The sequence below is a fragment of the Palleniella intestinalis genome, assembly GCF_013166595.1.
In the GTDB taxonomy this organism is placed as follows: domain Bacteria; phylum Bacteroidota; class Bacteroidia; order Bacteroidales; family Bacteroidaceae; genus Prevotella; species Prevotella intestinalis.
Genome location: NZ_JABKKG010000008.1, coordinates 115,343 through 160,181, shown reverse-complemented (window position 1 = coordinate 160,181; position 44,839 = coordinate 115,343). Strand labels below are relative to the sequence as shown.

Genomic DNA, 44,839 nt, shown 5'->3' with positions numbered 1-44,839 from the left:
ACCAAGGGAAAAACTGAAATTCTCTACGCCGGTAAGGGAGTTTTTCAAATTCTTTATGTAACTTTGCAAAAACAATTGCACTTGCGGGTTGACTCTTTAACATGATTATTACTGCTAAAAGCATCAACTTTTTCATGGTAGAAAGTGTTTAATATTAATGGATGTTTGTTAATTCCGCCACAAAGGTAGCATAAGTTTTATAAAACACCAAACTATCTTTCTGTTTTTTTCATGATTCACAAGCAAAAAAATCATATTGTCCATACAGCCTTGCACCATGCCATGCTCCTTTCCGTGCCGGGCACTGACCGGCGGAAGCAAAAGGAGGCTGCCTTGCAACAAGCCGCAAGGCAACCTCCTCTGATATTTTTTTATATAGGTATGGCTCTGTCTTCGGAGCCAGTACAAGCATGACTTACATCTTGAACTTATAGCCCAATGTGATTTGGAACACACTGTTCTTTGAGTTTGCGTATTTGGATACCTTTGTCAGTCCCCAGTTGTAGCGTGCGTCAAGCACGAGGTTGTTAAACTCGTAGGATGCGCCGACAGGGATGGAGAAGTCAAATGCCTTCACGCCGTCAGTGTCTTCGCTGATGGATGACCCGCCTTTTTCCAATTTATATTTGCCGGACACATTGATTCCCGGCTGCACGCCAACCTTAAACGCGAGTCCCTTTGTGACATAGATGTTGGCAAGGATTGGGATGTTGATGTAGTCGAGCTTCAGTGTCGCATCCACTCCGTCCTCTGATTCTGTTGCTCCCTGCATGGAATAGAGCAGTCCGGCGGAAAGGCTGATGCGGTCTTCTATCTGATACTCCGCCTCTGCGCCGATAGCGAGACCGATTCTGGAATCCGCCCCTTCTGCCTTTGTCAGGCTGGCAATGTTCATTCCCACTTTAGGCTGTATGGTTACAGAACCCACTTCGTGCTGTGCATGCGCACCGACCGAAGTCATAATAATCGCTGCTAAGAGAATTAACTTTTTCATGATTCAGTGGTTTTTAGAGGTTAATAAACTAAGAATGTTAATCTGGTGGCAAATGTAGTACAAAAATCCGAAACTCCAAAACATTTTGCTGTTTTTTTTCTTGCTTTTTTGGAAAAATAATGCAAAAAGGCGGTATATTGCCTGTAGATTTCCATTGTTTTTGCATTGCAACCATTGTATTAAGGGTTATTAAGAAAATACTTGCAACAGACCTTATGCAGAAAGGAACATGAGGGGCAGGAAACAGGCACATGACAATCACGAAACAAAAGGTAACACTTTGGCGTGCGAAAGGCAAGGCTTTATACAGTAAAAGGTAACACTTTGCAGTGCAAAGTGTTACCTTTTATAATAGGTTTTTTACTATATTGATTTACAGTAGTTTACGAATCTATCCGAAGAAGCCCGGCTGTGTGTACTTTATGCCAAGTTCGTTGTCCACAGTGGCTATGATGCCCTGCACCTGTGCCAGACCGAACATGCGGCCGAGAAATGAGTAGCCGGCATTGTAGCCCTTGTCCTCATCGCCAAGCATGGTCATGCCGTGGTCGACACGCATAGGGAGCTTCTGTGTGGAAGGCTTGCGTGTCTGCATGCGGCGCTGCTCCTCCTTCTCGAAGATGCGTGTGAGCTCCACGAGGTTGGCACGTCCGCCGAGGTGGCTTGCCTCTGTGAAATCGCCGTTAGGGAAGATGTAGCAGGAGCGGAGATGCACGAAATGTGTCCTTTCGTGGAACTTCTCGGCAAGCGGAGTGAGGTCGTTGTGACCGCCGGCAGAGAGGGAACCGGCGCAGAATGTCAGGCCGTTGTGCTCGTTTGGCACAGCATCGAGGAGCCATTGGATGTCCTCCTCGCAGTTGACGATGCGCGGCAGTCCGAGGATAGGATACGGCGGGTCGTCAGGATGCACGCACATGTCGATGTCATACTCGTCGCATATCGGCATGATTGCTTCAAGCCATGTCTTCATGTTGTTGCGCAGGTCATCCTTTGTCACACCTTTATATAATGCGAGGAGTTCGCGGAACAGCTCTACAGGCTTCTCGTCGCCCTCCTTGAAGTTGCCGGAGACGAAGCCTTGGGTCTTTATCACAATGTTCTCCACAAGCTCGCGGTCGTACTTTGCGTCAGCCTTCGCGCGGATAGCCTCAACCTCTGCCATGAGGTCGCGTCCCTGCAGAGCCTTTGAAGCGTTGGAGCCGTTGCCCTCGACAATGGCTTTCCACTCTTCTTCCGCTCCTTCGCGCTTGAGGATATGGATGTCGAAATAAGCGAACTCAGCCCAGTTGAAGTAGAGGTTGCTTGCTCCGTTGGGGTTATCGTGAAGGAGGTCGGTGCGTGCCCAGTCCAGCACCGGCATGAAGTTGTAGCACACGCAGTGTATGCCTTCCTTGCCGAGGTTGGCGAGAGACTCCTTGTAGACCTCTATCTGTTGGTCACGGTCAGGACCGCCGTACTTTATTGTCTCTGTCACAGGGAGTGACTCGACGACGCTCCAGCGCATGCCGTAGCTTTCGATGTATTCCTTCAGGTCGCGGATTTTCTCACGTGTCCACACTTCGCCGAGCGGCACGTCGTGCAGTGCGGTGACTATGCCTTCCACGCCTATCTGTTTAAGCATGGCAAGAGTGATCTTGTCGTTCTTGCCAAACCAGCGCCATGTTTTTTCCATATTGGGTTGTTTTTTTGGGTTTTGGGTCAGTAATGTCAGTGATGACAGTATTGTCACTATTGTCAGAATGGACAGTACTGTCAATACTGACGTTACTGACAATTTTTCTTTACATCGCTGTCACATTGAATCCTCCGTCGACAACGGCCACCGTGCCGGTGACGAACTTTGCAGCGTCGGACATGAGGTAGTGGATTGTTCCGCAGAGCTCTTCCGGTTCGCCCATGCGTGAGAACGGAGTCTGACGGATGACGTCCTGACCGCGCTGAGTGTATGAACCGTCAGGATTGGTGAGGAGAGTGCGATTCTGCTCCGTGATGAAGAATCCCGGAGCAATGGCGTTTATACGGATGCCCTCGCCAAACTTGCGTGCAGCCTCCTGTGCCAGCCAGCCTGTGAAACTGTTGATGCCGCTCTTCGCTGCAGAGTAGCCGCAGACGCGGGTGATAGGGCGGAATGCCGACATTGACGAGAAGTTGATGACACTTCCCTTGCCCTGAGCCACCATAGGCTTAAGGAATATGCGTGTAGGGATTACTGTTCCGGTGAGGTTAAGGTTCAGGACAGCCTGAAACTGGTCAGGCTGCAGGTCGAAGAAGGTCTGGTCAGGTGCGATGACTGCTCCTGCCATGTTGCCTCCGGCAGCATTGAGGAGAGTGTCCACCTTGCCGTATTTCTCCACGATATAGTCACAGGCAGCCTGCATAGCCTCCTCGTTCATGACGTCCATCTTCACGAACTCACAGACGCCTCCTGCGCTTTGGATGTCTGCGACAATCTCATTGCCGACTTCCTCCTTGCGTCCGCCGATGATTACTTTTGCACCTTCGAGTGCCAGATACTTTGCTATGCAGCGGCCGAGAATGCCCGTTCCGCCTGTGATGACTACGACGTAGTCCTTGATGTTGAAAAGGTTTGCCATTGTATTTTATTTTAGGTTGTTGTTTTTGGGTTTCTGACAGTATTGTCAATGGTGACAGTTGTGTCAGTGTTGTCTGTTTTGTCAGTACTGTCAGTTTTGTCAATATTGACAGTACTGACCAATCTTTATATCGACCAAACAGCGCCGTCAGCAGTGTCCTTGATGACAAATCCCGCCTCTTGGAGCTCATCGCGAAGGCGGTCGGATGTCGCCCAGTCCTTCTCAGCCTTGGCCTTGGCACGCATTTCGAGCACCATGTCCACGGCTTTTCCGAACGCTTTCTCCTTTGCAGGGTCGGCACTGCCGTCGGCAGGCTTCAGTCCGAGAAGCTCCTCTATCCACAGGTGCATTGTCTCGGAGAGCTTCTGCAGGTCGTCAGCGGAGATTTTCGCCTTGCGGTCGACAAGGATGTTCACCTGTCGGCATGCCTCGAAGAGGAGAGAAATGACCTCCGGAGTCTGCATGTCGTCGTTCATCGCGTCATAAAGTCGCTGCGGAAGCTCTGCCACAAACTTCTGGATTTCAGGCTGTGAGCCCTTTGCAGGCTGTATGCGCATAAGGTCCTTCAGACCCGCCTGCAGACGCTCAAGACCCTTCTCTGCCGCTATCAGTGCGTCGTTGGAGAAGTCCACAGTGCCGCGATAGTGTGCGGAGAGGATGAAGAAACGTATCGTCAGCGGTGCGAAAGGCTGTGAGAGAAGCTCATGATTGCCTGTGAAGAACTGGTCAAGCGTGATGAAATTGTTGTACGACTTTCCCATCTTCTTGCCGTTTATGGTAATCATGTTGTTGTGCATCCAGTACTTCACCGCAGAATGTCCCATGGAAGCCTGCGCCTGAGCTATCTCACACTCATGGTGAGGGAACACGAGGTCCATGCCGCCTCCGTGTATGTCAAACTCGTCACCGAGATATTTCCTTCCCATGGCGGTGCACTCGCAGTGCCAGCCCGGGAAGCCGTCAGACCATGGAGAAGGCCAACGCATGATGTGTTCAGGCTGCGCCTTCTTCCAAAGGGCGAAGTCAGCCTGGTTCTTTTTCTCACCTACGCCGCCGAGATTCTCACGGCTCGCGTCCTTCACGTTCTCGAGAGAGCGGCCTGAGAGTATGCCATACTTGAAATCCTTGTTGTACTTCTCGATGTCAAAGTACACGGAGCCGTTGCTGACATACGCATATCCGTTGTCGAGAATCTGCTGCACAAGCTGCTGCTGCTCGATGATATGCCCTGTCGCATGCGGCTCGATGGACGGCGGAAGCACGTTGAGTTTCTCCATTGCCGAATTGAAACGGCGTGTATAGTATTGCGCAATCTCCATCGGCTCAAGCTGTTCAAGGCGCGCTTTTTTCGCAATCTTGTCCTCGCCCTCGTCAGCATCATGCTCAAGATGTCCCACATCCGTGATGTTGCGGACATAGCGCACCTTATAGCCAAGGTGCTTCAGGTAGCGGAAAAGGATGTCGAAGGTTATCGCCGGACGTGCATGCCCGAGATGCGCATCGCCGTAGACTGTAGGTCCGCAGACATACATTCCCACATTCGGGGCATGGAGCGGCTCGAAGCGTTCCTTCTGCCTGTGGAGCGTATTGTAAATGAGAAGAGTCTGTTTCATTGTATGATAGTTGTTGTTTCTTGCTGTAAAACGCGGCTTGTCACGCAGCCTTTGCAGTGCTTTCCTGCAACAACGGCTGACATGACAGTCACTTCTGTTTATATTATATTAAGTGCAAAGTTACATAATTTCTCTGTAAAAAGTTCATAGATTGTAAAAAAAATGTGTAACTTTGCACAAAAATTCAAACATAACGCATCATTATAAAGACATGGCTTATACAAGACTTACTGCCTTAGAGGCAGCACAAATCATCAAGAATGGTGACACACTGGGACTCTCCGGCTTCACTCCGGCAGGCGCTCCGAAGGCTGTCACGAAAGAGCTTGCCGCCATTGCCGAGGCAGAGCATGCCGCAGGACGCGAGTTCAAGGTAAACCTTTTCACAGGAGCTTCCACAGGACAGAGCACCGACGGTGTGCTCTCTCTTGCCAAAGCGATAGGCTACCGTGCACCATACACCACCAACAGCGAGTTCCGCAAGTGTGTGAACTGTGGTGAAATACGCTACAACGACATACACCTCAGCCACATGGCACAGGAGGTGCGCTACGGATTCATGGGCAATGTGGACATCGCTATCCTCGAGGTCTGCGCCATTGAGGAGGGCGAGGATGTCTGCAAGGCTTATCTCACATCGGCAGGAGGCATCTCACCGACAGTGGCACGCCTTGCCGACAAGGTTATTCTGGAACTCAACTCCTTCCACCATCCGGAGGCAGGTCTGCTCCATGATGTCTACGAGCCTCTCGACCCGCCTTACCGCGAGCCTATCATGATTAAGAATGTCACTGACCGTGTCGGCAAGACTTATGTCGAAATCGATGCCAAGAAGATTGTCGGTGTGGTGGAATGCAACATCCCTGACGAGGCGCGCGGATTCAAGGGCGAGGATCCTGTGACAACGCAAATCGGACGCAACGTGGCGCAGTTCCTTGTGAACGACATGAAGCGCGGCATCATTCCGCCGGAGTTCCTCCCTCTGCAGTCAGGTGTGGGCACAACAGCCAACGCCATTCTTGCTGCCCTCGGACAAGACCCTGCCGTCCCGAACTTCAACATCTACACAGAGGTTCTGCAGGATGCCATCGTCCCAATGCTTCTCGAAGGACGCGTGAAGGAGGCCTCAACATGCTCTCTCTCTGTCACAAACGAGTGCCTGAAGCAGGTTTATGACAACCTTGATTTCCTCAAGCAGCACCTTGTACTCCGCCCTTCAGAGATAAGCAACTCACCGGAGGTTATCCGCCGACTGGGAGTCATCGCCATAAACACAGCCATCGAGGTGGACATCTTCGGCAATGCTAATTCCACACATATCTCCGGAACAAAGATGATGAACGGTATCGGTGGCTCAGGCGACTTCGAGCGCAACGCCTATATCTCAATCTTCACCTGCGCATCTACGGCAAAAGGCGGCGTAATCTCTGCCATTGTGCCGTTCTGCTCTCACCTCGACCACACGGAGCATGACGTGAATGTCATCGTGACAGAGCAGGGTGTGGCTGACCTCCGTGGAAAGTCGCCTATGCAGCGCGCACATGAAATCATCGAGAACTGTGCTCATCCGGACTACCGCCCACTGCTCCGCGAATACCTGAAGATTGCTTGTGGCGGACAGACTCACCACAATCTGCCTGCTGCATTCGCAATGCACGACACTCTGCAGCGTAAGGGTGACATGCACCTCACTGACTTTGCGGAGTACATGAAATAAGGTTTTTAGGAGGCTTTCTTTATCAGTATGACAGTAATGATAATAGTGTCAATAATGGCATAACTGACAATATTGGCAAAACACCGTCAGTACCGGCACAACTGTCAATACCGGCATTGCTGACCAACCTCACAACATGACCCAATGAAAAGAATATGTCTCTACATATTGTCAACACTCGTTCTTGCCTCCTGCGGCAGGAGCGAGTGTTCTTCGTATATGGGAGACAACAGCCAAATCCACGCCTCGTTAAGCAAAGACATCATCCTTCCCACCACACCGGTCAAGGATCAGGGAGCCACAGACTTATGCTGGATTTATGCCATGCTTGCCACAATCGAGACCGACCGCCTTGCACAAGGGGACTCCGTGCACCTTTCTCCACAGTGGCTGGCAAGGAAAAGCCTTGAGGAACAGGCTGTAGCGACTTACCTCAAAGGGACGGAAATCTCATTGCGAGGCACGCTCCCCGAAGCAATGCGCCTGCTTGAGACCTACGGCATAGTGGCATGGGACGCTTACCCAAGCACTTCCGGTGCTGCCTCACATGCCGAAGCGCGTCGCATTGACCGCATGGCAAGGATTTTCGCCAATAATAGCAAAGGGATCGAAAGCCTTCAAGAGACCGTTGAAAGTTCGCTTGACGATTCCCTCGGACCTACTCCGCGCAATGTCTTCATGCTCGGAATGGAGTACACTCCGTTAGAGTTCGCCCACAGCCTCTGCCTTCCCGGCGACTGGAGGGCTTACACATCATTCACCCACCACCCCTTCCACCGCCCTTTCGCCGTAGAGGTTCCCGACAACAGGCAGGGACATGAAGCCATGAACGTGCCAATAGGCGAACTGCTCCGCATGACCATCGAAAGCCTGAAGCACGGACATCCCGTGGCATGGGAAGGGTGCATGACCTTCATGGATGACAACGGCAAGGGTAAAGGAAACTCACGGAACGTCACGCCAAACGACACCGCCTCATTGCAAAAGAAACGCCAGCGGCTGTTTGAAAGCCACCGACTTACGGACGACCACGCCATGGCAATCATCGGCATGGGACACACAAAGGACGGGCAACGCCTGTTCATCCTCAAGAACTCATGGGGAGAAGATTTTGGCAACAAGGGCTTTGCCGTAATGACAGAACGGCAATTCGCACTATACACAATAATGATAATGCTACGAAAATGAAAAAATCAGTTCTCATAATCATCACCCTCCTGTACTCATTGTTCGGCAATGCACAGGCATTCCAAGGAGGAGATACCTTGGAGTACAAGATGTATTTCAACTGGCAGTTTGTATGGCTCAACGCCGGAACGGCAACAATGACAATCCAAGAGCGCGAATACAAAGGGAAAAAGGCGTTCCGATGCTCCCTAACGACACGCAGCAGCCAAAAGATTGACCGCTACTTCCGTATGCGCGACACACTCCTCTGCTACACCACTCCCGAATGCCTGCCGCTCTACTACCGCAAAGGGGCAAGCGAAGGGAAGAGGTATTATGTCGACGAACTATTCTACAACTACGACAACGGCGTGAATGTGATAATGAAGGAACTGACCTCACGCGGAGAACGCCTGCAGCAGGAACACCGCTTCCAGAAGCCTGTCTACGACATGCTCGCCATCTTCCTCAAAGCGCGCAACTACAACACCAACGGCTGGAAAAAGGGACACACCATCGTCTTCCCCATAGCTGACGGCGGCGGGGTGAAGAACGCCAAGATAAAGTACCTCGGAAACAAGACCGTCAAGGCAGAGGACGGCGCAAAATACAACTGCCTGCAACTCGCCTACATCGAGCCTGAAGGCAAGAAGGAGAAGGAGATTGTCCGCTTCTTCGTCACCGACGACAAGAACCATGTCCCCATACGCCTTGACCTCCACCTCAATTTCGGCAGTGCCAAGGCTTTCCTCAAAACCATGAAGGGTGTCAAAAACCCTGTGACGGCAAGGCTGTGACAACTCTTGTCAGGCAACAACGCCAACCTGATATTCATGCAACTCCTTCACGGTATACCATTAATTAAAATACCTGCATTGGCATAAACATCCGTTATTCATCACTCTTGCAGCGCCCGCAACCGGAACATCCGTTGCAGACAAGGTGCATTCCACAGGTGATGCAACGGGGATTCGCGAATTGTGGGCTATGGCCGTCCTGCTGCGGAATGGCAAAACCTAAAGGGTCGCGCAGGTCAAAGCGCAAGGGCTTGCCCTCAAACGACAGACCGGAACGGAAGGCTTGCTCCGACTGCCTGCCACGAGGGATGTTGTAGGTTTTGCCGTCTTTGACAAAACGGCTGCCTGTGCCACAGAAGACAAAAGAGACATTTGCGTTGCGGCATTGGCGGCTCAGCAGTTCCACCCACTCGTAATGGCAGGGGCGCGAGCCTTCGTAGTTCTCGCCGCCGCACAGCACTTGCTCTATCTGCCCTTCATGCAGATAGTCCGCTATGTCAATCCTGCCTATCAGCGGGGCGCACATGATGCCCTTATGCTTGAACGGCAGGCGGTGGAGGATGGGTATTCGCTCATCGGCGCGGAGCTGGTTCTCGCAGGTGACGTTGAAGAAAACATTCTCCCATCCCTCGCCCCAATCATGCGGCAGGCAGCCGTCCACACGCTCCGGGCGTTTCGTCAATAGGAAGAACACCACGTCAGGACGCCGGCGGATGATGCTCCATGCTTCCCCACGCCACGCATCCGCCTCTTTAAGGAAGAAATCAGAGGTCATGCAGACACGCAGCATCTCACCGCTTCGCACCTTGTAAGCCCCATTCCTGTCCCTTTGGACAGGATAGCCGAAGCCTTGCTTCGTGCGATAGATTTCGCTGCCGTCATGTCCGCGATAGCCGTCAATGGCATACATGTAGCAATGTGCGCACCCTTCGCTCTTCCTTATGCAACCATGCCATGGATTCCAAATGTCTCGCATCTTCTTTTGTTTCTCAATTGTTTCCTTTATTATTCCCGTCCATTCTCACGTGACAATTTCAAATCCGCCAAAAGGACGGCAGTCTCCGGCTCATCCTTTCCTGCATCTTTAGGTTTCCAAGCCACAACGAACCGCACAGAGGCAGATTCCACATTGTAGCCTTTGCGCTCCCATTCCGAAACTGTGTTCTGCATCTTTTGTGAGAGTTTTGCAACATACTCTCCTGTTGAGGCACTAGCTAACATGAAATCCTTGTAGACCAAAGCATCCCCTCCTCTCAACGCCAAGACCTCCTTTTTCCTGGCTTTGAAGAAGCCGAGGAAAACGTCTTTATGGGATAATTGCAGAATAACTTCATCAGGCATGCCATATTGTTGCTGATCAACCATATATTTGTCTGTCTGCAAATGATTGAAGAAATTGCCGTTAGTATGTATGAAAAGCCTGTTCTTTGCACGCGTCATTCCTACATAATACCTTCGCATAAGACCGTCATCTCTTGAATACCTGTCAGAGACCAGCATATATACGTCATCGAATTCCCTGCCTTTTGCCTTATGTATTGTCGACACCACGACATCTGCACCTGATATGTCACAAAAGTCTTCCACATCAGATTCAAATACAAATTCCTTGAAATCAGTGAAATATTTTGCCTTATTGGTTTGCTCAAACAGCTCCAGGCAATTTCTTAATAATGCCAGACTTGTACTTCTTCCATAAGCATTAAAGGTTGCATTCTTGGCATCCTCCCACAATTCTTCCGTAATAAGTGGTGTCGTTATCCGTTTCCCTATGAATTTCAGGAAATACCTCACCTCTGCCATATTCAAGAAACGCAAGCCGTCCATGGACTGTATCAGTTTGCTGTTCACACCATATTTCCGCAGAAGTGCAGTCACTATCACAGCTTCTTCATTCGTCTGAGTGAGCACACAGACGGTTCCATTGGTTCTATGACTCAGTAAATTTTCTGCAAGTGGCTGATACATGAACATTGAATCATGATATGTGATCTCCACCCATCCTTCTTCCTTTCTCATAGAGACAATGGGAGAGTTTTTTATCCTGCTCTTTATCGAGTTCAGAAAACAGTTGGCAAAGTCCACAGGCTTCAAGGCACAGCGGTAGTTCTCTGTCATCTCAATGAATCTGCTTCCGTCCTCTTTGGTCAGACGGTACATATATTCAGATGCAGAACCACGGAACTCGTAAATGTTTTGGTCATCATCGCCGACAGCAATGACACGCATTTCCTCGTTGTTGTCCATCAAAGCCTTCACCAAGGAATACTCTCCGACACTCATGTCCTGAGCCTCATCGATGACAAGCACCGACTTGCCAATCTTGTTTGGCTCAACCTCACCTTGGCTGATCGTCTCAGCAGCTTTCGCAACTACATCCTTCGCATCATCAAGATTGCCTATGCGTCCTAAAAGGTCAAAGCAATAGGAATGGAATGTCTTTATCTCGACAAAATGGGCGGCGTTGCCTATCAATCCAATAAGTCTCTGCTTGAATTCCATTGCGGCAGCCCTTGAAAATGTCAGCATGAGGAGTTGCTCATGCTTCACGTCCTCCAAAAGCAGCAGGGAGGCAAGTTTATGGACAAGCACACGTGTTTTCCCACTTCCGGGGCCTGCCGCTACGACGATACACCGTGAATCTTTGTCAGAAATAATCTCCATTTGACATTTGGACAACTGCCCGAACAGCTGGTCATATTTCTGCGGTGTCAGGTTACGCTGTATCTCGCTTACTCTTTCCCCTTTGAAGTATTTTGAGACGAATTTCCTGTAATCCATCTGGAAATAGTCCTTGACATACTGTAATGCAGCATTATAATCCCTTACCATCAGGTTCGCATATTCGCCGACAATATGAATTTGTTGGATTTTCTGTTTGTAGAACTCGTTGAGCATCCTGTAATCATCCAACTTGTAACGAGCTTTATTGTCCTTTATCCTCTTGATGTTCATTGCATTATAGAGGACAAGGAAACCTCCGTCCAGTTTCAGAGCACCGATTTTGGACAAATAGAGGAGTGCCTCTTCAACGTCTTCAAGGTGGACTTCGTCCGGACTATTGAAGAGTGACAAGGAATGTTCCTTTATATTGTCAAGAAGCTCTATGACAGAGAATTGCACCGATTTGTTCTCAGAACCGTCCTTTTCCCTCTCCAGAGCGATGCCATACAGCCATTCTATTGCAAACCGGCTTATCTCCAAACGTTTTTCAAACCGCTTTATTGTCGCTTCGGAATTGGCAAGGCGCACTATCTCCATATTGTTTGCAGCATCCTCCTTCTTGCGTGTATAGCCTTTTATAGTAAGGAAATATAGCAATGTGCGGATGTCTTTCTCTTTAGATGTGCCTATACCGGCATTCACGGCATCATCATTAAGTTGCTTACATGAAATGCGCAACGACTCCTCAGGTATGTTGTTAAGGATATATTGTTCGAGTCTGGCAAAGCGTTCAAGAAGCATCCGTGACTTTCGCTCCGTATCTCCGGCATCCAGCAGATAGGCAGAGATGTCCTTGCTGTCGGCAAGTATTCCCTCCTGCCTCATCCTCTCCACAACGGAGATGACATCCCTTTTGCTTAATCCGAGAATGTCTGCCAAATAGTCTATGCGCGACTCAGCTTCCGAGTCCAAAGCCTTGGCAATATGCTTTTGTGTAATCAGGGACTTGATGATTCTGACGGATTTCTCTATCTCATCACTTTCAAAGAGTCTTGATTCAGATATGCGCTTCCGTGCTTCGTCCATGTTCTTCACCGTGATTCCTGTGGCATAGACATGCGGCACATTGTTCCCTCTCACCAAATATCCGCTTCGCTCCAAGGCTGCCAATGCCGTACGGACACGCGTTTCTATATCTGACACAGAGTCATCCCAACCTGCCTGACGTGCAATCTCCAGTGCCGAGCAACTGACATTCATGCGTTGCTTGGTAAGGACTTTCACAGCCTTCCATACTTGCTGTATCTCACTAATACTCAACTTTGTCTGATTCAGGAGTATGAAATGCTTGTCCAAGTCATTGTCACTGTAAAGCACATAGCAACGTGCGTCAAGGCTTGGGTCACGCCCCGCCCTGCCGGCTTCTTGGACATAATTCTCCAAAGAGTCGGAAATGTCATAATGGACTACAAGCCCGACATCCTTCTTGTCCACTCCCATACCGAATGCGGATGTCGCCACAATAATCCGCACCTTATCGGTCATGAAAGCATCCTGATTGGCAATCTTCTTGTCAGCCTCCATCTGTCCATTGAACGGCAATGCTTTGTAACCGTCGCGGGTCAGTTTGGCAGCCAGGTCTTTTGTGCGTTTCGTGCGTGAGACATAAACAATTGTGGGACAATCAGAACTTGCGACAAGCTCTCTCAGCTTGAGATATTTGTCATTATCATTGTCAGCATGGATGACAGAATACTGAAGGTTTGTCCTTGAAGCGGTGGATGCGAAAAGTTGCAGGTCAAGATTCAGAGTCTGCTTGAAATAGTCACAGATGTCCTGTATCACCTTCTGCTTCGCCGTAGCCGTAAAGCAAGAGACCGGAATTGGTTCTTTACAATGCTTTTTCCGCTGATATTCCTTGATAAACGTGCCGATATACAAGTAGTCAACCCTGAAATCCTGTCCCCATGAAGAGAAGCAATGAGCTTCGTCAATGACAAACCTTACGACATGGCGCATCATGAGAATCCGCTCAATGGTTTTTGAACGGAGCATTTCAGGAGAGATGTACAACAGAGAGGCATCCCCTTCCTGCACCCTTTGTATGGCATTCGCCCTTGTGATAGGGTCTAACATTTAATAGTCACAGCATCCGTAATGCCTCTGTCGGCAAGATTGTCGACTTGGTCTTTCATGAGCGACTGCAAAGGTGAGATGACAATGGTGAGTCCATGGACAGCACGCCCTGCCATAAGTGCCGGCAGCTGGAATGTCAGCGATTTTCCTCCGCCGGTAGGGAATATTGCCAGCAGCGACTTGCCATCCACCGCTGCTTGGGCAGCCCTCTCCTGCAAGGGTTCACCCTCATAGGTGCGGAACTTGTCATAGCCGAAAAACACCTTCAGGTTGTGCAGCACATCCATTTGTGTGGAACAATAGTCACAGCCTTCCGCACAATGCGTGTTGCGCAGGAACTTGACAATGAACTCCACCTCCGGATAATTATGGATTACCCAACCCGGGGTCACAGAATGACTGTCCGTTGTGTCAACCAGTGCCAAAGCATAAGCCAATCCGCAAGGATGTGCCTTGACAAGAGATTCTATGTCGGCGTTTCGGCATATCCTTCCTGCATACAGTCGCTTTATCAGTTCAGGGAGCTTCTCATCGGCATATTCTGCTCCAACAATGCTTAGGAAGCCCTCAAACTCTTTCTTCCCTTTCAGCAATGATGCGAACAATCTGCGCTTCTCCTCCGGCAACGCATGCCAGTGGGCAATCTCATCATGCAGGAGGATTTCCGCTTTCTCACAGTCATTGACAGGATTGTTCATCTGCTCCGTCATCAGTTTGTCGTCTTTGACAAGCCTGTGGTAAGGGCGTTCCGGGAACAGCAATGGCGAGATATATAATGTATCGACCAATGCCCATCTGCACTTATCCTCCCCAAACAAGTATTTGGCATCATGGTGGATAATGTTATGCCCACAGAGGTAATCCGTGTCCTTCAAGAATTCAAGCAATTCGCTTTTTGAAGCTCTATGGAATGTCGCGCCATCATGCCGCAATGCCCCTATGTCATGGATTTTATGGTCTTTTACTCCCACTTCTATATCTATTATGGCATAGTTTTCCGGATTAAGCCGTGCATGTACAGCATTACCACTGAAGAAATTATCTGTATCTTCAGTTTTCCTGCCTCCTATTAGTCTGCTCCACAATGACATCGTGTATTCAGATGATTATTAGTTCGTCTTTAAATTAAGATATATATAGTTTTTCTTTTGCTTGCAAATTTACTAAAAAATATTTGGAGTTGAGCAACATGTGAGGAAAAATATGTTTTTTATTAGTGAACTTTTCTGCTTAGAGAGCGACATAATACAAGAACAATAGCTAAAGCGTTAACACACAGTGTGTTACAAAACTACGGGCAAAAGGTAACCTTTCGCAGTGCAAAACGTTACCTTTTACCATGCAAAGTGTTACCTTTCGCACCATGAAAGGTAACCTTTGGTTTTTCATGCCACAGCCATTTGCAAAAAAATGTGCCGAGGATGATTTTTTCAAGACTATTCTTTTTAATTTCCAATTAAAAATAGTATCTTTGCATTATGAACGAAAACAGACTGGAATATGAGATAATGGCACCCGTGGGCTCACGCGAGTCCCTCGCCGCTGCCATAAACGCCGGAGCACAATCGGTGTATTTCGGCATAGGGCAACTTAACATGCGTGCGCATTCGGCATCGACTTTTTCCATCGACGACCTGCACGAAATAGCGGCGACATGCCACGAGCATGGGCTGAAATCGTACCTTACGGTGAACACAGTCATCTACGGTGAGGACATCGAGACCATGCACCGGATAGTCGATGCGGCAAAGGCGGCACAAATTTCTGCCGTCATCGCCAGCGATGTGGCTGTCATGACTTATGCGCGCTCCATAGGGCAGGAGGTGCATCTGTCCACGCAGCTGAACATCTCCAACATCGAAGCGGCGAAATTCTATGCGCAGTTTGCCGATGTCGTGGTGCTTGCGCGTGAGCTGAACATGGAGCAGGTGGCGGAAATCCACCGTCAGATTGTGGAGCAGAATGTCTGCGGCCCGTCAGGAAACTTGCTCCGCATCGAGATGTTCTGCCACGGTGCGCTGTGCATGGCAATCTCCGGAAAGTGTTATCTCTCACTGCAAAACGCCAACCGCTCCGCCAACCGTGGCGAGTGTGTGCAGATTTGCCGACGCGGCTACCGTGTGACGGACATAGAGACGGGTAACGAACTGGAGATTGACAACAAGTACATCATGTCACCGAAGGACCTCAAGACCATCCGTTTCATCGACCGCATGATGGACGCCGGAGTGCGAGTGTTCAAGATAGAGGGCAGGGCGCGCGGACCGGAGTATGTGGACAATGTCGTGCGATGCTACAATGAGGCTATCAATGCCGTGCTCTCCGACCACCGTAATGCCGGTACGGGCTGCCCGAAAGAGTTCACCGAGGCAAGGAAAGATGAATGGGACGAGCGTCTCGCACGTGTCTTCAACCGTGGCTTTTGGGACGGTTATTATCAGGGACAGACCCTCGGCGAGTGGAACGATTCCTATGGTTCCAAGGCTACGGAGAAGAAGGTGTACAGCGCGAAGACCATAAAATATTTCTCCAAAATAGGTGTGGCGGAGTTCCAGGTCGAGGCGCAGGAGATAGCCGTCGGCGACACTCTCCTCATTACAGGCCCCACAACGGGTGCCGTGCGCTTCGAGTGTGAGGAGATTAGGTTTGACCTCAAGTCGGTGGAAAAGGCGGAGAAAGGCCGGCGTGTGAGCATCCCCGTGCCGGAGAAAGTGCGCCCGAGCGACAAGCTCTTTGTGCTGAAGAAGAGTTAAAGTTTCATTATCAATTTTGTCAGTTATGACAGTACTGTCAGTATTGTCAGAGCTTTCACAACTGACAGTATTGACAAAATTGTCATTACTGACCCAACAAAAAAAACACCAACAACCATGACAATCAACGAAATACAAGACGAAGTAATCGAGGAATTCCAGGACTTTGACGACTGGATGGACAAATACCAGCTGCTCATCGACCTCGGCAACGAACAGGAACCATTGGAGGACAAGTACAAGACTGACGACAATCTCATCGACGGATGCCAGAGCCGTGTGTGGCTGCAGGCGGACATGCGCGACGGACTTCTCCACCTTCAGGCGGAGAGCGACGCACTCATTGTGAAGGGAATCATCGCCCTTCTTATCCGTGTCCTTAACGACCACACACCGAAAGAGATACTCGATGCCGACCTTTACTTCATCGAGGAAATAGGACTCAAGGACCATCTGTCGCCTACACGCTCAAACGGTCTCCTCGCCATGGTGAAGAAAATCCGCATGTATGCACTTGCCCTTTCGCAGAAAGGATAGAAATTAATGGGGTTGTTGTGTTGCTTTTGCACCATGATTCATCCTGTTGAAACATGTTACATCATGGTGCAGGACGCTATATCATGGCGCATGACACTACATCATGAAAGCAATGCCGCGTCACGACAACCCTCTGACTCCATCATTAACCCATAACCTACAACCACGATATGACTTGGACAGACGAACTTTGGCCTCTTGTGGTACAGCTTTACCAAAAGAAACCGGAAGGCATAAAGCCTATGTACTCGCGCGACACTGTGCGACTGGCTCTCGAACTGCACATACCGCCGCAGGTCATCTACCAGAAGATGTTCTCCCTACGGCAGCAGTTGCCACCATCATTGGAAAGGTTCATGGCGACCGTCGGCAGGAATCCGAAGCGGCTTTCGCTGACTTGCAAGAAGCTGCGCGCACTGAACGGTATGGGAAATGCCGGCGAATTTTATGACGATGTGAAGGTGAACGAGACCTTCGAACTGGACTTCCGCCCTGTCAACGCTCCTACGGCACAACTCACAGGACGCCCGCTGATCACTCCGGTTATGCTCGTCATGATTCTTGACCTGTACTTCCAACTTATCCCTACGACAATGGTGGCGGAGACACCTGACGTGAAGGAACTGGCGAAACTCCTTGACATACGCGCCGAGGACGTTGCCTATGTACTCGGAATCTACCTCCATTGCGACCCATTTGTACAGACCCCGGAGGATTGCGACGACCCTTTGCTTGAGCCATGCAGGAAGATTTGGGAGAAATATGCTTATGACGACCCTACTGTCCTGTCAAACATGGCACGGCAATTGGAGTGCTACTGGAAGTGAATCTTTGAGGTTGTGAGTTGAAGGTTGTAGGTAGTGGAGTATCATGATGTACCATTATAACGCATGGTTCAACATGATTTCCCATGACAACCGCCACATCCCATAACCTAAAACCAACAACCCAAAACCAATAATCCACTATGAAACAAAGCCTTTCCAACATACAGAAACAGGAGCAGCGGCAGCTTCTGCAACAGCATCTGTCAGCACAGCAAGTGCTTGTGGTGAAGATGCTGGAGATGCCTCTTGCACAACTGGAGGACAATGTGCTGCGGGAACTGGACACAAACCCTTCCCTCGAACCTGACTATGATGACCGCGAGGCGGCGGACATGCCTTCCGAGACACCGGGAAAGAGTGACGAGGAGGAGCGGAGGGAGGACGCCTTGAACGACGCTCTTGACCTTATGGGCAAGGACGACAGGTTGCCTTACGGCGGCAATGGTGAGGAAAGGACGGTGGAGGATGGGAACACAGTGTCATTCATCGACATCCTCAATGAGCAGATGAACCTCGAGGAACTTACCGAAGATGAGCACCGGATAATGGAATATCTCATCTGCTCCCTTGACGATGACGGACTTCTGCGCAAGGATTTGCAGACTATCGCCGACGAACTCGCCATCTATGAGAACCTTTTCGTGGAGCCTGACGAGATAGAAGCTGTCCTTCTGCGCCTTCAGGAGTTTGACCCTGCCGGCATAGGCACCAGGAATCTGAAGGAATGCCTGCTCGTTCAGGTGGAAAGAATGACGGCAACGCCGCAGACAATGCTCATGTACCGCATCATCAACGAATGCTATGACGACTTCAGCAACAACCGTTGGGAGCGTATCGGCAAGACCCTTCATCTGTCTGAAGCACAGGCTGAGGACATCAGGCGTGAGATACGCCACCGCCTGAACCCTAAGCCGGGCGCGGCTCTTGGTGAGACTCAGGGGCGTTCCATGCAGCAGATTACGCCGGATTTCATTGTCCATGTGGATTATGACGGTGACATTTCCTTCGAACTGAACAATGGTCGCGTGCCGCAGCTCCATGTCGTGAAGGAGGACGAAGAACTTATAAACGAGATGAGTGGCACACAGATGACGCGCGAGGAGAAGGAGGCTTACGACTTCACACGCAACAATGTGGAGAGCGCACGGCAGTACATAGATGCTTTGAAGCAACGCAACGCAACACTTGTGACCACAATGGACGCGATAATCAAGATGCAGCGCCCGTATTTTCTTAGCGGGGACGAGAACGACTTGCGACCCATGGTGCTGAAGAACGTGGCCGAACGCACGGGACTTGACATCTCCACAATCTCCAGAGTGAGCCGTGAGAAATATGTGCAGACACCGTGGGGCACATTCTCCCTAAGGCATTTCTTCTCCGAAGGCTACGAGACAAAGGACGGAGAAGTTACAGCGACAAAGGTAATCAAGGCTGCCTTGAAGGAAATCATTGACAACGAGGACAAGAAACGCCCTCTCTCCGATGAGAAACTTGTCACCCTCATGACCGAGAAAGGCTACCCTATCGCCCGCCGTACGATAGCGAAGTACCGTGAACAGATGGGCATCCCTTCCGCAAGATTGAGGAAATAAGGCTTTCATCCCTCTCACTTTATGTTGCAAACGCATATATATTATAATAGGAGCAAGCAAGGTCCTACACATAATCCATAAGTAAACAAATCATGGGAAAAGAAGCACTGTGCCGCCAATTCTACAGGCTTTACCCAATTGCGTCCACACTGCGGTCGCAATTGAAAATGAGGACAAGCAATAATTACCGGACAAAGGCAGAAGACTCCGATTCCAACCTCAACAAATAAAGAAGAAAACCGCAACAACAATACATAACACACGCCAAAAAGAGCAAGATGTCCGAGAAGAAACTAATCCCCGTGGCACGCATGCTGTCACTGCTTTTCACACCGTTCTATCTTCCCATCGTGGGAATGATAGCACTGTTCGCATTCAGCTACCTGAGCCTCCTGCCGTGGCAGTATAAGCTGTATGTCGTCATAACAACATATTTCTTCACCATACTGCTGCCGACGGTGCTCATACACTCCTACCGAAAGTACCACGGATGGTCACTCTACCACCTCGGAAAGCGGGAGAAACGCATGATACCCTACATCATCTCCATCCTCTCCTACCTCGCCTGCTACCACATAATGCGGTGGATGCACTTCCCGCATTTCATGTCTGCCATCATCGTGGCGGCACTCTTCGTGCAGGTTGTCTGCGCAATGATTAACAATTGGCTGAAAGTGTCCACCCACATGGCGGCAATTGGCGGTATGACAGGCGGCGTGGCGGCATTCTCATTCATATTCGGATTCAACGCAATATGGTGGCTCTCCGTGCTCATAATCATCGCCGGACTGCTCGGAACGGCACGAATGCTGCTCCGCCTGCACACCCTCTCCGAGATATGCACAGGCTTTCTCGTGGGCTTTGTCACAACATTCTTTGTGGTGCTTATAATATAACACCCGAAAAACAGACAGCAACAAACGCAAAAACAACATAAAACAACAATAAAAACTACAGAAACATGAAACCATTGGTATCAATCATCATGGGCAGCACAAGCGACCTGCCGGTAATGGAAAAGGCTATGAAGTTCCTCGACGAGCAGCAGATTCCTTTCGAGGTGAATGCTCTCTCCGCCCACCGCACTCCTGATGCAGTAGAGGAATTCGCAAAGAACGCTGCCGCACGTGGCATAAAAGTGATTATCGCCGCTGCCGGAATGGCTGCCGCACTGCCGGGAGTCATCGCTGCATCCACTACACTTCCTGTCATAGGTGTGCCTATCAAGGGCAGCGTGCTTGACGGTGTGGACGCCATGTACTCCATAATCCAGATGCCGCCGGGAATCCCTGTCGCCACCGTTGGCGTCAATGCGGCACTCAACGCGGCCATCCTTGCCATGGAGATGATAGCCCTCTCCGACACTGCCGTGGCAGAACGTCTCGCTGACTACAAGGCTTCTCTCTGCAAAAAGATAGAGAAGGCCAATCAGGACCTCGCCGAAGTGAAGTTCACTTACAAGACTAACTGATAAGCGGACTATGGAAAGAAGAAGGACTACCGTCACACGTGTCGGCACAACCGCCATAGGTGGTGACAACCCGATACGTGTGCAGTCGATGACAACCACCAACACCAACGACACGGTGGCTTGCATCGAACAGGCAAAACGCATCGTAGCTGCCGGTGGAGAGCTTGTCCGCCTGACAACGCAGGGCAACCGTGAGGCGGAGAACATGTGCAACATCTCTGCGGCACTCAAGGCAGAAGGCATAATGACTCCTCTCGTTGCCGACGTGCATTTCAATGCAAACGTGGCGGACACAGCGGCACTTTACTGTGAAAAAGTGCGTGTGAATCCCGGAAACTATGTCGATCCGGCAAGGACTTTCAAGCAGTTGGAATACACGGACGAGGAATATGCGGCAGAACTGCGTAAGATAGAGAACAGGTTTGTGCCGTTCCTCAACATCTGCCGCGAGCACAACACAGCCGTGCGCATAGGCGTAAACCACGGTTCACTGTCCGACCGCATCATGTCACGCTACGGTGACACTCCTGCCGGAATCGTCGAGTCGTGCCTCGAATTCCTGCGCATCTGCCGCAAGGAGGACTTCAACGATGTCGTCATCTCCATAAAAGCGTCCAACACAGTGGTCATGGTGCAGAGCGTGCGCCTGCTTGTCGAAGCCATGGACAAGGAGGACATGCACTACCCGTTGCACCTCGGAGTGACGGAAGCCGGTGAGGGTGAGGACGGCAGAATCAAGTCTGCCGTGGGCATCGGAGCACTCCTGACCGAAGGAATAGGCGACACAATCCGTGTGAGTCTCTCCGAAGAGCCTGAATGCGAGATACCTGTGGCAAAAAAACTCGTGGCTGCAATCGCAGAATGTGCTGAGAAAAGGGAAAACGCTGTCATAACCGACGGCACACTTTTCCTGTCGTTCAACGAGGACAATCTTGAGGATTTGCAGCTGAAAGCGGCAATGTCGGCAGGTGCACTGCTTATCGACGGCAAGGCGAAAGACCTTGTCATAGAGAACCATTCCACACTTCTTGACACCGACCTCACTGCCCTTGCCGACAGCATCTTGCAGGCGGCACGCGTACGTTTCACCAAACCTGAGTTCATCTCTTGCCCGGGTTGCGGCCGCACGCTCTATGACCTTCAGTCGACAATAGCACGCATCAAGGAGGCCGTGAACAGCGAAGCGGAGCACGACAGCCGTTTCAAGACACTGAAAATCGGCATCATGGGCTGCATTGTCAATGGTCCGGGTGAAATGGCAGACGCTGATTTCGGCTATGTCGGAGCAGGTCCGGGCCGCGTCTCCCTCTACAAGCAGAAGGAGTGCGTGCAGAAGAACATCCCTGCCGAAGAGGCTGTGGAGCGTCTCATGGAGCTCATAAAGGCAAACATTTAATCGGTTTTGGCAGGATAGACAGTTCTGACAGTATTGACAAAATTGACAGTACTGACAATACTGACAGCCCCCTCTCTCCTGCCAAAACTGAAAAACAACAAAAAAAAATGAAATCATTACATCTCATCATCGCCCTGCTTCTCATCGCCCTGCCTGCCTCTGCGCAGAAAGAGATAAAGAATCAGAAATGGGGCTACGGCTTGACATTCCTCGACGAAGGCGACAGTATGCCCGACGCCCTACACTACCTCCCGGCACCACCGGAGTTCGGAACGGAGGAATTCACCAACGACAGCATCATCTACGAGAAGGGCAAGCGCCTGCGCCTCACGGCACGCGGCGACACAGCCGTAATGGATGCCAACACGTCCATAGCGTACTATCTCAAACGCTTCTCACCTGCCGTGGGCAAAGAACTGACCGAAAAGAACTGCCCTGTGCTCACAAAGACACTGAAAGGGCTGATGCAGGACGTGCGCGGCGGTATACAGCACGCCAAGAACACTTTCGCGCGCCACCGCCCATACCAGCATTTCAAGGAGGCGACACCCATTCCTGAGGACGAGGGACCTACGGACTACACATCCTATCCGTCAGGCCACACCGTGCGCGCATGGGCGGCAGCGATGCTCCTCACCGCCATCTATCCCGAGCATGGAACGGAAATCATGCGTGTGGGCTATGAGCTTGGTGCAAGCCGCACAATCGTAGGCTTCCACTACCAGAGCGACACTGACGCCGCACGCCTTTGCGCAAGCGCAGGTTTCGCACGCCTTTGCGCAAAGGAAAGTTTCCTCAAAGCCCTCGAAAACTGCAAGAAAGAGGCACGGAAACTATGACTGCACACGGGGCATGCTGCCTAAGGAAAAGGTCACGGTTGTGCGTTTCGCCACCCGGTGGTAAAAGGTAACAGATTGCCAACAAATCATTGATACAACAAAAGGTAACACTTTACTATGCAAAGTGTTACCTTTTATCATGTCAAGTGATACCTTTTGCAGTGCAAAGTGTTACCTTTCATTTTGGCAATAATTATCCTGTGTTTTTTATACCGTAAGAGTGCGCTTTTGCGGAACATATTCCTGCCCCAAACAGACGCAACGCCACATGTCAAAAAACTGTTAAAAAAAATATAGGTGTCCGGCAAAACGCAATGATGATTTGTTGGCTATTCGCTCAGAGCGGCATCCATGTTCGCTGCAGCACGGCGTCCGTCGCCCATTGCGAGGATGACTGTCGCACCGCCGCGGACGATGTCTCCGCCGGCATAAAGTCCCTTGTGGGAGGACTCCATGTTGTCGTTGACGACAATGGTGTTCTTGCGTCCGAGCTCCAGTCCTGCCACAGACTTAGGCACAAGCGGGTTAGGAGACACACCGACTGCCACGACAACCTGGTCGACATCTATCGTTATGCGCTTGCCGGTATCAACAGGTGAGCGGCGACCGGAAGCATCAGGCTCTCCAAGCTCCATGACAGCGAGCACTGCCTGCTTTACAGCACCGTTCTCATCGCCGATGTACTCGACAGGATTATGCAGCGTAAGGAAGTTTATACCCTCCTCCTTTGCGTGCTTAACCTCCTCCAGACGTGCCGGCATCTCTGCCTCTGAACGACGGTAGACGAGAGTCACATCAGCACCGAGACGCTTCGCCGTGCGGCAGGAGTCCATCGCTGTGTTGCCTCCGCCGACAACAAGGACGGACTTCGCAGGGTTGAGCGGTGTGTCCATTGTAGGGTTGGCAGCGTCCATAAGGTTGACGCGTGTGAGGTATTCGTTGGACGACATGATGTTCAGGAGGTTCTCTCCGCTGATGTTCATGAAGTTAGGAAGACCTGCGCCTGAGCCGACAAAGATGCCCTTGAATCCCTGCTGTTCAAGCTCGTCGACAGATATTGTCTTGCCGACAACGGTGTCTGTGTAGAATTTCACACCGAGTTTGCGGAGGTTGTCTATCTCAAACTCCACGATACTGTTAGGAAGACGGAACTCAGGGATGCCGTATTTCAGCACACCGCCTATCTCATGGAGAGCCTCGAAGACATGAACCTCATAGCCTTTCTTCACCATGTCGCCGGCAAAAGACAGTCCTGAAGGGCCTGAACCTACCACAGCCACCTTGATGCCCTTGGCAGGTGCACACTCAGGGAGTGCCGCCTTGCCGCTCTCACGCTCATAGTCGGCAGCGAAACGCTCGAGATAGCCGATAGCCACAGCCGGCTCATTCATCTTCAGATGTATACACTTTGACTCACACTGCTTCTCCTGCGGGCATACACGTCCACAGACAGCAGGGAGTGCAGAGGTGGATTTCAGCACTTTGGCGGCAGCGAGGAACTCTCCTCGCTCTATGTTCTTGACGAAAGAAGGGATGTTTATGCTTACAGGACAGCCCTCCACACACTGCGGTTTCGGACAGTCAAGGCAGCGTTTGGCCTCAATGAGAGCCTGCTCAGGGGTAAGACCCTTGTTGACCTCCTCCGTGCGGGTTGTGGCACGATAGACAGGGTCAAGCTCCGGCATCGTCACGCGCTCGATGGCAGTACGCTCCTTTGGCTTCATCGACTTGCGCAGTTCCTCACGCCAAGGAGCGTTGCGGTCAGTCAGTTCCGACAGCGGAGCATCGGCGGAGTCTGTGTTTTCCGCAGTTGCGGCGACAGCCTTGCAGGTCTCCTCCGCATCGTTATTGTCCGCAAGGTGCTCGGCGAAATGCTCCAGTTCGTCACGCTCGGCATTCTTGAATGTGCCCATGCGCTTCAGCATCTCGTCCCAATCGACAAGTGATGCGTCAAATTCCGGACCGTCGATGCAGACAAACTTCGTCTTTCCGCCTATGGAAAGGCGGCACGCACCACACATTCCCGTGCCGTCGACCATGATAGTGTTGAGCGACACCTCTGTCGGTATGTCATGCTTCAGGGTGGTCATCGACGCGAACTTCATCATTATCGCAGGACCGATGGCTATCGCCTTGTCTATATGCTCTTGCGCTATGAACTTCTCCATGCCCACGGTCACGACGCCCTTCTCGCCCTTTGAGCCGTCATCGGTCATGACAATCACCTCGTCGGAATGCTTTCTTATCTCGTCCTCAAGGATTACAAGCTCGGCTGTGCGTCCTGCAATGACAGACAGTACACGGTTGCCGGCAGCCTTCAACGCCTTGACGATAGGCAGCAACGGTGCTGTGCCGACACCACCGGAGGCACAGAGCACAGTGCCATAGTTCTTGATTCGTGTGGCGTTGCCAAGAGGTCCGACGATGTCAAGGATAGTGTCGCCGGCATTCAGGCGGCAAAGCTTCTTGCTTGACAGTCCCACTTCCTGAACCACAAGTGTTATGGTTCCTTTGCCGGTGTCAGCGTCCGCGATGGTCAGCGGCATGCGCTCACCCTTCTTGTCTACACGTACAATGACAAAATGCCCCGCCTTTCTTGACTTTGCAATCAGCGGTGCTTCAACCTCGAAAAGGAAAACCTTCTCGGAGAATTGTTCTTTTCTAATGATTTTGTTCATGTTATAGTGGTGTTTTTATTTTATCAGAATTACAGATATTTGTTCACTTTTCCGACAATCTCCTCCGGCTTTATGCTGTTCAGGCAGGCATAGTCGCCACGCAGGCAAGGCTTGTTGCCGTAGATGCTGCACGGGCGGCAAGGCAGTTCCGCCTGCACAATGTCCGTCTCGCTCTGTCCCCAGCCCATGAAGCCCGTGAACGGATGCGTCGCTCCCCAGATGCTTACGACCGGTGTGCCGACAAGGGATGCGAGGTGCATGTTGCCCGAGTCCATTGTCACCATGCACTTCATGCACTTCATCACGGCAAGCTCATCGCCCATGTCACGGCAGAAATCTCCGGCATACAGCACATTGTCATACATGCTTTGCCATGTGCTGAACTGCGCTTTGTCCCTCGGTCCGCCACCGAAGAGATAGATGTTGAGGTCCGGATGCTGCTTTGTCAGCAGTTGAATCACTGTCTCCATTTTGCCGACTGGGTAGATTTTTCCGTCATGTGCGGCAAAAGGAGCTATGCCGACAGCCTTTTCCGGGATTCCGACAGGCGGCTCTTTCGGTGCCAAAGGAGCTTCCTTTGGAATCTCGAAATCCAGTCCCAGCCGGCTGAACACTGCCTTGTATTTCTCGAAGGAAGTGGCCTGCTGCATGAGGATTTTGTCCTCCCGGCGTGTTATTTCCTTCCTTGCGGCGCGGTTCTTGTCGATATAAGATACAGGGATGCCCGCCACGCGGAAACGCAGACGGGCATATTTTGTGCGCAGGACATCATGCAAGTCTGCCACCATGTCCGGTTTCAGTGCACGGAGGTCATGATAGACATGCCTCAGTCCGTTGATGCCTTTGTAGCGGCTGTCTTTCAGGTTCATCCCCACAAATTCCACATTCGGTGCAAGTCCCTCGTAGAACGCCTTGGCAAACGGACGGCTGACCATGATGATGTGCAGGTCAGGGCGTGCCATGGCAAGAGCCTTGACGACGGGCACTGTCATGGCTACGTCGCCGATGGCAGAGAATCTTATGCAGAGTAGTCTCATTAAGTTGGTTGCGGGTTGGAGGTTAATGGGTTGTTGGGGATGAGGGTGGTGCAACATGACTTATCGTTGTTGCAACATGATGCACCATGCTGAATCACGATGCGGCATGACTTCATGATAAAACATGTTGAATCATGAGAAATCATGTTTGACCATGAGACATCATGTTGCACCACCCTATCCACTGCAACCCATTAACCCCGGGTGCTTATTTCTTATAAAGAACAGGGTTTGTTGACGGGTCGTTGTACATCTTCATCTGTCTGTATACCTTCATGTACTTGCGTCCTGCCTCGATGTCGGCAAGGAGCTGGTCGATGGCAGTAGGGAGGTCGACGTTCTGTTCGAGCAGCACATCGAGCTTTGCCTTGCACTTCGCCTTGTGTTCCGGTTGCGCATCATCGCGCTCCACCTGTTCCTTCATGTGGTAAATCTTGAGTTGCAGGATAGAGAGGCGGTCAATCGCCCATGCCGGCGACTCAGTGTTGATAGTCGCACCGTCAAGGACTTGCACATCGGCGTACAGCTTCAGGAAATAAGAGTCTATCTGTTCCACAAGGTCAGTGCGGTCCTGGTTGGACTTGTCGATGCGCCTTTTCAGCACGACAGCCTCTTCCGGAGCAATCTGCGGGTCGCGGATGATGTCCTCAAAGTGCCACTGCACGGTGTCTATCCAGCATTTCAGATACAGCCGGTTCTCTATTGTTCCCTCCTCGTAAGGGTTGTTTATCGGGGTGTCTACATTGTCTTTCACATGGTAATCGGCAATGGCGCGATTGAAGATGTTGATGGCGTTTTCAGTAAAACTCATAGCCTTGTAGTTTGATTATTATCTTTTGCAAAGGCAATGCAAACCGAGTGCAGTGGAGCTTGCTCAACACTGCCGAGGTGCAGCTTGCCTTCTGCAAAGGTAGTCATTTTTAGTGATTTGTCAAAATAAAAAGGAGCTTTATTCGGCATTCTCAAGAAAAATGAGTAATTTTGCACTCTGAATTAATAATATATTATGGCAAAACTACCAGAAAATGCCTTCCGCGAGCTGAAGGAGGGTGAAAATTACGAGCCGGTACTCTCCCCGAAGGAGAGCCATCCGGAGGTTAATGTGTGGTCCGTATGTTGGGGATTGCTCATGGCGGTTGTGTTCTCTGCCGCGGCGGCGTTCCTCGGCTTGAAGGTGGGACAAGTCTTTGAGGCAGCCATTCCCATCGCCATCATCGCCGTGGGAGTGTCCTCGGCGACGAAGCGCAGCAAGGCTTTGGGCGAGAATGTCATCATCCAGAGCATCGGAGCATGCTCGGGAGTAATCGTGGCGGGCGCGATATTCACGCTTCCTGCGCTATATATCATTCAGGCGAAGTATCCGGAGGTCACGGTAAGTTTCATCCAGGTGTTCCTCTCCTCCCTTCTCGGCGGCATCCTCGGCATACTTTTCCTCATCCCGTTCCGCAAGTTCTTTGTCAAGGACCAGCACGGAAAGTACCCTTTCCCCGAGGCAACCGCCACGGCACAGGTGCTTGTCAGCGGTGAGGAAGGCGGCGGTCAGGCGAAGACATTGCTCACTGCCGGCGCGATAGGCGGCATCTATGACTTCCTCGTCTCTACGTTCGGCACATGGGCAGAGGCGTTCTCCACACGTGCCATCCCTTACGGTGCGGCTCTTGCAGAGAAGGCAAAGTTAGTGTTCAGCATAAACACCAGTGCGGCGGTTCTCGGACTCGGCTACATCGTAGGCTTGAAATACGCGGCGATAATCTGTGCCGGTTCGGCAGTCGTATGGTTCGTTCTTGTTCCGCTTATGCCTTTCCTTGGCGACGAGACACTGCAGATGCTCAACCCGACCTTTGACCTTGCCGCCCTCGGCAGCGTCACGGACATGTCTCCGGAACTGATTTTCAGCACTTTCGCCCGTCACATCGGCATCGGCGGCATAGCCATGGCAGGTCTCATCGGCATCGTGAAGCAATGGGGCATCATACGCAGCGCCATAGGACTTGCGAGCCGTGAGCTGAAAGGCTCGGGCGCAACAACCGGCAAGGTGGAGCGCACACAGCAGGACATCTCCATGAAAATCATTGCCGTAGGCGTGATTATAGCCCTTGTGGCGACATTCATCTTCTTCTATGTCGGTGTGGTTGACTTCAACCTCATGCACGCTGTTGTCGGCATTCTCGTTATCGGTGTGATAGCGTTCCTGTTCACCACCGTGGCAGCCAATGCCATTGCCATTGTCGGAACGAACCCTGTTTCGGGCATGACCCTCATGACCCTCATCCTCGCTTCCGTCATCATGGTTGCCGTGGGACTGAAAGGCTCTGCCGGAATGGTGGCTGCCCTTGTCATGGGCGGTGTGGTCTGCACGGCATTGTCCACGGCAGGCGGCTTTGTGACCGACCTTAAGATAGGCTATTGGCTTGGCACGACACCTAAGAACCAGGAGATGTGGAAGTTCCTCGGAGTGCTTGTCAGCGCTGCCACCGTGGGAGGAGTGATGATTGTCCTGAACAAGACTTTCGGCTTTGTGGGCGAGAATGCCCTTGTCGCTCCGCAGGCAAACGCCATGGCAGCGGTGATAGAACCACTGATGTCAGGCACGGGTGCGCCATGGCTACTGTACGGAATCGGTGCTGTGTTGGCATTGGTTCTCAATTATGCCGGTGTCCCTGCGCTCGCCTTCGCCCTCGGCATGTTCATCCCTATGGAACTTAACGCCCCGCTTGTCGTGGGTGGCGCGATAAACTGGTATGTCACAACACGCAGCAAAGACAAGGCAGTCAACGAGGAACGTGGCGAGAAAGGCACGCTCATCGCCAGCGGTCTGATTGCCGGCGGAGCATTGATGGGCGTTGTTTCGGCGTTCATCCGCTTCCTCGAGTACGACTTTGTGAACACCGTATGGCTTGAGAATCCGATGTCGGAAGTGGCGAGTCTCGCGGTGTATGTCCTCCTTATCGCCTACTTTGTTAAGGCAACGAAAAAGTAAGGGTTGGCATCCACTTTGCAAAGTGTAACCTTTTGCCGCACGAAAGGTTACCTTTCGCCCTGTCAAAGGTTACCCTTTGCATAGTAAAAGCTAACCTTTTATAACTCTTTGAAACATAAGGTGTTACATAAAGTGCAATTAATAACGAACAAAACGAAAACAGATATATGTACCTTTTCACATCAGAATCAGTATCGGAAGGGCATCCTGACAAGGTTGCCGACCAGATAAGCGATGCTCTCCTTGACCAGTTTCTCGCCTACGACGAGAAGTCCCACTGTGCCATAGAGACATTTGTCACCACCGGACAGGTGGTCATCATGGGTGAGGTTTCCTCAAAGGAATATGTTGATTTGCAGACCATTGCACGCAGAACCATCAACAGAATCGGCTATACAAAGTCCGAATATCAGTTTGACGGCAACTCCTGCGGCATCATGACCGCCATCCATGAGCAGTCAGGCGACATCAACCAGGGTGTCTCCCGTGCCGAGGAGGACGAGCAGGGAGCAGGCGACCAGGGCATGATGTTCGGCTATGCCACCACGGAGACCGACCGCTATATCCCTGTCTCACTGGACATCGCCCATCTTATCATGAAGACCCTCGCCGAAATCCGCAAGGAAGGCAGAGAAATGCTGTATCTCCGCCCGGACTCAAAGTCACAGGTGACTGTGGAATACAGTGACGAGGGTGTGCCGCAGCGCATAGACACCATTGTCGTTTCCACACAGCACGACGACTTCGACGAGGACGAGGCGATGCTCGCAAAGATACGCGAGGACGTGCTCAACATCCTTATGCCGCGCGTGAAGTCACAGCTCAGGAGCGAGAAGATGCTTGCATTGTTCAACGACGACATCAAGTATTTCGTCAACCCTACCGGCAAGTTTGTCATCGGAGGGCCACACGGCGACACAGGACTCACCGGCCGCAAAATCATTGTCGACACTTACGGCGGCAAGGGAGCGCACGGCGGCGGAGCCTTCTCCGGCAAAGACCCTTCAAAAGTTGACCGTTCTGCGGCATACGCTGCGCGCCATATCGCCAAGAACATGGTTGCCGCCGGTGTTGCCGACGAGATGCTTGTGCAGCTCGCTTATGCCATCGGTGTGGCACAGCCTGTCAGCATTTATGTTGACACCTACGGCAAAAGCAACGTCAAGATGACGGACGGCGAGATAGCGGAGAAGATACGCCAAATGTTCGACCTCCGTCCGAAGGCTATCGAGCGCGCGCTGAAGCTCCGCCGGCCTATCTACAGCGAGACAGCCGCCTACGGTCATGTGGGTCGTGAGAGCAAGGTTGTCAGGAAGACATTCACCTCACTCTACCACGACACAAAAGAGGTGGAGGTGGAGCTGTTCACATGGGAGAAACTCGACCGTGTGGAGGAGATAAAGAAAGCGTTTGGCATTAATTAATGGTTTTGGTCAGTATTGTCATTATTGGCAGTTATGTCAGTACTGACCGGACAATACTGTCAATAATGACAACTCTGACAATATTGACAAAACTGTCATTACTGACCAAAGAAAAACAACCAACAACCATTGCTTCAGGAAACAGATTCCATACAGAAAGCTGTCGAGACGGTACCCGCGACCTTGTCGCCTGACTCCGTCGAGAAAGAGCAGATTCCCGACTTCACCTCCAAGAAAAGCCACTGGGAGGTGAAGGTGGACTCTGTCCTCATGCCTGACGCCGGCGAGGAAGTGAAGGCAGAGGTGAAGCCCCTGCCGAAATACTACAAGGAATCTTTCTTTGCAAAGGACTCCCTTCTGCACAGCGAGATTCACGGCGGACGCTACGGCATCCCCGGCGACCCTGTGCCTTACACGATACAGAGGGACGATGTTCTCACCCCGGTGCTCATCTTCCTCGTCTTCCTGCTGATGTTCTCCGCGAAGCGTTCATGGAGAACTTTCCGCATGCAGGCGAAGCATTTCTTCCATGATTTCCGCAAAGGCTCTATCATGGAGAAGGAGTCCATCGCCGGCACTGTCTACCTTTTCTTTGCCGGAGTGTACACCATGGTGATTCTCTCGCTCCTGTTCTACTTCTATGCCAAGGCATATATTGCGGAGGTGTATGTGACACTCAGCGAGTACACCCTCATGGGGTTCTTCTTCGCCAGTGTGCTAAGCATGTGGGGATTGGAGACAGCACTGCAGCAGTTTGCCAACTATGTCTTCTTCACCCCTCGCGACCGCTCGTTGTGGACGGCAGTGAAGATGATGTCAACGGCATGGCTCGGCATCCTGCTCACCCCCGTGTTCCTCCTTCTCGCCTACTTCAAGCTTAACGAGGGAAATGCACTTATATATGCGCTGATTGTCATTATATTTGTCAAATTATTGCTGTTTTATAAGTGCTTCCTCATATTTTTCAAGAAAAGAGGTGCATTTCTGCAGATTTTTTTGTACTTTTGCACACTTGAAATTGTGCCGCCATTGATATTGTGGGGTATTTTGGTAACTATAGCCAACTATCTGAAAGTAAATTATTAACTTAGATGATGATAAAGAAAATACTTGTTTCGCAGCCGAAACCGTCGGGAGACAAATCCCCGTATTTTGATATAGAGCGCGATTACGGAGTGGAATTGGTTTTCCGCCCATTCATTAAAGTAGAGGGAATCAGTTCAAAGGATTTCCGACAGCAGCATGTCTCACTCGGAGCTTATACAGCCGTGGTGTTCACATCCAAGCATGCCATAGACAATTATTTCGCACTTGCCAAGGAGCTGCGTGTGGAGATACCGGAGACAATGAAGTATTTCTGCACCACGGAGAGCATTGCACACTATATCCAGAAATACGTGCAGTACCGCAAGCGCAAGGTGTTCTTCGGCGAGTCCGGCAGGGTTGACGACCTCATTCCTTTCATGACAAAGCACAGCGGAGAGAACTATCTCGTGCCGCTGAGCTCAGTGCATAACGACGCCATAAAGGATTTGCTTGACAAGAACAATCTGAAGCATACGGAATGCGTGATGTACCAGACTGTCAACGATGACCTTACCGACGAGGAAAAGGAGAATTTCGACTATGACATGATTGTACTGTTCAGCCCTACAGGTGTGAAGACACTCCGTGACAACCTTGACGACAAGGTCAGGGACGGCTCGCTGAAAGTGGCAACTTTCGGTGTGGCGACAGCCAAGGCGGCAGAGGCAGAAGGCTACGAACTCGAGGTCCAGGCTCCTACTCCCAAGCAGCCATCAATGGTCGGAGCACTCCGTGCATATCTCCGCGAACTTGAGGACTAAGGCATGTATAACCTCCGCACATGCCCTGTAGGCAGGAAAAGCGGAGGCTTGTGCAGCAAGCAGCCAAGCAAAAGCATCACCATAACCGAACAAAACAAAAGCATACATTGAAAAGACTGTCATTATCGCCACGCCTGAAGAGCAAGTCGCTCATCGACGAACTCTTCACAAGCAAGAAGAGCAAGTCCCATACAGTTTACCCGATAAGGATGGTAAGTCTGGATACGGACATTGCCCAAGGTGCTGCAGGCTGTGGCGGAAAGGACGATTGCCCGGTCATGGTGCTGTTCTCTGTCTCGAAACGCCATTTCAAGCATGCCGTCGACCGTAACAGGATAAAGCGGCAGATGAGGGAGGCGTACAGGCATTGCTGCGCGAAAAACAAAGAAGAGGCACCCGGGATGCAGCCTTTGGTTCCTCAGGGGAAAAGGAGGCTGATAGCATTCATATGGCTTGCCGGCAAGCATTTTGAATCAAAAAAGGTTGACAATGCCATTAGCAAAGCTCTTGAAAAACTGCGTTAAGTGGCTGCTGCTTGCCCCGATATGGTTTTACCAGCATGCCATATCACCTTTTACTCCGTCAGCCTGCCGCTTCACGCCGACCTGCTCGGAGTACATGCGACAGGCAATCATCAAGCACGGATCGGTGAAAGGGCTGTGGCTCGGCATAAGGCGCATACTGCGCTGCCACCCTTGGGGCGGCTCCGGATATGATCCTGTGCCGTGAGATGAGGCAGTATTGCAAACAATATCAATATTGCCAATACTGTCAATAATGTCAATACTGACAAAACAAAAAAAACATACATACAATGAAGAACTTTGTAGAAGAACTTAAATGGCGCGGAATGCTCGCGCAGATAATGCCCGGAACGGAAGAACTGCTCCAGAAGCAGATGGTGACGGCATACCTCGGCACCGACCCTACGGCAGACTCTCTCCATATCGGCCACCTATGCGGAATCATGATGCTGCGCCATCTGCAGCAGTGCGGTCACAAGCCTATCATCCTTGTCGGCGGTGCTACAGGCATGATTGGAGACCCTTCCGGCAAGTCGCAGGAGCGCAACCTCCTCGACGCCGAGACTCTCTACCACAATCAGGAGTGCATCAAGAAGCAGGTTGCCAAGTTCCTTGACTTCGACGCTGAAGGAGAGAACGCTGCAGAGATGGTCAACAACTACGACTGGATGAAGGATTTCACCTTCCTTGATTTCGCACGTACCGTAGGAAAGCACATCACCGTCAACTACATGATGGCGAAAGACTCCGTGCAGCAGCGCCTTAACGGCACAGCACGTGACGGACTGTCATTCACAGAGTTCACCTACCAGCTCCTGCAGGGCTACGATTTCCTCCACCTCTATCAGGCAAAGAACTGCCAGCTGCAGCTCGGCGGCAATGACCAGTGGGGCAACATGACCACCGGAACGGAACTTATCCGCCGCACTCTCGGCAGCGAGACAGAGGCGTATGCCCTCACTTGCCCTCTGATTACAAAGGCTGACGGCAAGAAGTTCGGCAAGACAGAGTCCGGAAACATCTGGCTTGACCGCAACCGCACCACACCTTACGCTTTCTACCAGTTCTGGCTTAACGTAAGCGATGATGACGCTGAGAAGTACATAAAGATATTCACATCACTTGACAAGGAGACAATCGACGCCCTCGTCGAGGAGCATAAGAAGGACCCGGGCTACCGTATCCTGCAGAAACGCCTCGCGGAGGAAGTGACAGTGATGTGCCATTCAAAGGAAGACCTTGAGACAGCCAAGGAGGCTTCAAACATCCTCTTCGGCAAATCCACCAAGGATTCTCTCCTGAAACTTGACGAGCAGACCCTCCTTGACGTCTTCGCAGGCGTGCCGCACTATGAGATTGCCAAGGCGGACATCATCGGCAAGGCAGCCATTGAGTTGCTTACCACCGATGCACCGGTGTTCCCGTCAAAGGGCGAGATGCGCAAACTGACTCAGGGCGGCGGCGTTTCAATCAACAAAGAGAAGCTCTCCGACCCTAACACAGTCATCACCGAGGCTGACCTTTTGGACGGAAAATACCTGCTTGCGCAGCAGGGAAAGAAAAAATATTTCCTCATTATAGCGAAATAATGCCAAATATTGCATGTAATACAAATATTTTTTGTACCTTTGCAGTCAAATAACAGGATGTCTTCCTTTTAGCCCTACTTGTGAAGGAGGCTTTGCTTCCGGAACTTTATCGGGAGGAGGGCTATGAAGACAGAATATCCTGTTTTTTAGGATTGTCCCATGGTGTAATGGTAGCACAACAGGTTTTGGTTCTGTTTGTAGAGGTTCGAATCCTCTTGGGACAACGCAATGCGAGATGAACAGACACCGTTCATCTCGCATTCTTTACCGGGAAGCACTAAAAAAAACAAGCATGCCCTAAATTTGATTTTACTAATTTCTTGGTATTGTTGGAATGCGGAAATATTAGTAATTTTGCACTCGGAATTTTTTAATATTAACAAAAGGTAAATAGAATCATGAAAAAGACTTTTCTTTCAACCTTACGCGGCTTTGCTGCCTGCGTAATGGCAGTGTTCGTAAGTGTGGCATTCTCAGCTTGTTCAAGTGATGACGACGAGCCGGTAATCCCTGCTCCACAGACTTTCACCGGACAGCTTTCCACAAGCATTCCTTCAATGCCGGCATTTGAGCCGGTCGTCGGTGAGAATTCAGCTGTTGTCACTTGGGAGAACCCGGAGCAGACTTTGGCAACAGTGAAACTCGGTGCTTTCGATATAGCAGTAAAGACACCTATGGGTGAGCATTCTTACAACATTGGCGAGATGACAATTAGTGGTGTGCCTTGTGTGAAATCAGGCAACAAAATTACGATGAGCAAGCCGGAGTTTGAATGTCAGGCAGGTGATTTTGTGACAACAGGTTCGCTTGAAGGAACGCTGGAGAACGGCACATTCACTCTCACACTGCTGTACAAGCCGGGCACAATGCCGTTTGAGGTCCGGACTGTGTTGGTCGGAAAATAATTTGGTCACGAGGTGATAAGTAATTTGCAATAGTTGTTTTTACTTACAGCTCGCAACCATTTTCTTTTGGATTTCTTATTCTTTTTGGAGTGAAAAGCATAAGTCAGAGAGGTTGTTGGTTCGCTATGCCCCCTCTTTCACTTATGCTTTTCCCTCGAAATATATTTCAATTATACTTTTGTTGACAGACTTGGTGCCAAGTGCAGCGTTAGTGTTACGGTGGTGATGGTCATCGTCCGCCGGCTTTCGATGTGTCGACGTTGGCGTCAGCGTTGATGAGTTTGTCGGCACTGCGCTTCTGCCGTCCCCATTGCAGGTTGTAGCTGATTTGGATGTAAGGCATTCGCATGTCGATTCTGTCGTGCTGCTCGTTGCTGTTCCATTTGCTGAGAGCCTTATGGCCACGGTCGTATTTGCCGAAAGGCATTATCACGCCGGCGGAGAACTGCCAGCCTTTCATGTTGTAGCTCAGGTCGATGATGTTGATGTCCTCGCCCCATGAGATTTTCTCTCCCCACAGGTCGCGCTGTGCACGGATGTACTGTCCGCTGAGGACGAAGCCCCAATGCGTCAGTTGCAGTGAGGCGTTGCCGCTCCATGCGTTGTTGTGGTGCTCGTAGTCAGTGCCCCGCATGCGTTCCGTGCGGTACTGGAGGTAACCGCTCACGTTCAGCCACCGGGGTATGACCTCTATCTGTGGCGCAAGGAAGAACGAGAGGTTCTGCAGGCCGCGGCTGTTCTCGTAAGTAGTCAGCAGTCTGTCACCTTCCCACAGGAACATAGGGGTGATGGCATTAGGCGAGGTGAAGGCGCGGATGCCGAAAGTGCCGCTGACGCGTGGCAGATTGAAGCCGTAGCGGAAGGTGAGCATGTAGGAGTTTGCCGTCTTCAGGTCTTGGTTTCCCACACGCCACTGGAAGCCGTCGAGCTGCTGCGGCACGATGTTCGTCTCCGAGAGTGAAGGCGTGGACTGCCACGACGTGAAGTTAAGGCGGAAGTTGTGGTTGCGGTTTGGCGCATAGGTCACTGTCGCCTGTGGCCTCGGGCTCCATGAGTGAGTGCCAAGGCCGGACTCCTTAAAGAGAAAATCAGTATATTGCACGCCCATTCCCGCCGTTGCCGACCACTTGCCGAGGCGTTGGAAATATTCGGCGAACAAGTAAGTCTTGTCCTGCCGTTGGTGGAACAGTTGTCCGTCAAGGCTTTCATAGCGTGAGCGGTTGCGGTTAGCGTTGTAGGATGCTCCGGCGGTGAACCGTGAGCTCTTCCAGTTCTTTATGTAGTTGGCCTCCACGGCATACGCCTGGTTTCGGTCTTTTATGTTTGTGTGGATGTCCGTAATGTAAGTTTCCGTGCTGGGAAAGCGCTCCAGATAATCCGAAAAAGTGCGTCCGGAGTAGAACGAACCGCTAAGGCTGACGATGAGCATCTGCTTGTTGCGGAAGTTCTGCTGCCAGTAGAGGGAAAGGCGCGGAGTGCTTCCCTCCTTTCCGTTAGAGTCAGTGAGGTCGATGTCGCTTGTGCCGTCGCTCAATGAGAGTTGTCCGTGGTAGAGTTCCTTCTCCCTTATGTTACGGTGAAAGCCGAACTCCGCCATGAAGACTGTTGTGTCAGGCTTTATGTAGTTGTAGGAAGCCCATGCGTTAGCCGTTGTGTAGTCCATGTATCCGCCCAGCGGTGTCTCGTCCCGGGTGAGCGAAGTGCCGTCGGTATAGGTGAATGTCTCAGAATAGTCACGGTAGGTCTTTATCTTGTTTGTCAGCTTGAAATTGCCACCGACTTCCCATTGCGAGCGTCCTGTGTTGAACTTTGCGTCCGCCATGTAGAAGCCCCATGCGGTGTTCAATGCCGGCCGTGCGTTAGCCATCAACGAGCCTCCGACGGCAGGATTGGTGACGATGATGTTGAGCACATAGTTCGCGCCGCCGTACCGCAGACCGGGATTGTCTATCCATTCCACGCGCTTTATTGTTTCAGGCAGCAGTGTCCTCACCTGTTCTATTGAGGAGACTCTGCCGTTGATGCGCACCTGCACCGACTGTCCCGCCGCCTGTATGGAACCGAGAGCGTCGCTGACCGTCAGCGAAGGAATCATCAGATTGTTAAGCAGTTGCATGCCGTTCTTGGAGTTTTCGACAGCACTTTTGGACGGGTTGTAGATGTCCATGTCCGCTTTGCGTATGACTTTGGACGCTTTTACGACAACTTCCTGCAGCTCACGTGTCAGCAGAGTGTCCTGCGCCTCCTGCGCCATGGCTGTTGCTGTGCATAATGACATGGCGAGGAATGGCAGTATTTTGTTTGATTTCATGTTCTCTGTGTTTGTAAAAATATGTGATGTTGCTTGGTACGGTCGTACTAAGTTTTGGATTTCACGATGCAAATATACTTATTTTTCTTTATATTACTTATGGTTTTCCAAAAAAATCAGTATTTTTGCACCTATAAAAAATAAGGAGGTGAATATTATGAACGGTTTGTCAGAACAATTGGGCATCATAAAGAAATTCATAAAGCTCTATGCCGGCGAGGGTGATGAAGAGCAGGCACGCCGGGCGGTCGAGGCAGTAACGCCTGTTGCCGAAAGCGGCGATGCCAAGGTGCAATATCTGCTTGGCAAGTATTATTCATGGGGCTATCATCACGACTGTGACAATCAGAAAGCGATTTATTGGTTTGGGAAAGCCGCAGACAGTGGTGATGAACGGGCTGCCGAAGCATTGATGAATCTCTATGTTTATGATTGCCCTGAGGATATTAAGCCGGAAGAAGGTGTGGAGGAAGCCTGCAAATGGTATGACCGCTGGATAGAGATATTGACAGCCAAAGCAGCCAATGGCGATGTTGCGGACAAGATTAGCTTGGCAGACATTCTGCTGTATGGCGACGATGTGCCGGATGAGGTTTTGGAGAGTTTTACGGATGAGGATGACGAGCGGAGTCTGCTGCAGGCCATAAAACTATATAAAGAGGTTGTCAAATGCGATAGTGATAACTTCTTGCAGTCGGAGGCTTTGTACAGAATGGGGTGCGCCTATAATGATTTGGGAGAATGGAAAAAGGCACTTGCCTGCTTCAAGAAAGCGGTGAAACTGAACAACAATGAGGCGTATGTGAAAGTCGGCGACGCTTACCGCTATGGCAACGGTGTCGAACAGGATGATGCAAAAGCCCGCAAATGGTATCGCAAGGGTGCGGATTTGGGCGAAATCATGGCAATTCTGAGGCTTGCCGACTGTTATAAGAACAGCATCGGAGGAAAGCAGGATTATGCGAAAGCAATGGAATTGTACATGTGCCTTGCCGAGCGCACCGGTCGCAGGTGGGAACATCAGTCTGTAGGAATAGGCACGGCATTGTATGAGCTTGGCTGCATGTATATGGAAGGACTTGGCGTACAGCCTGACATGAAAAAAGCATGCCACTACTTCAAACTTGCCGCCAAGAAAGGGAACGGCTATGCCGAAAACGCACTGAATGATGAACGATTGAAGAAATTTAAATAATTTACACCATGACAGAACAAGATATACGTTGGAACAGATTTATAGAAGAAATATGCGGACGCGACTTGCCGACTCTTTCAACGATCCAGAAAAAAGCGGTTCTTTGTTTCCGGTATGATTCGGAGATGGAGAGCGGCGGTCATTCCGGCTATATGGAAAATCATCCCGATACCAATCCCGATGAGTTAGAAGAGGCTCTTCTTACCGTTGGCGACAAGGACATGGCCGATAATTACCGCAAGGCAATCACTGATGGCGAAGAGGATGATTGGGAAGAGACCGACAATGCTTATTACGATTTCGAGCCGTCGTTGTGCGACTGCCTTCAGGAGTTTGTGGAGAAGAACAAGGATATTATTTTTGACTAAACAGCTGAGCCACTATGGAAAGAAAGGAACTGTTTGACATCATAAAGCGGTGGATTGCCGACGGAGGCGATGCTGAAGAGGCACAGCAAGCAGCCGACGCTGTCACGCCGATAGCCGAGAAGGGCAATGTGCAGGCGCAATTGCTTCTTGGGCATTATTATTATCACCTTGACTGCGATAATCCCCGATTCATCCCTTGGTTTGAGAAAGCTGCCACGAATGGCAATGAGAAGGCTGCCGGATTCCTGTCCGATTATTACCGCTATGTCGCTGACGACCTTGATGCGGAGGAGAAAAAGGCATTGGGCAGAAAGTGGCATTACCGGAAAATCGAAATCCTGAAGAAGAAAGCGGACAAAGGCGGGGCAACTGCTGCAAAGGCTCTTATGAATCTCTATGTCTATGAACGTCCCGACGATATGACAGAGAAAGAAGGGCTTGCCACTGCCATAGAGTGGTACGACCGCCGGGTTGACATATTGAGGGCGAAAGCCGAGAACGGAAACGCCAAGGACAAAAAGAAACTGGCGGATATGCTGTATTGGAAGAATGAGGTGCCCGAAGAAATCCTGTTTGACATCCGTGACCGGCATGGAGAGGCGATGGAGCTTTACAAGGAACTCACCGATACGGAAGGCGACGGTTTGTCCTATTATAATTTGGGGCATGTGTACAGCCGGGAGGAGAATGGTTTTGAAAAAGCCTTTGAATGTTATCTGAAAGCTGCGGAGTTAGGGCATGTCGCAGCGTATGGCGATGTTGCTTCGGCATATCTTGACGGAGAAGGAGTGGAACGAGACCATGCGAAAGCCTTTGAATGGTTCAAGAAAGGGGCGGACAGTGGCGATTGCTTTTCCCAAATGAAACTTGCGGAATGCTACAAGCGCGGTGTCGGATGCGAAAAGGATTATACGGCAGCCATGGAGCTGTACCAACGTATGGCAGCCCGCAAAGGCAACAACACGGGAAATGCGGAATACGAACTCGGCAACATGTACCTTAAAGGACTTGGCGTTGAGCAGGACCTGCGGAAGGCTTACGACTATTTCAAGCAAGCCGCAGCCCATTATAACCGTGCTGCCGAGAACGCATTAAACAACAAGAAGTTCCGTGATTTCAGAAGATAAGGAGTAATCTCGTACAATGGAAAAAGACGATATAACGGAGCTGATAGGACGGATGTGTGCTCCCCGTGAGCCGGAGGCACACTGCTCGTGGGAGACTACTTCCTGGAAGGCTTTTCGTGAAGCGGAGCAACTGACGGACAAAGCTTTGTTTCCTGTATTGGAGGAGATAATCAGTGAAAGCGGTTTGGACATTCGCAAGGCTGCTTATTTCATTTACAAGAAACTGTTGGTCCGACAGTTTGATGAAGGCAAGTTTGCCTTTTTGCTCTCACAGTTGGACAAAGAGGTAGCAAAAGGCGAGTATAGGTGGTGGAATGACTTTCTTTGCGAGATGGAAATAAATCCCTACACTCCCATAACGCCTTTGCTCGCCATTGCCGAAAGAGGCGACAAGTATGATGTGAAATGGGTTTGCCGTGACATTGAGGTCTATGCCGGAAGAGGTAACGCCGAATCAATCAATGCTCTTCCTGCATTGAAAGAACGTGTAAAGGCTGCCAAGAAAACACAGCGACAGGCAACAGCAGACATCCTGAAAGAACACGGCATAGAGTCAAAGAGCGATATGGACAAACTAAGCAATGAGGATTCCGCCATACTCTACGAAGCCTTGAAATCCGGAGTGCTTGAAGCATACGACATCACTCCAAAGCGACTGGAAAAACTCATTGAAAAGATTTTAAAGCAAGATGCCGATGAACAGAATCTTTGAAACAGAAAGTCTTGACGAACTCCGCAAACACCTCTTGCAACAATCGGACACCGAGCGGTTGCGTGAGCAGTTGTATGCCGAGTTCCTGAAGCATTCGCAATACAGTAACGCCTCCGAATGGAACACAGCAGTAAGGATTTGCGAAGCCCTCGCCATTATCGGCTGGGGGAAGCATGAGCCTGTGGAAGCAATACGAGGAGCGTATTTTAACGGCAATCCAAACACCTATTTCGCTAACAAGGATGCAAAACCACGCTTCCTTGATGCCGTATGGTCGAAGCGCAAGGAAGGTTTCGCCATTGACCATGGGCTGTCATTCTTCTATGGCAGTGCGGAGAATCCATTGGATAAGCCTGTCCGCCTAAGCGAGTCGGTCGATGAAGCGCAAGACATCAAATTATGCAGCCAGCGCAATTGGATTCCCAAGAATCCTATACGCATCACTCGTGGTATAGCCAACTGCTACGAAAACTCCAAACCGCTGATTGAAAGCGTGGAAAAGGACCTCATGCCGGAACTCAACCGATGCATGCGCCCTGAGTTGTACGGCACTGCCGTGGATTGCATACTGCTTAATCTCTCGTTCAGTTTTTATGACAACTACCATTGCAAGACCAACTACATCATTGCCGACGAGTCACTGAAACTGAAACAGAAAGACTTCTATCCGAAACTCCTCGAAATGTATTCGGAAAAGGAGATAGAGGACAACGGCTATTATCTGAGAAACCGTTTCACCTACGGCCCGTTCCGCACCGACACCGGCACCACACGTGTGACGATTGTTCTGGAAAAGGAGTTCAGCCAACTGTCCGTGCAGGAGCAAAAACAATTGCTGGGCGAATACTTCATCCATGCCGTTGAACAAGTGGCGAAACGTTTGGCACGGAAGGTGAATTATGACTTTCAGCTGATGATTGCCGACTTTGAATCAATATTGGAATCTTGGAACAAGCGCAATGACTAAATGAAAAAAGGATTATACATGCACAGGGACAACGTCTATTACGGGCGTTACGATGAGAAGCAAGTTTCGGGCTCTGTCCTCGTTTCTGCGTGGGTGGAACCGGAGCAGATACACACGGACTACCCTATAAAAGAGGACGACCATGCAGTAATGTTCAATGACAACCACCGACTGCTTGAGCCGGAACTTGTGGATTTGCAGACCATGCTCTGCCAAATGAAATCATTCATAACCCTGAATCCCGGAGAAAAAGCCGATTTCAAAAGTACGGAGAAAAGGCTCGGTGTAAAATTCCCGAAAGAACTGAAACTGATATATACGGCAATCCTCAACCAAGAGGAATATTTCACAAGCACTGCGCATTTCCTGCCACTCGATGAGGTGTATGTGGAACAAGGCGTGCTCGTGTTCTTCAGGAGAAAGCGCACTCCGCTTGCCGGATATGACATGCAAAGCGGATGCCTTGCAGGATGTTGCAAGAAGCAGTGGGAAGTTTTTGAAGGAGATGAATGTGTCTACAAGTATTGCATTGGCCGGATACTTAATATTGCGATTGACAACAAACCTGTTGTCAAGAAAGGCAGATGCAAAGGCAGTTTTGTGACAACTCTCAATATTGAAAAGGAACTGGCTGATTTCTGCACTGACAAGTATCAGTTGATGACCGATATAAATAGGTATGGAGTTGCCGTGATGTATTCTGCTGACGGGCTTGTGGCAGTCATACAGAGCAACGGATTCTATGCCGACATTCATGCCGGAGCTAATGATGAGGCAGAGTTAATCGCTTTAGGAGAACATTTAGGACAAATCACTTGGAAATAGCTTATGGCAAAACTACAAACAGGCAAAGTCATCGTGTCGAAACGGATAAATGAGGAGCAGCCTTGTTGTACCTTTCAGCACAAGGCGGACATCAACAAGACCGGTTGGGACGGCGATGTTTCAAGTATGTTCCGATAAGCATTGACTGCAACATGGAAGACCCTTATTGGCATTTGCTTGATGTCATCGGCAAGATTACCGACCATGATGCCCTGTATTTTATTGATGCGGACAAATCTTTCCCTACACACCATTAAAATTTCATAGAACTCACGTTATGACAGAATATAGAATCAAAAATACAAGTGATAAGTTTGAGATTGACAAATGCCGTGAGTCGGCAGAATCAGGCTATGCTCCCGCTCAATATCAATTGGGGCAATGCTATGAGGAAGGCATCGGCGTGGAGCGCAATTTGGCAAAGGCTTTCAGATGCTATTGGTTGGCATCCGATAAATGCCGCCCTGCACGGGAACGGCTGAACAAAGATACTTATCAGTGCCAACTTGCCAAATGGCTGAAGAAGGCAGTCAATAGGAAAGACCTTGCGGATGCTGATTTGGCGGAAGCGATGTGTATGCTCGGAAGTTGCTATCAGCATGGCTATGGGGTGGATTGCGACATGACATTGGCCGTTGAATGGTGGCGTAAGGCGGCTGAAATCGGTGATGCCTACGCCTGTGATTGTATGGGTTATTGTTATAGTATCGGACAGGGAGGTCTGCCGAAAGACTTGGAGCAAGCCTTTGCTTATTATCTGAAAGCAGCCGAAAGAGGATATGCCGGAGCATATTTCACATTGGGACTATGTTACAGCGAGGGTAACGGAATCGGTCAGGATGATGAACAGGCCTTCTCGTGGTTCAAGAAAGCGGCAGAGAACGATAACCCTATGGCGTGGGTGGAGCTTGGCAAATGTTATTCAAATGGTAGCGGAGTGCCTGCCGATTATAGCCAAGCCGTCGAATGGTATGGCAAGGCGATTGACACAGACGGTTATGTGTCACCGGACGCGTTGTGCGGTCTTGGCGACTGCTATGCCGCCGGAAAGGGTGTGGAGCAGGATTGGGAGAAAGCTGTGGAGCTGTACCGTCAGGCAGCGGAAATGGATGACCCTGAAGGGCAATACCTGCTTGCCCGGTGTTATGCCGAGGGGCATGGCGTGGAGCAGGATATGGCGGAAGCCGTGCGACTGTACAAGAAAGCGGCGAACAATGTCTGTGAGAACAAAGGCTATTATGGGCATATCG

At 50.6% G+C, this 44,839-nt stretch carries 37 protein-coding genes, 1 tRNA gene and 1 pseudogene (1 of these 39 only partly in view); 29 read left to right on the top strand and 10 right to left on the bottom strand.

Annotated features, from left to right (window positions below; all coding sequences use genetic code 11):
* Positions 1 to 415: 415 nt before the first annotated feature.
* From HPS57_RS11415 to cysS, 4 genes are all read right to left on the bottom strand, one after another.
* Positions 416 to 994, bottom strand: a complete 579-nt coding sequence (locus tag HPS57_RS11415) for a porin family protein (protein WP_172183186.1) — start codon at positions 992 to 994, stop codon at positions 416 to 418.
* Between the two features lie 391 nt (positions 995 to 1,385).
* A complete protein-coding gene (gene uxuA / locus HPS57_RS11410; RefSeq protein ID WP_172183184.1) occupies positions 1,386 to 2,666 on the bottom strand; it encodes a mannonate dehydratase in 1,281 nt (426 codons plus the stop codon).
* Between the two features lie 109 nt (positions 2,667 to 2,775).
* A complete protein-coding gene (locus HPS57_RS11405) occupies positions 2,776 to 3,588 on the bottom strand; it encodes an SDR family oxidoreductase (protein WP_172183182.1) in 813 nt (270 codons plus the stop codon).
* Between the two features lie 125 nt (positions 3,589 to 3,713).
* A complete protein-coding gene (gene cysS, locus HPS57_RS11400; RefSeq protein WP_172183180.1) occupies positions 3,714 to 5,201 on the bottom strand; it encodes a cysteine--tRNA ligase in 1,488 nt (495 codons plus the stop codon).
* Between the two features lie 211 nt (positions 5,202 to 5,412).
* Here cysS and HPS57_RS11395 point away from each other — a divergent pair, with 211 nt between their 5' ends.
* The 3 genes from HPS57_RS11395 to HPS57_RS11385 all read left to right on the top strand — a co-directional run bounded on the left by HPS57_RS11395 (position 5,413) and on the right by HPS57_RS11385 (position 8,882).
* The gene (locus HPS57_RS11395) at positions 5,413 to 6,918 is read left to right on the top strand and encodes a butyryl-CoA:acetate CoA transferase (RefSeq protein WP_172183178.1); all 1,506 of its coding nucleotides are present in this window, start codon (positions 5,413 to 5,415) and stop codon (positions 6,916 to 6,918) included.
* A 144-nt stretch (positions 6,919 to 7,062) separates the two neighbouring features.
* Positions 7,063 to 8,106: a C1 family peptidase gene (locus HPS57_RS11390; RefSeq protein WP_172183176.1), complete on the top strand. Its 1,044-nt coding sequence runs from the start codon at positions 7,063 to 7,065 to the stop codon at positions 8,104 to 8,106.
* Complete coding sequence (locus HPS57_RS11385) at positions 8,103 to 8,882, top strand: DUF3108 domain-containing protein (RefSeq protein ID WP_172183174.1); 780 nt, start codon at positions 8,103 to 8,105, stop codon at positions 8,880 to 8,882. The genes HPS57_RS11390 and HPS57_RS11385 overlap by 4 nt, the downstream gene beginning before the upstream one ends.
* Before the next feature lie 94 nt (positions 8,883 to 8,976).
* Here HPS57_RS11385 and HPS57_RS11380 read toward each other — a convergent pair whose 3' ends face one another.
* Together HPS57_RS11380 and HPS57_RS11375 are read right to left on the bottom strand one after the other, a co-directional pair.
* On the bottom strand, positions 8,977 to 9,858 hold the full coding sequence (locus HPS57_RS11380; protein ID WP_172183172.1) for a DUF5131 family protein: 882 nt from the start codon (positions 9,856 to 9,858) through the stop codon (positions 8,977 to 8,979).
* Between the two features lie 29 nt (positions 9,859 to 9,887).
* A pseudogene (locus HPS57_RS11375) lies at positions 9,888 to 14,773 on the bottom strand (RecQ family ATP-dependent DNA helicase).
* Between the two features lie 387 nt (positions 14,774 to 15,160).
* Between HPS57_RS11375 and HPS57_RS11370 the strand changes: the two are divergent.
* The 9 genes from HPS57_RS11370 (at position 15,161) to HPS57_RS11330 (ending at position 23,100) form a co-directional block, all read left to right on the top strand.
* On the top strand, positions 15,161 to 16,435 hold the full coding sequence (locus tag HPS57_RS11370; RefSeq protein WP_172183170.1) for a peptidase U32 family protein: 1,275 nt from the start codon (positions 15,161 to 15,163) through the stop codon (positions 16,433 to 16,435).
* Positions 16,436 to 16,552: 117 nt separating this feature from the next.
* Positions 16,553 to 16,972, top strand: a complete 420-nt coding sequence (locus HPS57_RS11365; RefSeq protein WP_172183168.1) for a SufE family protein — start codon at positions 16,553 to 16,555, stop codon at positions 16,970 to 16,972.
* Between the two features lie 170 nt (positions 16,973 to 17,142).
* Entirely contained in the window at positions 17,143 to 17,799 is a 657-nt protein-coding gene (locus tag HPS57_RS11360) for a hypothetical protein (protein WP_172183166.1), read from the top strand.
* A 140-nt stretch (positions 17,800 to 17,939) separates the two neighbouring features.
* Entirely contained in the window at positions 17,940 to 19,394 is a 1,455-nt protein-coding gene (gene rpoN, locus HPS57_RS11355) for an RNA polymerase factor sigma-54 (RefSeq protein ID WP_172183165.1), read from the top strand.
* 92 nt (positions 19,395 to 19,486) lie between these two features.
* Positions 19,487 to 19,624, top strand: a complete 138-nt coding sequence (locus tag HPS57_RS11350) for a hypothetical protein (RefSeq protein WP_172183163.1) — start codon at positions 19,487 to 19,489, stop codon at positions 19,622 to 19,624.
* Positions 19,625 to 19,672: 48 nt separating this feature from the next.
* Positions 19,673 to 20,290, top strand: coding sequence for a hypothetical protein (locus tag HPS57_RS11345; RefSeq protein WP_172183161.1), 618 nt, complete (start codon positions 19,673 to 19,675; stop codon positions 20,288 to 20,290).
* A gap of 65 nt (positions 20,291 to 20,355) precedes the next feature.
* Positions 20,356 to 20,865, top strand: coding sequence for a 5-(carboxyamino)imidazole ribonucleotide mutase (gene purE, locus HPS57_RS11340; RefSeq protein ID WP_172183159.1), 510 nt, complete (start codon positions 20,356 to 20,358; stop codon positions 20,863 to 20,865).
* A gap of 10 nt (positions 20,866 to 20,875) precedes the next feature.
* Positions 20,876 to 22,261, top strand: a complete 1,386-nt coding sequence (gene ispG / locus HPS57_RS11335; RefSeq protein ID WP_172183157.1) for a (E)-4-hydroxy-3-methylbut-2-enyl-diphosphate synthase — start codon at positions 20,876 to 20,878, stop codon at positions 22,259 to 22,261.
* 107 nt (positions 22,262 to 22,368) lie between these two features.
* Positions 22,369 to 23,100: an acid phosphatase gene (locus tag HPS57_RS11330; protein WP_172183155.1), complete on the top strand. Its 732-nt coding sequence runs from the start codon at positions 22,369 to 22,371 to the stop codon at positions 23,098 to 23,100.
* A 329-nt stretch (positions 23,101 to 23,429) separates the two neighbouring features.
* Here the strand turns inward: HPS57_RS11330 and HPS57_RS11325 are convergent, their stop codons facing one another.
* The 3 genes from HPS57_RS11325 to HPS57_RS11315 all read right to left on the bottom strand — a co-directional run bounded on the left by HPS57_RS11325 (position 23,430) and on the right by HPS57_RS11315 (position 27,626).
* Positions 23,430 to 25,778 carry a bifunctional dihydroorotate dehydrogenase B NAD binding subunit/NADPH-dependent glutamate synthase gene (locus tag HPS57_RS11325; protein WP_172183153.1) on the bottom strand — a complete coding sequence of 783 codons (2,349 nt, stop codon included), beginning with the start codon at positions 25,776 to 25,778 and terminating at the stop codon, positions 23,430 to 23,432.
* Positions 25,779 to 25,807: 29 nt separating this feature from the next.
* Positions 25,808 to 26,815: a glycosyltransferase family 9 protein gene (locus HPS57_RS11320; RefSeq protein WP_172183151.1), complete on the bottom strand. Its 1,008-nt coding sequence runs from the start codon at positions 26,813 to 26,815 to the stop codon at positions 25,808 to 25,810.
* 208 nt (positions 26,816 to 27,023) lie between these two features.
* Complete coding sequence (locus tag HPS57_RS11315; RefSeq protein WP_172183150.1) at positions 27,024 to 27,626, bottom strand: DUF4254 domain-containing protein; 603 nt, start codon at positions 27,624 to 27,626, stop codon at positions 27,024 to 27,026.
* A 195-nt stretch (positions 27,627 to 27,821) separates the two neighbouring features.
* Between HPS57_RS11315 and HPS57_RS11310 the strand changes: the two genes are divergently transcribed.
* The 9 genes from HPS57_RS11310 to HPS57_RS11270 all read left to right on the top strand — a co-directional run bounded on the left by HPS57_RS11310 (position 27,822) and on the right by HPS57_RS11270 (position 36,084).
* On the top strand, positions 27,822 to 29,795 hold the full coding sequence (locus HPS57_RS11310; protein WP_172183149.1) for an OPT family oligopeptide transporter: 1,974 nt from the start codon (positions 27,822 to 27,824) through the stop codon (positions 29,793 to 29,795).
* A 167-nt stretch (positions 29,796 to 29,962) separates the two neighbouring features.
* Positions 29,963 to 31,219, top strand: a complete 1,257-nt coding sequence (gene metK / locus HPS57_RS11305) for a methionine adenosyltransferase (protein ID WP_172183148.1) — start codon at positions 29,963 to 29,965, stop codon at positions 31,217 to 31,219.
* A gap of 129 nt (positions 31,220 to 31,348) precedes the next feature.
* Positions 31,349 to 32,305: a DUF4271 domain-containing protein gene (locus HPS57_RS11300; protein WP_172183147.1), complete on the top strand. Its 957-nt coding sequence runs from the start codon at positions 31,349 to 31,351 to the stop codon at positions 32,303 to 32,305.
* Between the two features lie 8 nt (positions 32,306 to 32,313).
* Positions 32,314 to 33,066 carry a uroporphyrinogen-III synthase gene (locus HPS57_RS11295; RefSeq protein ID WP_172183192.1) on the top strand — a complete coding sequence of 251 codons (753 nt, stop codon included), beginning with the start codon at positions 32,314 to 32,316 and terminating at the stop codon, positions 33,064 to 33,066.
* A gap of 107 nt (positions 33,067 to 33,173) precedes the next feature.
* Positions 33,174 to 33,590 (top strand): ribonuclease P protein component, encoded by a 417-nt coding sequence (rnpA, locus tag HPS57_RS11290; protein WP_172183146.1) that lies wholly within the window; start codon positions 33,174 to 33,176, stop codon positions 33,588 to 33,590.
* Positions 33,556 to 33,795 carry a membrane protein insertion efficiency factor YidD gene (gene yidD / locus HPS57_RS11285; RefSeq protein WP_172183145.1) on the top strand — a complete coding sequence of 80 codons (240 nt, stop codon included), beginning with the start codon at positions 33,556 to 33,558 and terminating at the stop codon, positions 33,793 to 33,795. Before rnpA ends, yidD begins: the two co-directional genes overlap by 35 nt.
* An 85-nt stretch (positions 33,796 to 33,880) precedes the next feature.
* Positions 33,881 to 35,179, top strand: coding sequence for a tyrosine--tRNA ligase (tyrS, locus tag HPS57_RS11280; RefSeq protein ID WP_172183144.1), 1,299 nt, complete (start codon positions 33,881 to 33,883; stop codon positions 35,177 to 35,179).
* A 153-nt stretch (positions 35,180 to 35,332) separates the two neighbouring features.
* Positions 35,333 to 35,403, top strand: a tRNA-Gln gene (locus HPS57_RS11275).
* A 174-nt stretch (positions 35,404 to 35,577) separates the two neighbouring features.
* A complete protein-coding gene (locus tag HPS57_RS11270; RefSeq protein WP_172183143.1) occupies positions 35,578 to 36,084 on the top strand; it encodes a calycin-like domain-containing protein in 507 nt (168 codons plus the stop codon).
* Between the two features lie 229 nt (positions 36,085 to 36,313).
* Here the strand turns inward: HPS57_RS11270 and HPS57_RS11265 are convergent, their stop codons facing one another.
* Positions 36,314 to 38,395, bottom strand: coding sequence for a TonB-dependent receptor plug domain-containing protein (locus HPS57_RS11265; RefSeq protein WP_172183142.1), 2,082 nt, complete (start codon positions 38,393 to 38,395; stop codon positions 36,314 to 36,316).
* Between the two features lie 157 nt (positions 38,396 to 38,552).
* Between HPS57_RS11265 and HPS57_RS11260 the strand changes: the two genes are divergently transcribed.
* The 8 genes from HPS57_RS11260 to HPS57_RS11230 all read left to right on the top strand — a co-directional run.
* A complete protein-coding gene (locus HPS57_RS11260) occupies positions 38,553 to 39,590 on the top strand; it encodes an SEL1-like repeat protein (RefSeq protein WP_172183140.1) in 1,038 nt (345 codons plus the stop codon).
* A gap of 8 nt (positions 39,591 to 39,598) precedes the next feature.
* Positions 39,599 to 39,958, top strand: a complete 360-nt coding sequence (locus HPS57_RS11255) for a DMP19 family protein (RefSeq protein ID WP_172183138.1) — start codon at positions 39,599 to 39,601, stop codon at positions 39,956 to 39,958.
* A 14-nt stretch (positions 39,959 to 39,972) separates the two neighbouring features.
* Positions 39,973 to 41,085 carry a tetratricopeptide repeat protein gene (locus HPS57_RS11250; RefSeq protein WP_172183136.1) on the top strand — a complete coding sequence of 371 codons (1,113 nt, stop codon included), beginning with the start codon at positions 39,973 to 39,975 and terminating at the stop codon, positions 41,083 to 41,085.
* Between the two features lie 16 nt (positions 41,086 to 41,101).
* A complete protein-coding gene (locus HPS57_RS11245; protein WP_172183134.1) occupies positions 41,102 to 41,797 on the top strand; it encodes a hypothetical protein in 696 nt (231 codons plus the stop codon).
* On the top strand, positions 41,781 to 42,764 hold the full coding sequence (locus tag HPS57_RS11240) for a hypothetical protein (protein WP_172183132.1): 984 nt from the start codon (positions 41,781 to 41,783) through the stop codon (positions 42,762 to 42,764). The genes HPS57_RS11245 and HPS57_RS11240 overlap by 17 nt, the downstream gene beginning before the upstream one ends.
* Positions 42,765 to 43,589, top strand: a complete 825-nt coding sequence (locus HPS57_RS11235; RefSeq protein WP_172183130.1) for a hypothetical protein — start codon at positions 42,765 to 42,767, stop codon at positions 43,587 to 43,589. It abuts the gene before it with no gap.
* A 3-nt stretch (positions 43,590 to 43,592) separates the two neighbouring features.
* Entirely contained in the window at positions 43,593 to 43,727 is a 135-nt protein-coding gene (locus HPS57_RS14465; protein WP_256378292.1) for a hypothetical protein, read from the top strand.
* A gap of 139 nt (positions 43,728 to 43,866) precedes the next feature.
* Positions 43,867 to 44,839 carry the 5' portion of a tetratricopeptide repeat protein gene (locus HPS57_RS11230; protein WP_172183128.1) on the top strand. The gene runs 116 nt beyond the window's last position, so 973 of the gene's 1,089 nt are visible here — the first part of the coding sequence; it begins with the start codon at positions 43,867 to 43,869; its stop codon lies beyond the right edge, outside the window.

Bases quoted from the DNA above. Each gene is read 5' to 3' on its own strand.
- HPS57_RS11415 (WP_172183186.1), bottom strand. From the start codon at position 994: ATGAAAAAGTTAATTCTCTTAGCAGCGATTATTATGACTTCGGTCGGT.
- uxuA (WP_172183184.1), bottom strand. From the start codon at position 2,666: ATGGAAAAAACATGGCGCTGGTTTGGCAAGAACGACAAGATCACTCTT.
- HPS57_RS11405 (WP_172183182.1), bottom strand. From the start codon at position 3,588: ATGGCAAACCTTTTCAACATCAAGGACTACGTCGTAGTCATCACAGGC.
- cysS (WP_172183180.1), bottom strand. From the start codon at position 5,201: ATGAAACAGACTCTTCTCATTTACAATACGCTCCACAGGCAGAAGGAA.
- HPS57_RS11395 (WP_172183178.1), top strand. From the start codon at position 5,413: ATGGCTTATACAAGACTTACTGCCTTAGAGGCAGCACAAATCATCAAG.
- HPS57_RS11390 (WP_172183176.1), top strand. From the start codon at position 7,063: ATGAAAAGAATATGTCTCTACATATTGTCAACACTCGTTCTTGCCTCC.
- HPS57_RS11385 (WP_172183174.1), top strand. From the start codon at position 8,103: ATGAAAAAATCAGTTCTCATAATCATCACCCTCCTGTACTCATTGTTC.
- HPS57_RS11380 (WP_172183172.1), bottom strand. From the start codon at position 9,858: ATGCGAGACATTTGGAATCCATGGCATGGTTGCATAAGGAAGAGCGAA.
- HPS57_RS11370 (WP_172183170.1), top strand. From the start codon at position 15,161: ATGAACGAAAACAGACTGGAATATGAGATAATGGCACCCGTGGGCTCA.
- HPS57_RS11365 (WP_172183168.1), top strand. From the start codon at position 16,553: ATGACAATCAACGAAATACAAGACGAAGTAATCGAGGAATTCCAGGAC.
- HPS57_RS11360 (WP_172183166.1), top strand. From the start codon at position 17,143: ATGACTTGGACAGACGAACTTTGGCCTCTTGTGGTACAGCTTTACCAA.
- rpoN (WP_172183165.1), top strand. From the start codon at position 17,940: ATGAAACAAAGCCTTTCCAACATACAGAAACAGGAGCAGCGGCAGCTT.
- HPS57_RS11350 (WP_172183163.1), top strand. From the start codon at position 19,487: ATGGGAAAAGAAGCACTGTGCCGCCAATTCTACAGGCTTTACCCAATT.
- HPS57_RS11345 (WP_172183161.1), top strand. From the start codon at position 19,673: ATGTCCGAGAAGAAACTAATCCCCGTGGCACGCATGCTGTCACTGCTT.
- purE (WP_172183159.1), top strand. From the start codon at position 20,356: ATGAAACCATTGGTATCAATCATCATGGGCAGCACAAGCGACCTGCCG.
- ispG (WP_172183157.1), top strand. From the start codon at position 20,876: ATGGAAAGAAGAAGGACTACCGTCACACGTGTCGGCACAACCGCCATA.
- HPS57_RS11330 (WP_172183155.1), top strand. From the start codon at position 22,369: ATGAAATCATTACATCTCATCATCGCCCTGCTTCTCATCGCCCTGCCT.
- HPS57_RS11325 (WP_172183153.1), bottom strand. From the start codon at position 25,778: ATGAACAAAATCATTAGAAAAGAACAATTCTCCGAGAAGGTTTTCCTT.
- HPS57_RS11320 (WP_172183151.1), bottom strand. From the start codon at position 26,815: ATGAGACTACTCTGCATAAGATTCTCTGCCATCGGCGACGTAGCCATG.
- HPS57_RS11315 (WP_172183150.1), bottom strand. From the start codon at position 27,626: ATGAGTTTTACTGAAAACGCCATCAACATCTTCAATCGCGCCATTGCC.
- HPS57_RS11310 (WP_172183149.1), top strand. From the start codon at position 27,822: ATGGCAAAACTACCAGAAAATGCCTTCCGCGAGCTGAAGGAGGGTGAA.
- metK (WP_172183148.1), top strand. From the start codon at position 29,963: ATGTACCTTTTCACATCAGAATCAGTATCGGAAGGGCATCCTGACAAG.
- HPS57_RS11295 (WP_172183192.1), top strand. From the start codon at position 32,314: ATGATAAAGAAAATACTTGTTTCGCAGCCGAAACCGTCGGGAGACAAA.
- yidD (WP_172183145.1), top strand. From the start codon at position 33,556: ATGCCATTAGCAAAGCTCTTGAAAAACTGCGTTAAGTGGCTGCTGCTT.
- tyrS (WP_172183144.1), top strand. From the start codon at position 33,881: ATGAAGAACTTTGTAGAAGAACTTAAATGGCGCGGAATGCTCGCGCAG.
- HPS57_RS11270 (WP_172183143.1), top strand. From the start codon at position 35,578: ATGAAAAAGACTTTTCTTTCAACCTTACGCGGCTTTGCTGCCTGCGTA.
- HPS57_RS11265 (WP_172183142.1), bottom strand. From the start codon at position 38,395: ATGAAATCAAACAAAATACTGCCATTCCTCGCCATGTCATTATGCACA.
- HPS57_RS11260 (WP_172183140.1), top strand. From the start codon at position 38,553: ATGAACGGTTTGTCAGAACAATTGGGCATCATAAAGAAATTCATAAAG.
- HPS57_RS11255 (WP_172183138.1), top strand. From the start codon at position 39,599: ATGACAGAACAAGATATACGTTGGAACAGATTTATAGAAGAAATATGC.
- HPS57_RS11250 (WP_172183136.1), top strand. From the start codon at position 39,973: ATGGAAAGAAAGGAACTGTTTGACATCATAAAGCGGTGGATTGCCGAC.
- HPS57_RS11245 (WP_172183134.1), top strand. From the start codon at position 41,102: ATGGAAAAAGACGATATAACGGAGCTGATAGGACGGATGTGTGCTCCC.
- HPS57_RS11240 (WP_172183132.1), top strand. From the start codon at position 41,781: ATGAACAGAATCTTTGAAACAGAAAGTCTTGACGAACTCCGCAAACAC.
- HPS57_RS11235 (WP_172183130.1), top strand. From the start codon at position 42,765: ATGAAAAAAGGATTATACATGCACAGGGACAACGTCTATTACGGGCGT.
- HPS57_RS14465 (WP_256378292.1), top strand. From the start codon at position 43,593: ATGGCAAAACTACAAACAGGCAAAGTCATCGTGTCGAAACGGATAAAT.